Raw genomic sequence first — 57,671 nt, 5'->3', positions numbered from 1 at the left:
ATCATTGGAAAAAAATGACTTGGGAGCATCACCTACCACGGTTTGCCCCTTTTCATCGCGGACAAAAATATCTTTCTCGCGTGTACCTCGAAGCGCGCTTAGCCACTCAGCTACGATTCCTCGACGACCTACGTCAAAGCCATAGGTGAAAATTTCGTCGCCGACCATGAATCGAAACTCGAATGACGACGGTTTTGCCGCCGTGCTCCGATCGAATCGAAATGGTTCAGGGCCAGCGTGATGGCTTTGGCTTCCGGTACAAATTAGCGTTTGCGCGTAATCCATCGCCTTGATCAGATTCGACTTTCCTGCCGCGTTTGGTCCATACAGCATGGCCGTGCGTACAACGTGCTTGTCGGCTTTGTCGATCTGAATCAGGTGATCTGTATGGTCGGTCAGCTTGGGGCTGGCGATCATGTCCAGCGTCACTTCTTCGCCAAAGGAGCGGAAGTTGCTGACGGAGAATGAAATCAGCATGGGGAGTGCCTTCGGGTGAGATGCCGTTCTTTCCGAGATCGGTGAAAAACTCTCGGATGACTGTCTTTCTCGTCTTTCTATCGGTATAGAATAGGCCGCAAGCGAGAAAAAGTCGAGCCCAGGGTCGCTGGAGACGCTATTTCAGGGCGATATCGCCCCACAAACGTGATTTTTTCGCGATTAAGCGGCTCGCAAGGCCTAATCCTGATCGGCCAATATCCGATGGATCGACGCGGTGAGGAGCTGCTCAGTCGTTGATTGGCGATCGCGGAGACCGGCAGCAACGCGATCGCATTGGGCGAGCAAGCGATCGACTTTGGCGACGATTCGTTTTTGCTCGGCGAGCGGTGGAATTGGTATCGGAGTCAACCGTAACTTCGACTGGGAAACATTCATCTGGCTTGCTGCCATCCCAGACTTTGAACGTTCTATATGATCTTGAGACACTCCGGCGTTCAGACAAAGTGCAACGAATTCATCGAACAGAAAACCTTCCAGCAGATGGAAGCGAATGATCTTGTCAGAAATCATCAGTCGTGGGCGAACGCTCTTAATCAAGCAGGAGATTCCTACGCGGTTTTGCGGACCAGCACGCGTAATCAGCAAATCACCTACCTTTGCTTCAGCCTCAGGCCTTGGCACCAAGCCGGATGGCAAGCGTTTGTGCTCCTCTGGATGGAAACGAAATGACTGTACCGCAGTTGTCTTCAACACTCCCCATTCGGTTTCATCCACGGTGGGTACAGGTTCGCATGCCGGGCTCCAACCAGAATCCATAAGCTCAATTAAATTTCCCAAACGTTCCCATCGCCAATGTTTAGAAACTGATCCGTCAAGATCTTTTTCAGTGAGCGGCGGCAATTTGACATTGCGAACTTGACCAGATGCAGCGCGTTCTCTTCTTCGTGCGGCGAGTTGAGCGACCAATGACTCAGCTGGTTCGTCGTTGGGGTCTTGTTTGACGAGTTTGCCTTGGACGGCGAGGGCGAGGATGGTTTGGCGGAGGTCGGCGAGGGTTTCGGGACGATCGTGAAGGATCTCGAAGTGGTCCGACAGGCGTCGCCAACTGCTGGCCAACTCCTGGGAGTCGCGGCTGCTCGTCAGGCTCGCCAAGACGCTCCGCCGACTGCGATCCGTTAGCGACAACGTTTCGCTCCGCTGCGTCTCCAAGCGATCACACAGCCCCATCAAACTGTCCACCTTCGCCACTATCCGCTTCTGCTCAGCAAGTGGTGGGAACTGAACCTCGATCTGCTTCAGCACCTTCGTGCTTATCCCTGCTTGTCCGATCCAGCGATTGCAGAGATTAAAAAAGACTTGGTTTCGAAGGAGAAGCTCAAAGTAGCGCACAAAAAATCCGGAATCAACTCTTTCGTCCAATCTGATCAGCGTAAGGTGATTGCTGAACGCAAAATCATAGTCCTCATCGACGAGGCAAGTCTTTCCAACCAGCTCTTGGCTGTTGGTGTTGTTGAAAATGATGTCACCACGCTTTATGGAACTCTTCTTTGGGTCAATCTTGCTAGGATCAACTCGGATCAAGAGGTCAAAGTTCAGTTTTCCGTTTGTTGAAACATTGTGAGTTCGCAAATGAACGTGCCCACCAGCAGCCTGGTGTTGCTTACCGCAAGCGGAACCGGGCTGGATTCTGGTGGATAGTTTTCCAACGGTGGTCGTCTCCCAGCAATCAATCGGGTATTGAGTGTCACTGCTTAATCCACCCGCGAACGCAAGCTCGAGGATCAGCCGTCGAATAGAGTCAATCCCACTGGGTGAACTTAGATAATTCGCAATGTCTCCAAGGAAGATGTCAGCATTGCAACTGCCAGACAACTCATGCAGCAAAGTTTCGGCAGCTACGCTCATTTCACGGCTCCGGTGAGGGCAGCTGCGAGTTCCTCTTTCAATTCCTCGATTGTTTCATCTGTACTCGCACGTACCGCTTTCAGTTTTGCGAGCAGCTTGTCAGGATCCCCTGGACCGTCCTCGACCGTGTTCGCGTTCTTAATGTCGAGGTTGAAGATCGGCCAATAAATCTGGTCGCCGGCGGATTGCTCGTTCCTGCTCTGCGTAGCGAGTGATTCGTACTTGGCTTCTAATTCGGCGAGTTCCGCTTCGAGCCGTTTGAGCTCTGCTTTGCTTTTCTCGCTGCGAACCTTGGCACGAAGGTCCTTCAAGCCTTCGTTCATTGCGGACGCTTCGTTCTTGAGCGTCTCGGCCTCGTCCCAGTGCGGCTTTGCTCGCGCTTCCGCGTCTGTTTTCAAAGCGGCGAAGTCCACCTTCCAGGCTTGGTCGGTTTCAACGCGATCCGCGAACCCTCCTCGTTCCTTGCCCCACCAATCAAGTAGCGGCAACAACTCTTCCAGCCGCATCGGCTTGGTTTTGGAATAGCTCTTTTGGCCTTCTGGGTATCGGTGCTCGTAGAACCAGATCGTCTCGGTTGGCTTGCCGTGGGTGAAGAACAGCAAATTGGTCTTGATGCTGGTGTACGGAGCAAACACGCCGTTGGGCAATCGCACGATCGTGTGTAGGTTGCATTCTTCGAGCAGCTTCTTCTTGATGACTGCTTTGACGCCATCCCCGAATAGCGTTCCGTCCGGTAGCACCACCGCGGCGCGACCGCCCTTTTTGAGTAGCTTGCGAGTGATCAGCGACATGAACATGTCGGCTGTCTCGCGGGTCTTGATGTCAGCGGGAAAGTCGCTGCCGACACCGTCGTCTTCCATGCCGCCGAAGGGTGGATTGGTGATGACGCAGTCAACGCGTTCAGGATGACTCCAATCGTTCCAGCCCTTTGCGAGCGTGTTGGTGTGGTCGATCTGGCTGGGCACGTCGATGCCATGCAGCAGCAAATTGGTGACGCACAGCAGGTGGGGCAGTTGCTTCTTCTCAATTCCCCGAATGCATGTCTCGATCGCCGAACGGTCTTCGGCGCTGGACCGCTTTGTCAGTTGGCGACGAAAGTGCTCGATTGTTGCCGTGAGAAAGCCACCGGTACCGCATGCAGGGTCGAAGACAACTTCTCGCTTCTTGAGGCTCGGGTTGACGGCGCGGACCATGAATTCGGTGACGGCACGTGGCGTGTAAAACTCTCCGGCATTGCCGGCGCCGCGTAGATCGCTGAGGATCTGTTCGTAGAGATTCCCGAGTTCGTCGCGGTTGCCTTGATTGTGGAAGTTAATCGCTTCGTCGAGTTTTTGAATCACGCCCAACATCAGCGGGCCTGATTTCATGTAATTGTTCGCGTCGGCGAACACGTCGCGAACGACCTTGGCTCGCGGATCACGCGAGTTTGGCAAGTCTTTCAGCTTTGGAAATACAACCGAGTTGACATGCTCGATCAGTTCGCTGCCGGGAATCGCGGGCACCCCGTCTTTTTCTTTTGCCCAATCACGCCAACGGCAGCCTTGGGGAATGACGCTGCGAAATTTTTTGCCAGCGTCAGCGGCGTCGTCTTCCCATTCCTCTTCTCGCTGGTCGTAGATCTTCAGGAAGAGCATCCACGTTAGCTGGCCGATGCGTTGGGCATCGCCGTCGACACCATCGTCCTTCCGCATGATGTCTTGAATGGATTTGATTGTTGTGGAGAGACTCATTCTCTGGCTTCAATTGCAATGATCGTGGATGGATGAGACCGAGTAGAATATCTCGGCTTACGCAGCGGTGTTGTCAGGTTCGTACAAGGCTTTTTCGAGTTCAGTCAGTGCGAGTGAGAAGGCTTCGTTCCCGCCGAAGATCTCGCGTCGGATCTGTGTCTTGGTTCCAAAGTTGGAAAAGGGCGGCAGCTCGAGAATCTTGGCGTCTTCGATATCGATGATGCCGTTCTCGGCGTATTTATCCAGCAATGCTTCCAACACGGCACGGGCTTGATCTCCGTATTTGCCGAAGTAGTTCCGCTTTTTAACGCGATCGGCTCGCTCGCGGCGTGTCAGCGGTTTTTGATCGTAGGCGATGTGAACGAGCAGATCGAAAACATCGAACTGGCTCGCACTCGGAATCGCATCTCGCAATGCGTCGACCTCGATACCCACTTCACTCAATTCATCTAAAACCGCACGTTTGCGTTCGGCTCCGCTCCATTTCTGCAGAAACTCGTCGAGCGTCGCGAACTCTTGAAGCAGGCAACGTTTGATCTCGTCGCGTAGATGGATACGGTATTCTTCGGTTCGCAATTGACCGTCGGCACCAAGGTAGCTGGTTCGCTCGATGCCGGGTTTGACATCAATGTCATCGACGACGTAGCGAATGCGCCCCGGTGGATCTTCACCGCCACCGGTGTCGTCATCGTCGTCGCCGTCGGGGAAATCATCGTCGGGATCGCCGTCCGCACCCGGGCCGTCTTCTTCCTGGTCATCGTCCGCTGTCTCATCGTCATCCTCCGGGGGAACGATGTCATCATCGGGGCCGGGCTCGTAGATCGTGACGGGTTCGCCATCGAATTCTGGATCGGCGAACAAGCGGGTTGCTCCCTTGAAGTCCATGATGGTGAAGTACAGCTTGCCGTAGTCTTCGCGAATACGGGTCCCTCGGCCAACGATCTGCTTGAATTCAGTCATCGAGTTGATCGTTTGGTCCAAGACAATCAACTTGCAGGTCTTGGCGTCGACGCCGGTTGTCAAAAGCTTGCTTGTGGTCGCGATGACGGGGTAGGGTTCGTCATTGTCGATGAAGTAGCCCAGTTCCTTCTTGCCTTCGGTGTCGTCGCCCGTGATGCGGACCACGTAACGGCGATTCGATGCCGCCTCTGGTATCAGTTTCACCAACTCTTGTCGCATACGTTCCGCGTGCGGTTGATCGTCACAAAAAACGATCGTCTTGGCCATCGGATCGGTGCCAGAAAGGTACTGCCACACCCGCTTGGCAACGAACTGCGTCCGTTTCGTGAGAATCAAATCGCGGTCGTAGTCCGACGTGTTGTACTCTCGAACTTCGATCTCCTGTCCAAGGCGATCTTTTTGGCCAGGCGTTGGAGTAAACCCCAGTGCGTCGACATCAGAGATAACCCGGATCACTTTGTACGGTGCGAGGAAACCGTCTTCGATTCCTTGCTTGAGCGAGTAGGTGTAGATCGGCTCGCCAAAGTACTTGTAGTTAAACTCCGGATCGTGGACTTCACGTTTGCCGTCTTCTCCTTTGACAGCCGGCTTTTCTTTGGGCGTCGCCGTTAGCCCAATATGCGTCGCCGAGGAAAAGTATTCCAAAATCGTTCGCCAGGCAGAGTCCTCTTTGGCGCTTCCGCGATGGCATTCATCGACCACGATAAGATCAAAGAAGTCGGGCGAGAACTGCCTGAATATCTGCTGTGATTCTTCCTTGCCAGTCACCGCCTGATACAGAGCCAGGTAGACTTCGTAGTTGCGTTTGGCCTCACGGTTTTGAATCTTATGCATGACTTCACCAAAGGGGGCGAAGTCTTGCTGCATGGTTTGGTCGACCAGAATGTTTCGGTCGGCAAGGAAAAGTATTCGCTTTTTCTTCTTGGCCTTCCAGAGACGCCAAATGATCTGGAACGCGGTGTAGGTTTTCCCGGTGCCCGTCGCCATGACCAACATCATGCGATCGCGCCCAGCGGCGACAGCTTCGACGGCTCGGTTGATTGCGACTTGTTGGTAGTAGCGTGGTTCTCGCCCACTGCTGTCGACATGATTGGGCTGTGACAACAGCGGTAGATTCTCGGGGTCGTCCCAGCCTTTCCAAATGCGATATTTCTGAAAGAGTTCTTCGTAGCTTGGAAACTCGTCGAGCGTAATTTCGCGTTCCGTCGGACCGCCCAATTCCGTCCGGTCGTGCATCAAAAAGCCAGAACCGTTTGAACTGAACGCAAACGGGGCATCGAGGGATTCGGCATAACCCAGCGACTGCTGCATTCCGTGGCCGACGGGAAACTTGTTTCTCTTCGCTTCGATCGTGGCCAGGGGCACATGCGGCATCGCGTAGAGAACGTAGTCCGCTCGTTTAGGACCTCCTTTCGCCTGTGGATTGGTCAAACGCCTGGCAAGCTTGCCACGAACGACAACCCGGCCGGCGGTGAGCTTAACTTCCTCGCGGAATTGATCTTGCTGCCAACCGGCAGCCAACAGCGCAGGCGTAATCAGCTTGGTGCAGATGTCGCGTTCGCTGTACCCCTTGATCATGGCTCACTATCGCCCGCGAAATATCCGTCGCACGCTTCGGATCGCGGACGGCAAATTGACTAAAAAGTCCACATAGCATACGCTACCCCTCGATGTACCACAATCTGGGGAGAACATCATGCGATTTGGCGAGCGAGTGCGACAACTCAGGCTACAGAATGGACTGACTCAGGGTGCGCTTGCTGCAAGCCTGGAGGTCAGCATGTCGTACATCTGCAAGGTCGAGAACGAGAAGTTGCAATTCGGTGATTACCCGTCAGAGAAGTTCATCCACAAGTTGGCTGGCGAACTGCATGCGGATGAAGACGAGTTGCTGTTGCTGGCCGACAAAGTGCCCGCTTCGATTCGCAAGCGTATTCGCCAACGACCTGAATTGTTTCGTAAATTGGCTCGCCTAGATAAACAGTCGCTTGATGCGTTGGAGTCATCCCTAAACGTCTAACAGCGCGCCTCGCTATGCTGCAGAGAGACTTCATCAATCATGGGCGATATCAAACTATTTCGAACGAACGGCGATGCGGTTGAGCAACTGGAGGGGACTTCGGTAGCGTTGGAGAAATCGCTGCAGGAGCTGATTGAGAAGCATCTAGAAACGTTCTTGGGCGTGCGTTTTTTGGCAAGCGAATACTCGACGGGAAAAACCCACGCAGGTCGAATCGATACCCTCGGCATCGATGAAAATGGGTGCGCGGTAATCATCGAGTACAAGCGATCGACTAACGAGAATGTGATCAACCAGGGCCTCTTCTATCTGGACTGGTTGCTCGATCACAAAGCAGAGTTTGAACTGTTGGTGATGAAAAAGTACGGGTCCGAGGTCTCAGAGACGATCGAATGGTCCGCACCTCGTTTGATCTGCATCGCGGGTGATTTCACGAAGTACGACGCGCACGCGGTCCAGCAGATCAATCGCAACATTGAGCTCATCAAGTATCAGCGGTTCGCCGACGAGCTCTTGCTTCTCGATCTTGTTCATTCGGTCTCGGTTGATTCCGACACGGTTGTACCCGCAACGACCACCACGACTGGCGGGACACCCCAGACATACAAGACTGTTTCGGAGTATCTCAGTGAGGCTGACCCGAAAACCGTCGATCTATTCGAGGCTGTGAAGGCTTACTTGCTCGGCCTTGGTGATGACGTTCAGGTCAAGACACTCAAGTTCTACTTCGCATTCAAGAGGATCAAGAACTTTGCATGCGTCGAAGTGAGGAAGCAGACCGGAAAGGTCTTGATTTACGCAAAGGTCGAACCGACGCCCGAGGTACTGGAAGAAGGATTCACACGCGACGTACGCGAGATCGGCCACTTCGGAACCGGTGACCTGGAGATCACCCTCGGGTCGATCGAAGACCTCGAGCGAGCAAAGCCATTGCTTGAGCAGAGCTACGAGGCGAACTAGGCGGTTCGCAAAATCCAGTTGTATGGCGTCCTACTGCGATCAGGTGAATCCGCATTTGTTAATTACAGAACAGAGAATACCCCATGATTCGACAGCGACCGTTCATGCTTTTCGCCTTGATTTTTCTTCTCGGACCACAGGTGCAATACGACGTAACTGGGCAAGACCGGATTGGTCGAGGCGGGGCCGCAGGGCTCGCGAACCCGAGTTACTCCATTCAAACGATCCGAGACGCGCATACAGATACTTCGCCTGTGTTTGTTGTTCAAAATGAACTCGACAAGCTGATTGACTCGGATGGAGGTGGCGCGTGCCCAATCTCCGCGGCACTGATCGCGATGCAGACGGTAAGGTCGATGGCGGGAGCCACGTTGCATCCCCAGCCACACCGCTACGCGCTTCAATTGTTCCGGGAACAACCGGAGTTAAAGGAAGGGCGAATTCCGAATGACCGTTTTGTCAATCTTCTGAAGAAAGTTGCGGCAGCCGGAGGGAAGATTGACGTCGATGTTGAGACGGTTTCCGCCACCAACAGCAGGCACACGGAGACCGGACCGTATTGGTCTCAAACAAACGGACCAGACCTATCGCTAAATCCAGGCGAATTGAAGATTCTCTCGTACACGGTCACGACGGCGAGCGGCGTTTGGCTTGGCCGCCATTTTGTTTTGCTGAAGAGTCTAGAAGGTGAACAGGTTCGCGTCGTCGATCCGACTCGCCCCTTCAAAGACTATCAATACGCGATTCAATTTCGGGGCGATGAAGCAGCTCCGAAGGCAGCCGTCATTTTGGACAACCTGTCGCGGAATGACGAGAACGAGCCGATCTTTGAATTGAATACGGTCTTTACGATCAAGATCCTTGGGACGCATAAAAACAAGAACAATCCGTCAATGGCCTCGGTCGACCAAATTAAGGCTGAAATTGACTTGCTCGCGAAAGAGCTGCAGGTCGAAGACAAGCTGACCTCACCCACGGAGTGGCGGCGGCGCGGTGCCAGATTCGGATTGCCAGGATTGGATCTGCCCACGTCGGAAGGTGGCAGCAACTGGTCCGCTGAGCAAATGTTGGAGGTCTTTCGTCATGCCGGACGTCACAACCTAAACCTACGTGATGTTGTGGGTGGCGCTCATGGCAGACCAGCTATCAAGCTTGAATCCGACTTTGCCAAAGCGGCCGTACAAGATCTGATCGACGGTCGCGCTTACTTCGCCGTTGCCATCACAGAAGAAGGAGCAGGCACTCACACGAAGAACATCCAAAGTCGAGCGATCAGGGATGGCAATGGCTTCAGGCTCACCGGGTCAAAGCTTTGGAACGCCCGCTTACGACAGGCAACGCATGTAGTTCTGTACGTGCAGGCTGCCAACGGAAGACCCGGCAAACAGACCGCGTTTCTTTTGGCGGCTAACCACCCGGGTTTGGAGATCGTCGATCGGTACGCGCACGGGCTGACCGGGAATTCTTTTGGCGGACTCAAATTCGATCAAATGTATGTTGGCCCGGAGCACTTAATCGGTGAGGACGGCGACGGTGGTGATCTTTTTGAGGAGCATTTTCTCTACTGGCGATTGATGCAGTCGGCCGCGGCGATCGGATGTGGCGAACGAGCGTTGGAGGTTATGGCTGAGCGGATTCGAGAACGCGAAGCCTTTGGAGGTCCGATCGGACGTTTCACTCATCTTCAGCAACCGATCGGCGAGCAACTTACCAAGCTACGCATGGCATTGGCTTTGTCTCGCGAGGCGGCGCGCTACTTTGACCAGGGAAATTATGACGCTGCGGAGCCATTGGTTAATGGAATCAAGGCAGAGGGCGTCGAATTCGCCCTGGCGGCTTGCGATGCTGCGATGCGTGCTCACGGTGCTCTCGGCTACAGCCGAGAAGTGGACCTTGGTGACCGAGTCCGCGACCTGATGGGGCTACGCATTGCTGATGGAACCACCGACGTCATGCGGATGACCGTCGTCCGTGATGCCTACGGACACGATCTCTGGCAAATGGCGATCGAGACCAACACCCCGCAGTCGGACTGAACGCACGGGTGCGGCACGTTTCCCGAGACTCTCGCTGAATGACTTGAGGGTGTGCGTTGGATGCACCAGAGATTGATCGACAAAACGCTGGCCTGTGTAAACCGAGACCCGGATGTCAAACAGAGACTCAGAGAGTTCTCGGGGTTGTCTCTGGGGTGTGGGACAAACCAGGGTGGTTGGACTCGGCAGCCCGGACTCTCTCGGCGAAAGTTGGAACTTGGGTATTGGCCGCAGAGGTGGCGAAAGACCGCGAAAAAGGGGGCGAAAACGAGAAACGCCCGCGGTTCATGCTGGACCGACGGGCGTTAACTGGTTCGCGAGAGTTTTCGCTTTTTTAAATTCAGCTCCCCCGGCAGGACTCGAACCTGCGACAAGGCGGTTAACAGCCGCCTGCTCTACCAACTGAGCTACAGGGGATTGGGAAGCTCCACGTCTTGAGCCTTTCGCTCGTCGTGGGTGGCAGAGTTTACTTACTCTGCTGCACCCTTTCAAGCTCTGTTGAACAGACGTTTTTTTTCTTGCTCAGGTTCGTGCCGCTAACCCGTCTTTGCCCTCTAATCGCTAAAGTTTTAACCGGTTTTTCCAGGTTTCCCCGCCTGCCAGCGGCTGTGACTAGCATGCCGGCAGTGACTCTCCGCCCCCCCGAGACCAGGAGTTTGTGTCAGGAGGCCAGCAGGGATGGCGGATTCTCCAAAGCGCTCGGCTGGGCTGACGGTCCTGGTGAGATTTGGTACCTCCGCTTTGCTAGAATGCCCCGATGATGGCCTTGCGGTTGAGGGTGCTCCCGACGCAATGCCCGGTGGACCTGTTTGGACTTGGGGTTTCGATGAGCCTGATTTTGATTATTCCCGCCGAAGCTCAGCTTCGGCTCGCCGCGCCCTGGGCGGTCGCGATCGCAGAGTCCATGGACTGCGAAATCATCCCCGTGGTGCTGGGCGCTGATCATGAAATCCTCGATCGGCATACCGAAGCGACCTTCGCCAAACTACTCTATGGCTCGCCGAGCAACTCCATCGCAAACGGCCACGCCCCGGCCTCCGTGACAACCTCGGCAACACCCGCCACAGTCGCACCGTCACCAGCTACCTCCGCTAAGTCAGCAACTTCGGCCACAACAGCGTCTTCAGCGCCCGCTCGCGATGCCGCTGCGGGCGATTCGGCGGGCAACTCCCCTGCTCCGCTGCGTTCACCGGTCACGGTGGTCAACCTGGAGCAAGACGTTGAACCGATCCATCAATTGTGTCAGGAACGCGGCTGCCGTCTGTTGCTGATCCCGTACTCTCACGCTGATGCCGATTGGCAATTGAAGCTGTTTCAGAAGTCCAAATACCGCACCGTTTGGCTCAACCCCTGCTCCCCGCCTCCCACCAAGGCCGCCGAGATCGCCGGAGGTTATCGTCTCACTGAATTGGCCACCAAACGCATCACCATGAAGATGCTTGGCCTGCAGCCAACTGCCTGGGGCATCGACCATCAAAAACCAGATCACGTTGACGACGACAAGCAGGTTGAGCTCGCCATCCATGCTTTCGATCAGCTGGCCGCCGACGGTAAGTCGCTGATTGTGCTGGCCAGCAATGATGATAACGGATGGTTGAGCAAAGCCGGTCAAGCGGCGCTGGATGAGGATTGCGGCAGTTCGTTCGCGATGGTCCGAGAGGGCCAGTCGATGGCGCGGGGCGCTTTGGCTCGACTGCGTCGCTGGACAGATTCGATCACGCCACCATTGTCTCGCAGCGAACGCGTTGAACTGCAAGAGGATCTGGAAACGGGGTCGCGGCCCAGTTTTGAGTTCCTGGGACTGATCAGTGCCGCCAGCATGCTGGCAGCATTTGGGTTGTATCAAAACAGTGCCGCGGTCATCATTGGCGCGATGTTGATCGCTCCCTTGATGACGCCGATCCTGGGAGCCGGCATGGCGATCGCTGTCGGCAATCGACCGCTGTTTCGTACCGCGTGGAAGGCGATCGGATTGGGCTTTGTCGGTGCTTTGGTTAGCGGCGCCTGCTTTGGCGTGCTGGTGTTGGTGCTGCGTGGCTTCAGCTGGCCAGACCTGGGGCCAGAAAAAGCGACCGAGATGTGGGCGCGTTGCAATCCGTCGCCGATTGATTTCTGTGTCGGCTTTGTCGGTGGCATGGCAGCCAGCTATGCTCGGACACGGAAGGATCTGTCCAGTGCACTTGCCGGGGCGGCGATCGCGGCCGCCTTGGTGCCACCCATCTCCACCGCAGGACTGCAATTGGTGTTTGGTCCCTGGAACCTGCAGGCTCATGGATTGCCAATCCTTGGGCCGATCATTGTGGTGGGGATTAACGTGCTGACCATCATGGCTGGATCATCGTTGGTGCTGTGGGTGCGAGGCATTCGCGCGACAGACGGCCAGCGAAAGAAGCAAGATCGTTGGGCCATTCGCACGATCTTGGCTGTGCTCGTGGCAATCTTGTTGGTGCTCGTTGGTTTGCTGGAAGCCAAATTGCTGACGGGCGGTTAACTCAATAGGAAAGGGCCGCGTTTTGTCAGCCCTTGCAGTGCGACTCCATCGCCGCCCTTTGAAGTCATGGGCTTGCGTTTTAGAGGTTGTTGGATCGCCAGTCAATCGCCAAGCGGTCGACCGGTTGTCTTGAGCCTTGGTTGTGTCGATGCGGAGGGGACGCGCCGAACATCCAGTGTGTCACTGAATTCGGTCCTGTTCACAGGCTGGCGGATGTCAGTGAGTGAATGTCCGCAAATGCGTGCTTAAGATGGATTTTGTGCGGCGGTACCTCCAGTGGCTTGACCATTCCCAACGCTGGCCAATCCCATTGCGTGTGACTTTGTTGTTCTGGAAGCTTTTGCCGTTCGTGCTGATCGGCTCAGATAAGAGGCGATCTTCGATCGAAGATTCGTGCCCCTAGCGATTTTGTTCGCGAATCGTTTGCTACCTCTGCAGAGAGTGACTCTAATAGTCTTTTGCGTCCGGCCGAGCTGTCCAGGTCTGACCCGGTGGTCCATTTCTATCCAACACGATTCTCAATGACCCATTCGAATTCATTCAAATTCTCCATCGCAGCGCTGTGTTTGCTGCTGTTTGCCGGTCCCGTTCTGGGCCAACAGCCAGCGGAAAACGCGGAAGCGCCGGAGGCAGGGAAGCAGGCAGAGTTAACGGACGACAAAGACGCCGAGGCACAAGTACAGCCAGCCGAGAAACAACCTGGAACAAAGCCCGCCGACGAATCGCAAGCCGCCGATCCAGAGCCGAGCGTACAAAACTCGGACGCTGAGCCAGCAAAGACAGAGCCAGCGAAGACAGAGCCAGCGAAGGCAGAGCCAGCGAAGGCAGAGCCAGCGAAGGCAGAGCCAGCGAAGGCTGAATCCGAAAGCGACGACGGCGAGGCAGCCGCAGCGGAGGAGGATCCGGAAGCGATCCCTGCTGGGCACTCGATCCATGGCGAGGCGTTCAACGAAGGTCCGCGCCAAGCCGCTTCTTTGATGAAGGGCACCGGTCCGATCAAATTCGCAGTGACCAGTGAGCATGCTGGAGTGCAAGCGTTCATCGAGCAAGGCATAGGGCAGTTGCATGGGTTCTGGTACTTCGAAGCTGAACGCTCGTTTCGCCAAGCAGCCATGTTGGACCCTGATTGTGCGATCAGTTACTGGGGCATGGCCATGGCCAATGCGGAAAATAAAGAGCGGGCGAAGGGCTTTTTAGCCAAGGCCTTAGAACGACGCGACAGCGCTAGTGAACGAGAGCAGTTGTACATCGATGCGCTGGAAAACTATCTGGACGATAAAAAAGACGAAAAAGGAAAAGAACGCGATCGCAAGACGAAGGCCAAGCAGCAAATCGAAGCCTTTGAAAAGATCGTCAAGAAGTATCCTGATGACTTAGAAGCGAAGGCTTGGTTGGCCTACACGCTGTACAAGCAACGTGGTGCTGCTGGCAAGAAGCACGAAGAAGTTGAGACGGCAATCAACAACGTTTTAGATGTTGAACCATTGCACCCGGTGCACCACTACCTGATTCACTTGTGGGATTATAAGGACGCGAAGAAAGCGTTAGGCTCGGCGGCAAAGGGCGGAGCGTCCGCGCCTGCGATTGCACACATGTGGCACATGCCTGGCCATATCTATTCGCGGCTGAAACGTTATCAAGATGCAGCCTGGCAACAGGAAGCGTCAGCGCGAACCGATCATGCTCATATGATGCGCGATCGCGTGATGCCCGATGAGATTCACAACTTTGCTCACAACAATGAATGGTTGATCCGCAACTTGATTTATGTGGGTCGATGGCGGGATGCGATTGACTTGGCCAAAAACATGACCGAGCTGCCTCGGCATCCCAAGTACAACATGCTGTCCAAGCGACGTAGCTCTTACTTTGGTCGCATTCGATTGTTCGACGTCTTGAAACGTTATGAACATTGGCCGCAACTGATTGCGTTGACCGACAGTGCTTACCTTCCGTCAACTGATCTGGAAGCAGAACAGATCCGGCGTTTGCAGTACCGAGGCATCGCGTTTGCTCACTTGCATCATGTCGACCAAGTCGATGTCATCCTGACTGAGTTGAACGGACGACTAGAAAATGAACGTGAAAAAGCTGCGGAAGCCAAACGCAAGCACGAAGAGGCGGTTGCCAAAGCGAAGGAAGACGGCAAAAAGCCACCCGCCAAACCACGGGTCTCGGGTGAGGATCCTGTGCGACGTTTGGAGAAAGCCATTGCCAGCATCGAGGGCCGATTGTCCTATGAGTATGGCGACTACAAAGAAGCCCTCTCGGCACTGAAGAAGGCAGACGAGGACAAGAGCTTTCGCGCCTATTGTCAATTGCTTTCGGGCGACAAAGCTGGCGCGATGAAGGCGATTGAGGAAGAGGTCGGGAAACGCGAAAACCAAGTGCTGCCGCTTGCCACTCAGATTGAAATGCTATGGATCGCCGGTAACAAAGATCGCGCGCGTGAGGTGTTCGACAAGCTTCGTCGTCTCTCGGGTTCGGTTCAATTCGGTGCCGCGCCATTTGATCGCTTAGCTCCGACTGCCAAAGAACTCGGTTATGACGCCGATTGGCGAGTGGCTCACCAGCATCCAGACGATTTTGGTGAGCGGCCCGAACTGGATGCCATCGGCCCGTTCCGTTGGGCTCCCAGTCCAGCAGAAAACTGGAGCTTGAAAGATCACAAAGGCAAAGAGCTTTCTCTGTCACAATTCAGAGGCAAGCCCGTCATTCTGATCTTTTACCTAGGCCATGGTTGCCTGCACTGTGCTGAACAATTGCAAGCCTTTGCCCCCAAGGCCAAGCAGTTTACCGACGCCGGGATTTCCCTGGTCGCCATCAGCACCGATAGCGAAGAAGACTTGAAGATCTCGGTCGACACCTACGAAGGCGGAATGCCTTTCCCGTTGGTCTCAAATCAGTCGCTGGAGGTGTTTAAAGCCTACCGAGCGTTCGATGATTTTGAACAAATCCCCTTGCACGGCACCTTTTTGATCGATTCCGAAGGTCAAGTGGTTTGGCGAGACTTGGGCTACGAGCCGTTTATGGATGTTGATTTCACGATCAAAGAAGCCAAACGTTTGCTCAAGCAAGAGCAGCCGCTGCCGCAGGAGCTGAGGATCGCACAGCTGCCCGAGCGACAGTTTTTGAAACCCATTTCAATCGCCGATTTGCCACGGATCGATTCAACCGGTGTTAAAGGATCGTTGATTGTCTCTGGAGCCGAAGTCGCCGCAGAAACCACGGAGCACTTCTTTCAGCTGGCAAAAGGTGAGGCCGCGAAGGTTGTCGTGTTGCAGGTTGATCATGAGGATGGCACGAAATCGCAAGTTCAGTCGTTGCTTGATCGGTTCAATCAGATCCAAGGCAGTCAGCTAAGCGTTGTTCGCTGTGATGGCAAGCCCAAGAACTGGTCTGCTCTGTTGGCTGACGCCAGCGCAGTTTGGATTGCGGGTAGCCAAAGCAGCGGATTTGAGAGCCTGGCCAAAGTCGATGCCGCACGTGTGGCTTTGGCTGAATTTCTGCATAGCGGTAAAGTGATCGCCAGCGTTGGCGCCGGCGGTGCGATGTTTGCTGATCAGGCGTTCTCCGGTGAAAAGTCGAACCGACTGGCTGGACATACCTTTGGCTTGTTGAAGGATTCCATCTTGGATGTGTACGCCGCCAACCAGGAAGGACCATCGCGAATCGAGACCGTCATTCAGTGGCAACCGCATCGCATTGGCTATGAATTGGATCCGACAGCTGCGATGGTGATTCGTGGTCGTCGGGTTTACAAGCTCGGTGAGGGGACGATTCGAATTCGCCGTCATGCCGGCAAGGATGTTCCCAATGCGGAAGTCCGTTTGCAGAACAAGAACGACGCTGCCGACTTGGTATCGCTTTATCGTGCAGCCCGTGACGGCATGGCTGGTTACCCGGTCGAGGCCAAACCGAGTTCCCCCAAGGTCGATAAAGGAACCTTGATCTTGATCGGTGGCGGCGGCATGCCCAAAGGGATCATGCAGCGCTTCGTTGATCTGGCGGGAGGCAAGAAGGCAAAGATTGTTGTTTTACCAACCGCGATGCCAGATCCGATTCCAAAATCCAGCGGTATTGCAGATCAGTTCAAGCAACTGGGTGCTGAAAAGGTGACGGTGCTTAGCGATCGCAGCTTGGATAAAGTTGAAGGAGACGCGTTTCTGAAGTCCCTTAAAGAGGCCACAGGGATCTGGTATGGTGGCGGACGTCAATGGCGTTTCGTTGATGCTTATTTGGACACCAAAGCCCATCAAGCGATGCGTGATGTCTTGAAACGCGGTGGCGTGATCATGGGCAGTTCTGCCGGTGCATCGATCCAAGCTGAGTTTCTTGCCCGCGGTAACCCGCTGGGCAATTTGGACATCATGGCCGAAGGCTACCAGCGTGGGCTAGGTTTCTTGCCTGGCGTCGCGGTGGATCAGCATTTCAGTCAGCGTCAGCGACAAGACGATATGCTGGCCCTGGTGAAGCGATATCCCAAGTGGTTAGGGATCGGTCTCGATGAAGCCACTGCGATTGTTGTTCAGAAAGAGGTTGCCGAGGTCGTGGGCCGTAGCAAGGTGTTCTTCCACAACGCGACCGATGAGGCGGGGGACAACATTGATGTTGTCGAGCTGGCTGATGGTCAGCGTTACAACCTGAGGGAGCGAAAAGCAGTGGAGCAGTAAGCCGTCTAGCGGTTGTGGCGTGCTGCGGCGGTTAGCTGGCATCACTGCTACTTTGTGATTTCATGCCCACGATCTCTAGCAGTCGTGTCGCGGTGCTGAAAATCAGTTCCGCTTTTTGCCGAGTTTCCTTGGATGACTGGGAAGTCATTTCGGCGGCATCGGCCACGTTTGCAACGTTGTGAACAATCTCGCTGGTCCCATTGGACACTTCACGTATGTCGCGAGAAATTCCTTCTGTCATGCGTGTCTGTTCTTCGATCGCCACCGCAATTGCATCTTGGCTTTCGTTGATCTGGGCAATCACCTGTTGAACGATGGCGATATCACTGACCGCATCGCCAGTGTCCGAGCGGATGGTTTCAATTTGGGCGACGATGTCTTCAGTGGCTTGGGTGGTTTGTTTCGCGAGTTCCTTGACTTCGTTGGCGACGACTGCAAAGCCTTTGCCGGCTTCGCCCGCGCGTGCCGCTTCGATGGTTGCATTCAGGGCCAGGAGGTTCGTTTGTTCCGCCACGCCGTTGATCGCTTGGACCACCTCGGAAATCGAGTTGCTGTTGTCGTTAAGTCGACGAATGGTCTGGTCGGTTGTTTCCGTTTTTACGTTCGCTTCCCGCGCAATGGAAACGGCTGTGGAGACGTTTTCGGAGATCTCACGAATGCTGATTTCAAACTGGTTGACCGCTTCGGAGACACTGCGGACGTTGCCCTGCACTTGTTCGGCAGCGGTGGCCGCCGAACTGGCTTGCTGATTGGTCGAACTGGCTGAATCACTCAGTTGATCGCTCACTTTGTTCAATTCAACAAACGCCAGGTGTTCCAAGCCCTTGGCAACTTTTCCGACGCGGCGAGTCAAGCGTTTGGCGCAGTAGACTGCCCAGATGCCGGCGACGATCCCAATCAGAATGGCCATCACAACGGCCATGGTTAGGCCAGCTTGCGTGTCGCGCTCTGACAAGTCTGCCAGGGTTGTGACAACGCCGTGAGCAGCTTGGCGGGACTGTTCAGCCAGCGGGATGAGTTCCTGCAGTAAGCGGTCGGCCTGCTCGGGGGCGGTTGCAGCTGCCTGTAAATACTGATCGCTCAGATCGACGGTGCGATCAAACAGTTCCTCCGACTCAGCCAGTGCTTCGGTGTATTCGGGACGCTGTTCATGAATGATGTAGCCAAAGTCATGTTCGCCGCCGTCGCGAAGCACTGCCATCGATTCATGAAGCAGGTTCCGTGTCGCTTGGTAGTCTGCTTCCCGGCCGGTGCCCGTACGCAGGACCCGATTGAGGTGTTCTAAGTTCAGTGAACGCTGGCGCCCCGCTAGGTTGATCGCGGCGGCGGACTTTTGCTGCTCTTTGGAGAGCCAGTACATGACTCCGACCAAGGTGAAGCAGCCAATCAAAAACAACGCAGGCACCGTTGCCAAGCGATGACCGTCAGAGATCTCAAACAGAGGTTTTCGTGACGAGTTGCTCATGGTGATCGCAGTGGTGTGACGTGTGACGGGAGTTGCCAAACAAAGGGGACGTATTGTGTCGGGGTTCGGCTCTGCGAATCATAGGCCTGTTAACAGGTCCTTTATTGCGGCATTGTGGACGACTCGGGTAACCCCTCGCCCGCTTGAACGTCTGCTGCGATATCAGTGCATAAGGTTGCCTTGCGTCCCTTTACGTTGCGGTGTTCAAGGCGTGATGGCGGGGCAATGAAAAGAGCCAGTCAACCGTAAGGCTGACTGGCTGCAAAGTGGATGTCGTGTTCCAGCAGGCTGACCGTTAGCGATCATCCAGATCAAATCGATCGAGCGCCATGACTTTGGTCCAGGCGGCGACAAAGTCGTTGACGAACTTTGTCTTTGCATCGTCTGATGCGTAAACTTCGGCAATGGCGCGAAGCTGAGAGTTGGATCCAAAGACCAAGTCCACTCGGCTAGCCGTCCATTGGAGATCGCCCGTCGCTCGGTCGTGACCTTCGAAGAAGTGATCGCAAACGGCTGACTGTTTCCACTGGGTGTTCATGTCAAGCAAGTTGACAAAGAAGTCATTGGTGAGCGTTTCCGGTCGCTCGGTCAAGACGCCCATCTGACTTAGTGGTTCAGGGCCTGAGTTCGCATCCAGGACACGCAGGCCGCCGATCAGAACGGTCATCTCGGGAGCAGTCAGGGTCAGCTTTTGTGCTCGATCGACCAGCAATTCCTCTGCGTGCCGGTCGATGTGACGCGCGTGAAAGTTGCGGAAACCATCGGATTGCGGCTCTAAAACAGCGAACGAATCCGCGTCAGTCATCTCCGCAGACGCATCCGTTCTGCCGGGATGGAAGGGAACGCTCACTGCATGTCCGGCTCGCTTGGCGGCCTCTTCAATTGCAGCCGCTCCGCCAAGCACGATCAGATCCGCCAGCGAGACTTTGGTGCCGTCGGTCTGAGCTTGGTTGAACTGTTGCTGGATCTTTTCCAATCCCGCCAGAGTTTTCTGCAATGCAACGGGATCATTAACATCCCAGTCTTTCTGAGGTGCCAGTCGAATGCGAGCTCCGTTGGCGCCACCGCGTTTGTCAGTGCCTCGAAAGGTAGACGCAGAGGCCCAGGCGGTTGAAACCAAGTCAGAAACCGACAGGCCGGACGCGATCAACTGTTCTTTTAGCTGCTTGATGTCTGCCGCGTCAACAAGTGGATGGTCCACCGCTGGCACCGGGTCCTGCCACAGTTGTGGCTCAGCGATCTCTGGCCCCAGCAAACGTGAAACCGGCCCCATGTCACGATGCGTCAGCTTGTACCAGGCCTTGGCAAAGGCTAAGCGGAATGCCTCGGGGTTCTCATGAAAGCGTTTCGAGATCGCGTGATAGGCGGGGTCCATCCGTAACGCCAGGTCCGTTGTGAACATCATCGGTGCGTGCGATTTGGTTTCGTCGTGAGCATCCGGCACGGTGCCTTCGGCGTTGGGGTCGGTGGGCGTCCATTGCCATGCGCCGGCGGGGCTTTTGACCAAGTCCCAATCGTAGCCGAATAAGTTGTCAAAGTATTCGTTCGACCATTCCGTGGGTGTGCTGGACCAAGCTCCTTCGAGTCCACTGGTGATGGTGTCACCTGCGTTGCCTGTGCCGTAGCGGTTTTTCCATCCGAGGCCTTGTTCTTCGATGCTGGCGCCTTCAGGTTCCGGGCCGACGTTCTCTGCGCTGGCAGCGCCATGAGCTTTGCCAAACGTGTGCCCACCGGCGATCAAGGCAACGGTCTCTTCGTCGTTCATGGCCATGCGACCAAAGGTTTCGCGGATGTCCGCGGCAGCTTTGAGAGCACTTGGTTCTCCACCGGGACCTTCTGGGTTGACGTAGATCAAACCCATTTCCACTGCGGCCAAGGGGTTTTCCAGCTCGTGTTTACCGGCATAACGTTCGTCACCAAGCCACTCTGATTCGGGGCCCCAGTAGATGTCCTCCTGTGGCTCCCAAACATCTTCGCGTCCACCGGCGAATCCAAAGGTTTCAAAGCCCATTGATTCCAGGGCGCCGTTCCCTGTTAAGACCATCAGGTCTGCCCAAGAGAGTTTGTTGCCGTATTTTTGCTTGATCGGCCATAACAGCCGTCGCGCCTTGTCCAGGTTGGCATTGTCTGGCCAGCTATTCAAGGGCGCGAATCGCTGTGTCCCATATCCCGCACCCCCGCGGCCGTCGGTGACTCGATACGTCCCCGCGCTGTGCCAAGCCATCCGAATGAACAGCGGACCGTAGTGCCCATAGTCTGCGGGCCACCAGTCCTGTGAGTCTGTCATCAGTGCTTTGATGTCTTGCTTGACCGCAGCCAGGTCCAGCTTCTTGAACTCTTCGGCGTAGTCAAAGTCGCCGCCCATCGGGTTTCCCTTCGCGGAATTCTGATGCAAGATGTGAAGGTTCAGTTGGTTGGGCCACCAGTCACGGTTGGACAGTGCGCCTGCTGCGGTGTTGCGAGCCTTTGGCGCCTTGGTCATCGACATGACGGGGCAAGTAGCGGGTTCCATGGCTTGATCGGTGTTGTTTGGGGATATTGTGGCTGATGCAATTGATTCTTGAGCCGTCGCGAGATGGCTGCTGGTCAAGCTCGGCGTGGTGAGGCAAAGGACTGCAATGCCTGACAAGGCACGAATGCGTTTCTGTGGCGTCATCTTGGAGTCTCCTGAAGAGTTGGATCGACTGAACGTTAGGACGAGAGGATTCACGACAAGCACCGGGCCGATGGGATTGAGGGAAGGTGCCATTTCCACGAGAGGCGATTGTGGCGACCGGAGCACTCTGAGCCCTTTCTCAGTGCCAAACCGGATCATTGGCTCTGTCGGTCTTCGTCTGCCGAAAACCGACAATCAGTGGCAACGAGGGAATTATTGGCGATTCAAGATGATTTGCCCAATGCATTGATGTACTATCTGTGATGCATTGGGTGCATGGTTCATTGTGAGGGGAAGAGGCATGGAAATCGACCAGTTGCGGTACTTTCTTCAAGTCGCCGAGCGCGGCAACTTCACCCGAGCGGCGGAGGATCTAGTGATTTCCCAGTCGGCTCTCAGTCGCTCGGTGCAGAGGCTTGAGGACGAACTCGGGCAACCGGTGTTCGAGCGGAAGACGCGCTCCGTTTCACTCACCGACGCGGGGCTCTTGTTGCAAGCCAGAGCGCAGCAAGTGCTCTCTATCTTGGAAGACACCAAAGCAGAGATCACCGATGACGGGCAAAGCGGCCGCATTCGTGTGGGGGCCATTCCGACGATCGCGCCTTACTTCTTGCCCGACGTGCTACGCCAGTTTTCGGCTGCCTATCCGAAGGCGACCGTGGTGGTTCAGGAGAACACCACCGATCATTTGATCAAGAGTTGCACCCAAGGCGATGTGGACCTGGCAATTTTGGCCCTGCCGTTGCCGGCGAAGTACCTCGAAGTTGAACCGCTGTTTGATGAAGAGCTCTTCCTGGTCATGCCCAAGGATCATGCGCTGGCCGATAAGAAGTCGATTCGCTTGAGCGATGTGGAGCCGTTGCCGTTTGTGTTGTTGGATGAAGCGCACTGTTTATCTGACAACATCGTCTCCTTTTGTCGACAACGTTCGTTTCAACCGGTCTCGGTCGAAAAGACTAGCCAGCTGGCAATGGTTCAGGAGCTGGTCTCTTTATCACATGGCGTGTCAATGATTCCCGCGATGGCCAAGTCAATCGACCATAGCAAGCAACGTGTGTATCGATCCTTCGCTGGTCGTAAGCCAACGCGGACCATCGCCGCGGTCTGGAATCCCTATCGCTTTCAAAGCAAACTGCTGCAAGCGTTTCGGCAGCAGCTACAAGCGACAACAAGATAACGAGTACGCTGGCACGGCAAGATTACGGAGCCACAAACGCTCCGACGATTTTGGTTGACTTGCGTCGATGACCACGAAGATCGACCGTCGCGCTGAACTGACCGGCAGCAGTTCCGATCAGTGGGCTGGCGGGCGTTGGCATCGCATTGCGTTTCATGGCGTCCCAGCTAACTTCGTTAAAATCCGACAGGCCGTTGCCTTGCAGCACATCACGGGCTGTTCCGCTGACCTTGCCGGTGACAACATTGCCAGCAAGAGTCACTCCTGCAGCGCCTTGTGGCAGTCGGATCGCATCGCCATGGTTGGTGTACACAGCATTATTGGCAAAGATCATGTTCTGGCGATCGTTCCAGCTGGACAGGTTCGCGCCGCGGCGGGAGGAAATGATTGTGTTCTGAGTCACCGTTAGGCGGGTCGATTTGCCTTGATGGTCAGTGCTGGCAAACCCCGCACCGGCAGCGGCCATCAGCAAATTGTTGCGTACGATCGCTTCGCCTTGAACTTGCATCGTGTTGTCGTTGCTGCGGTAACACACGTTGCGTTCAATCAAATTGATTCCTTTGCCACCGGTCCCATAAGCCAGAATGCAAGGGTACTGGGTATCGTGAACATGGTTGCCAACGATCCAGTTATTGAAGGAGCCCTGTTTGATTTCAATCCCGTCGCCTTGTTGCCCCCCGCAATCATGCACATGATTGTTGGCGATGACTGAGTAGGACATTTTGGCTTTGCCCTGGTTCGCGCCCAAGTACATCGCTTCGCCGGTGGCATTGGGGTTCTTGAAATCGTGAAAGTGATTGTTGGTGATGAATAGGTGTTGGGTGTCGCGAGTGTTTGCTGTGATGCCTTCGGCGCCAGCGTGATGGAGGTGGCAGCGATCGAGCCACACATGATGGCAATCGTAGAGGCGGATCAATGTGCTTCCGCCGGTAAACTCCACGTTCTGGAAACAGACATACTCGGTTCGTTTTCGCTCCCCAACGTTCATTACGTTTTGTCGCGCATCCGGTCGAGTGATGATGGTTGGTTGTTCCTTGCTCGATCCAATGATCCAGATCGGCGCTTGGGGTGTCCCTTGCAGATCCACGACCAGTTTGGGACCGATCGAGTAACGGCCGGGAGCGATAAGTAACATGTCGCCCGGTTGGAGGTCTTCAATCCTCTGCTTCAGCCTTAATCCGTTGGCTTGGTCGTTTTGTCTGTCATCGTATGTGTGACGGATCTTGCGACGAACTTGGCCAGTGTGCCAATTGGGGCTTGTCTGACCGCTGACCCATGGCAACGTTGGTTCCTGGGCGGCCAGTCCTGAGCTGATCAGGGTAAACAGCATGCCAGAAAAGACGATGAATGCGGCGGTGATTTGTCGTTGCATCTGTCGAGTCGGAGTGATTTGAGGGTGGGCGAGGAACCCTGGATTTTAGCATGGATGCGTCAGCAGACGAGTTTGCGGCGGGCGAGATCGCATCCAAGTGAAGTGCCCGAGACTTGGTAGCTGCTTTCTCACGATTCAAACGACTGCAGATTTTGCGTCTTCATCAGGCAGATTTGGCTTAGCGGCTGAAAAATGGTGATGAACCGCTTCAGGCTCATTTTCGATGAACTGCATCTTCGAGTGCGTGTTTCCAGAGGGAAAATTTGATCGATCCTTGATTTTTCTAAGGTATGCTGAAGCGATCTGTCGTGCTGGTGTCTGTCCAAAGGAACAAACGCAAGAGGCATGATTGCTAAATGAATCCTCCAGCCACAAGGTGCAGCGAACATGCTTGGAATTGAGCGAAGTCAGAAAACGTCCGGAATGCGAATCGTCTTGGTGGCAGTTCTCTTGATCGTGGCGACTTGCATTGGCGGTAATGTTTCTGCCCAGGATCTCAAATCATGGAAGGATGGAGCCGTTAAGCAATCGATCATTGACTTTGTTGCTGCTGTGACCGATCGCGATAGCCCTTCGTTCGTGCCAGTACAAGATCGCATCGCCGTGTTCGATAATGATGGCACGCTATGGTGCGAACAGCCCTATTATTTTCAGTTGGCGTTTGCCTTTGATCGCGTCAAGGCGATGGCTGATGAGCATCCTCAATGGCAACAAGATCCGGTGATGAAGGCGGCTCTCTCTGGCGATGTTAAAACGATTGCCGAGGGTGGTGAGGAGGCGGTTGTTAAAGTTGTGATGGAGTCGCACGCCGGCATGACGACTGAGCAGTTCGACGCCATCGTGTCGGACTGGATCGCGTCCGCCAAACATCCCGTGACGGGGCGACGTTATCAAGACATGGTGTATCAGCCGATGGTCGAGTTGCTGGACTATCTGCGAAAGCACGACTTTCAAACTTGGATTGTCTCTGGCGGCGGGATGGAATTCATGCGTCCTTGGGCCACGCAGCGATACGGTGTTCCCACGAATCAAATCATTGGATCAACGATTGAACTGCGTTATCAACTTCAAGATGGAGTGCCGCAATTGCTGCGGCTTCCCAAGCTTGCATTCATCGATGACAAAGAAGGCAAGCCAGTCGCGATTCATCGTCACATTGGCCGCCGTCCCATTGCTGCCTTTGGAAACTCCGATGGCGACCTGCAGATGTTGCAGTGGACTGCGGCTGGATCAGGAAAGCGACTGGCGGTTTACATTCATCATACCGATGCCGAACGCGAGTACGCCTATGACCGTAAAGGCCACATTGGGCGACTCGATAAAGGACTGGATGAAGCTGCCCAACGTGATTGGACGGTCGTCGATATGAAACAGGATTGGCTGACGGTGTTTCCAACGCTGCAGGTAAAGTAAGCTGGCAGCGTGGCGCAACAAAGACAGCATCGGTAGGTGCTACAGAATCTTGGCCTGTTCGATCTCGCTGATGGCAAGGTAAGCCTTCGCTAGGCTTTTGCCCGCAAAGGCATCGCGGAATGAGCGTGCTTTGTCTTGGTTGACATTGCTTGAGGGGGCTTGGTGCACTTTTCTGTAAAGCCAAAAACAGCACAGCAACCCAATCGCACCGACGATCAGTCCCGGGTACAGCGAATTTGGGTGCAGGACGACATCGAAGCCCATCGTCACGGCAAAGGGAATCCACATTAGCCACCAGGGAAAGCCGATGATGGAGCCAAATCGCAAGTAGAAGTTTTTTACGTCATCCACGCGATGACGCACGTCTTCAATGGGCTTCGAGTCATCGATCCGTTTGATTCGGACTAACACATTGGCCGCGATGATGATCAGCAAGACGCCATAGACGTGCACGATCAAGCCACAGGTCAAACGGTGAGGGATCTGCGTGTTGCTGGCCCAGCACTGGGCTCCCAACGCGATGGTGGCGATCCCAATGAGGATCTGAAGGAGCTGTCCGTAGAACAGCGGTCGCAGCGCCTGCTTGACTCGCTGCATCAACTCTCGCCGCGTCAGCAACAGTCTTCCCGCGAGTTCTTGTTGTTGCATTACGGACACATGGGATTCCGCAGCGACGGCCGATGGGTTGGCCATCGATGCCCCCAGTGTTTGGGAGGGCGCCAGTGCTTCGGTGGGTGCCAAGTTGGGATCCGCCGTTGATGTCAGGCTCAAAACATCGGATTTGATTTGGCTGGCATGTTGGTAGCGCCGTTGAGGTTCGGCTTCCAGCGTCCGCAAGACAATGTCATCCAATCGCACATCGACGTGAACCTTTTGCGAAGGCACTTCAAAGCGTCCAATCGGTAGTTCACCGGTTAGCATTTCGTAGAATACAACACCTAACGAATAGATGTCCGCACGATGGTCAACACTGCCAGCGCCGGTCATTTGTTCGGGAGCCATGTATCGCGGTGTTCCCATGACTTGATGGGTGGCTGTCAAGGCAGTCGGTTGGCTGTCGTTGCCAAGGATTCTAGAGAGTCCAAAGTCGGCAATCTTGATGCTACCCTCACGGGTCATCAGGATGTTTTCGGGTTTGATGTCGCGATGAATGATGCCTTCGTTATGTGCAAACTGAAGCGCATCGCACAGGTGTGGAACGATGGTCAGCGCGTGTTGTGGCGAGAGTTGTTGCTGGCCAACGATTTGGCGAAGTGTGGGTCCGTCGACAAATTCCATCAAGAAGTAATACGTCTCGCCGGCTTTGCCACACTCGTAGACCGAAACAATATTGGGATGATTTAGTTTCGCCAGCGTGCGTGCTTCGCGAGTGAAACGCAGCGCGAACTTGACGTCGTGTGCGAACTCCTGTGGCAGGATCTTTAAGGCAACGAGACGATCGAGCCCCGTTTGCCGAGCCTTGTAGACGGCGCCCATGCCACCGGCACCCAGCAGTTCGATGATCTCCAGTTGAGGGAAGTGTTCCGAAAGCGTTGCAATCGAGGGAGCCTGAAAGGGAGCCGTCGGTTTGTCTTGGTCGCTGAACAGGTCTTCGATCACCAGTCCATGGTCGGGGAAACGCTCCAAATACTCTTGCTGATTGGGCGGGTCGCCACGACGTTGTCGATAGTCGATGTCCAGGGCAATCAATTCCGCCAGCAGCACGTCGTGTTCTGGTTCCGGCAGGTCAACCTGCAGAACAGACTCAATGCTGATCGGCTGATCTTGTTGCCAATTCCGTTCAAAATCGGCACACAGGTCGTCAATCCGTTCCAGTGCTTCGATCGGGAGTTTCTTGTGGCGAATGCTCATGGTCGGTGATGAATTCCTGGTGACATTTTTCTCGAATCAGGTGCAATCGACGCTCGATTGTCCGCTCAGAGCATTCAAAACGCTTGGCAATGGCCGCGTTGGAATGTCCCTCTAACTTAGCAACCGCTACATCTCGCAGTTGCCCGACACCGAGATGAGAAAAAAAACGCTCCATGGATTCCTGCATCATCAGCACCATTTCAGGGGACGGCTCGTTCCCAATGGTTTCGATCAATGTCTCGGGGTTTTCGTGAAGCGATTGAACACGATGAGTTCCACCACGTCGCTGTCGTTGGTCGTGGCGGCGTTTATCGATCACCTTTCGAGCCGCCATGCTTAGCAGCAGTCCCCAGAGACCATTGCGGTCGGAAAGCTCAGGAAACCGACCCTGTTGAGCTGCAGCGTAAAAGCTATTGAAAACGCTTAAAACAATGTCCTCTTCATCAGAGATCGCTCGATTTTGGCCAAGCAGTTGTTGGCGAACCGTTTGTACCAAGCGATCAAAGTAGTGCTGCCAAAGCTGGTTAGCCGCATGTGACTGGCCGTCCTTGGCGCCTTCAATCCAGTCGCTGATATTGTCAAATTCGGGCATGAGGTTGCTGATTGTAGGCCTTGTTGGTGACGGCGAATGAGCATCACCTGCGGTGGTGCGATGCGCCCAAGGCCAGCCCAGGGCGAGGTTGCCGCTGGTTGTTGTCGGTGAGGGCTCTGACTATGATACCCGCCTCAAAGTGTCGATCAATTGTGGGGATTGATTCTCTTTGGGCGAATGCTTGGCGGGCAAAGCGTCTTCGTTGCGATTTGACCCGATTGATAATCTTCGCACGCGTTCGGATGGCCTCATGACATGCGTGTTCAATCCCTTGGCGATCCCGCATGAGAGTCTTGATCAGTCCTGTGAACCTTGATGAAGCGTTGGCTGTTGCGCGTGTCGGTGTCGACATCGTTGACATCAAGAATACCGCTGAAGGTTCTCTGGGCGCTAACTTCCCTTGGTTGATCCGTCAGGTTGCTGAAGCGCTGGCTGAGTTTCCCGTCACGATCAGTGCCACGCTTGGTGACTTGCCTGCCAAGCCAGGTACGGCTGCATTAGCGTCGGTCGGTGCTGTGCACTCAGGCGCCACTTATATCAAGGCCGGTTTGTATGGAACCAAGACTGTTGCCCAAGCGAGTGAGGTCATGAACGCGGTGCGACGTGCAGCCCACGATCTGAATCCAGAGGCCAAAATCGTCGCTGCAGGCTACGCTGATGCGGAACGATTTGATGGGCTTTTGGCTGACGATCTTGTTGCGGCGGCCAGTGCCGCGAAGGCCGATGTCGTGATGCTCGATACAGCGATCAAAGACGGAGCGACATTGTTTGATGCGCTCAGCGAACAGGCTTTGGCCACGTTTATCCGCCGGGGAAAGGCAGCAGGCATGTCGGTTGCCGTCGCCGGTTCGATTGGTTTTCAGCATCTGCCTCTGCTAAGACGCTTGCAGCCCGATGTGATCGGCCTTCGTTCAGCAGTCTGTGTCGATGGTAACCGCCGCCAAGCGATCGATCCGCAACGTGTCAGTCAGTTGATGGATCTCGTTGGGCAATGAGTCTCAAGCAGGAGGCCAGCGCGTGGCGTTCTTGATGGTGCGATCACATGGGCGCGATGCGCGGTGACCCCATGTCAGTCGTCAGCACGACGTGAGCATCGAAGGCTTCGCGAATCAGCTCGTTTTTGATCGACTGATGCTCTGGTGAATCCCACAGATCGTTAAACTCCCACGGGTCTGCTTCAAGATCATAAAGTTCGCCAAGCTGTTTGTTGTGATACATGCACAGTTTGTACTTGCGTGTGCGATACATGGTGCCAAACGTGCCCGTGCCTCCGGTGAAGTGGGGATCAAGCGCGTCAAAGTACTCACTGCGGACAAATTCTCGGTGATCATGTCCATCGGTTTCGCCGCGCAAGATCGGCATCAAGGACTTGCCTTGCATGTAGTCAGGGGTTTCCACCTGACACAACTCCATCAGGGTTGAAGTCATGTCCAGCAATTCCACTAAGGCGTCTGACTGAACTCCAGAGGCAAATTTTCCTGGCCAAGAAAAGATTAAAGGGACGCGGACGAGTCCCTCGTAAAAGCGACAGCCTTTGAACATGAGCCCGTGGTCACCAAGTGCTTCTCCGTGATCGCTGGTGAACAGAATGATGGTGTTGTCGCGTTGACCGGTGGCGTCAAGGGTCGCCAATATTCGCGCCAACTGATCATCGATCTGAGCAATCATGGCGTAATACCAAGCTTGCACCTGAAAGGCGTTGTGTTCTTCCGGTGTGCGCAATTCGTCTTGGAAATCCAGGGACGCTAGCTTGATTTGTTGCGTCAAATCGGAATCACGGAAATACGGTCCGGGCATTTTGGCAGCATCAAACCGATCCGCATAAGCTTTGGGGGGAATGAATGGCGGATGCGGATCGTAGATGTTGAGGTTAAGGAGCCAGGGCTGGGAGGCATCCTGGTGTGACTTGATAAAGTCAATCGCGCATTCACTGCCCCAGGTGGTTTGGTGGTATTCCGGCGGCACACGGTCTTCGGATTCTCGCAGCGCGTCGAGGTCACCGCCGCGGCTGCTGACCCACTGAGCATAGTCGTGACCTTCGGACCAATCGTCCCGAGGGGCATGGCTGAATTTCCAGTAAGAGAATCCATCATCGATCCGCGGTTCGGTGCGATGGCCAGCGCTCTGTAAATGAAACTTTCCAATCAGTCCACAGTCGTAACCTGAATCAGCAATCAGCTTGGTGATCACCGGTGGATACGCTGGGAAGGTCTCGTTGCCATTGCGTGTGTTGTGTACTCGCGAGGGATACATCCCCGTCATGAAGCTGGATCGGCTGGGCGTGCAGATCGGGCTTTGGCAGTAAGCGTGCGTGAGTGCGACACCGTTGTTGACCAAACTGTCGATCGTTGGCGTCGCAACATGCGGGTTGCCAAGTGCGCCAATGGTGTCGAAACGCTGTTGATCGGTACAGTACCACAGAATGTTAGGGCGTTGTGTATTCATAGCGACATTGTAACCATGCCGGGCGACCTGTCACGGGTGCAGAGGTGTGAAACGAAAGGTGTGATCAGCGACACGCGTCGAGTGGTTTACTCCGTGGAGGTCGTCACGGGGGTGGAGTCTTGTGGTGGTTGCTGAAATCGACGACGCAGCGTCCACGCCAACAGGACCGCGGCTAGCACACACAGGCTGGCTGAGATCGGTTGGCTGATCAATGGTAGCCAGCTGCCGCCACTTTGCATCAGTCCCGCCGAAAGATGCTCTTCACCGATCGGAGCCAACACTAAACCAATGACGAAGGGAGCAAGAGGAATGCGCAGTCGCTCTAGCCCATAACCGATCACCCCAAATCCCAACATCACCCAAACGTCGAACATGCGATTGGCCAGCGCATACGAACCAATCACGCAAAACACCATCACGACAGGTAACAAGACATACTGTGGGACGGTGGCTGCTTTGACCATCAGTCGCACGCCAAAGAACAAGAATGCCGTCACGGCCAAGTTGGCCAGTAGCATCGAGCCAACGATGGTTTGCACGATCAGCGGATCACTGTTCATTAGCATCGGACCTGGTTGCAATCCATGGATGGTCAATGCACCAAGCAGAATGGCATCGATCACGCTGCCGGGTATTCCCATCGAGATCAGCGGGATTAAGGCTCCGCCGACGGTTGCGTTGTTGGCGGTTTCGGAGGCGACAATGCCTTCCTCGCTTCCTTTGCCGAATTGCTCGGGTGTGGCTGATGCTCGCTTGGCTGCTGAATAAGACATCACGCTGCCGACGTTGGCACCGATTCCAGGCAAGATGCCCACCCAGGTGCCAATCAAAGAAGACCGAATGGCATTCCAGCCATGCGTCTTGCCATCATCCCGGCGAAAGTCCCACTCAAAGTTGGTGCCTTGATCGACCGCCTCGGTCGCTTGCTGTTTGGACTCCATCAACTGTTTGATCACCTGATTGACTGCAAACAAGCCAATCAAGACCGGCAGCAACTTAAAGCCGTCATCAAGTTCCGCGATACCGAACGTCAATCGCGAGAGACCTGTTGCTGGCGAGGCACCCGGCATGGCAACCAGGATGCCAAGTGCTCCCGAAAGTAGTCCCAGGCTTAACGACTTGCCACCGACCGAAGCGATCATCACCATTGCCACGACGACCAGCGCAAAGAACTCCCAGGGACCAAAGCTCAACGACCACTGAGCCATCGGGCCAGCAAGCGTTACCAAGAATAACCAGGAGATCGTGCCGCCGACAAAGGAACCGCCCACTCCTAATGCCAACGCCCTGCCCGCTTGTCCACGTTTGGCCAACGGATAGCCATCCAGGGTGGTCATGATGGACGCAGGTGTGCCAGGCATGCGCAGTAACGTTGCTGTGACTAAGCCGCCGCTAACTGATCCCACATACATCGACACCAGCAAGATCATCGCTTGCTCGCCAGGCATGGCAAAGGTTAGCGGTAAGGCAAGCGCAATCAGCATGGCGCCGGTCAAGCCGGGAATCGCGCCAACGATGACACCCAAGATGGAGCCAATCGCAATCAATAAAATCGACATCGGTGCGAGCAGCAAGCCAGCGACGTCGCCAAGGTTTGAAAACAATGTAGCGTTCCTTAGGGAAGGTCAACGACCAAGACTTGGGTAAATAAGAAGTGCAGCGCGAAGCTCATGGTAAAGGCCATTGCCACAATCGCCATGACGGGTTTAAGCATCGCTTGCTTGGGCTGGTTGCCCTGTCGCGTGATCAATGAGCCGCCACAGGCGAGCACAAAGATCGCCGTTGCGGGGACGAAGGTGAGCAACTGCATCTGCATGGCCAGCACGTATAGCACCGTTGTCACGCCGATCGTTAGTAGTGGCGACCAGTTGACTGGGGGTGTGGTCTGATTGGCTTCTTTGGACGCTTCGCCCGAGACTCGCTTTCGAATCACAGCGATGCCAGCCAGCAGGATCGCAGCAGCGATCACCCACTGGGGAAAGTTTGGCAGCGCTGGCGGAGTCCAGGTGGCGACGGCCGCGATTCGACCATCGCGCTGTTTCAGTTCCGCCTCCAATGACTTGCCGGTCAGCGTCGTGTCCTGCAATCGCATTTCTTGTAAACGCTGCTGAACTTCAGGAGTCTTCATGGCCGCGCCAATGGCATCGGCCAGCACCGCGACGCGTTCCTTCGGGGTTCCAAGCGGAGCCCACCAAAACTGCATGTTCTGGCTGATCACGTTGAATCCCTGCTCGGTCGCGGTGGGTAACTCAGGAATGTCGGGATGACGCTCGGATCCCAGCAGTGCGAGCGCTTTGAGTCCGCTTTCGCGAAACTGAACGTATTCGGCAATGGAAAATGCCGAGACCTCGACATGGTCGCCAAGAATCGCGGCCAAGCGTTTCGCACCGCCACCGTTTTGTGTGTAACGAAATTCAGCCCCCTGACGTTCGGCCTGTAGCATCAGCCCCGCAAAATGACTTGGAGCGCCGATGTTGGCCGAGAAAATCATTTCTCCTGGACGCTTGCTCACAGCGTCCATCAGAGCTGGCAGGTCGTCGAATTCCGAGTCCGCGGCCACGGCAATCACTTGAGTTGAGTCTCCTGTCCCAATAATGGGTGTGAATGCTTCAGGTCCGTAAGCGGCTTGACCGGCATGCTTGGCGGTCAAAATTCCCTCATGCAGCAGCAGGATTGTGTAGCCATCTGGTCGCGTGTTCTTCACCCGTCGACTGCCGATCGTTCCCCCCGCACCTGGAACATTGACCATCACCATCGGTTGAGGCAGCAATTCGTTGTCACGGATCGCAGACTGGATGATTCGTCCAAAGGTGTCGCTTCCGCCCCCAGCCGCAAATGGGACGATGACTTTGACCGGTCGAGCGGGGAAGTCGACCTCCGCAGCCCAGTTGACCGTGCAAATCAGCAGCAGCCACACGATCACAACGTAGCGAGGCAAAGTAGATTTCATAAACAGGCTGACGTTGGTGGAAACCGAAAGTTGTTCGCGCTGAATGACAGCGAGAGGACTTGTCGGTTGTTGTGCCGAGGGAAATAGAAGAAAAGGGGACGCGTGCGGTGACAGGGCTGGCAAGATTCTAGGTGAGCGAGCGGCCTATTGTAACCGGCCCCCAGCACGCATTGGTCCGCCAGCGATGCGATTCTCTGCGAATCAGGCACTCTGCCGAGGATTGCCTCGATTCGGTCCCTAGCGGGTGGCTTGCCAGTTGAATGCCTGCTTGGGGCACAAGAATGCTCTTTGCAGCCTGCCGGACGGCCAGCCTGCCAGGACGGTACTGATCAGCAACCCTGTCAATGGTTGCTTGGAAGCCATTTGGGCGGTGTGGGAACGCGGATCTTGGCCAAGTCTCTGCCGCCCAGAGTTTGTTCACTGGCTTGGATATCGGCAAGCTGTTTTTGGGCTTCAGCGAGCATGGCCGCGACTTGTTCAGGGTGCTGTTTGCTAACGTCGGTTTGTTCTTTGGGATCATTGTCCAGGTCAATCAGGACGGGGCCTTTGTTTGACTGCGGGATTTCCTTGACTTCATCGACGTACAATTTCCAGCGGCCCGTGCGAATCGCTTGCAAGGTTCCCCAGCCATGCCACAGCAACAACCACGATCGGGGCGTTTGCTTGCCATCCTGTTTGGTTAACGCAGGCAGCAAGTCGACGCCATCGATTCTGGTGCTGGCGTTTGGGTTGGCTGGAAGTTCTATGTCACAGGCCCGTGCGAGGGTGGGGAAAAGGTCGATTGCAGCGGACAGCAGGTCACTGGTTTGGTTTGGGGGGATCTTTCCTGGCCAGCGAATGATGCAGGGCACGCGGTTGCCGCCTTCGAGTGCGCTCCACTTGAGCCCACGGTAGGGTTTCGCGCTGGCCCATTGTTTTTGCCCGGGCTCAACACCGTTATCTGACAGAAAGACAACGATGGTGCGTTCGCTCAGTGCGTTGCGTTCCAGGGTCTCCAGCAGTTGCCCGACCCGGTGATCCAATTCCTCGACAACATCCCCGTAGGCATCGCGTTTCGATTTGCCTTTCCACTGCGGATGCGATTGGGCCGGAAAGTGTGGTGCTGTCAGAGGAAGGTACAGAAAAAATGGCTGCTGGCGATGTTGTGTGATGAAGCGAATCGCCTGATCGGCGAACTGCTCAGTCAGGAGCCGATTATCGAACGGGTCGGCAACTAATGTGTTGCCTTGCCAAAGTTGTTTGGTTTGGTTGTTGCTTTTATTGAGATAGAAGGTCGTCTCAAAACCTTGTTGCTGTGGAGAGAGTTCAGCGCTATCTCCCAGGTGCCATTTACCAATCAGCGCGGTCTTGTAGCCGGCGGTTTGGAATCGCTCGGCCAGGGTGGTGACCTCTGGTGCCAAGCCGTTGAACGTCTTGATGCCGTAGCCAACGACTCCGCCACGCCAGCCGACACGTGCCGGATACGATCCCGTTAGCAACGCCATTCTTGACGGGGTGCAGACCGTGCAGCCAGCATAGAAATTTGTCAGGCGAACGCCTTGGCGAGCCAGTTGATCCAATACCGGGGTTCGAATCGAATCGCTGCCATAGCAGGAGAGGTCTCCGTAGCCGAGGTCGTCGGCCATGATCAAAATCACGTTGAGAGGACCAGGCTTTGGCTGATCGGCCTGGCTAGGATTGGCAAAGGCAAGCTTAAGCAAAAGGCAGATCAGAAGCAGTCTTAATGGTTGGGCCATTGGGGCGTGTTGTTTCATGATGGGGCGGGGCGGGAGATCAAGTTTCAATTTCAAACCGTTGTCGTTTTTCTCGAGCCACAAACGACTGGGCAAGTTGATCGCCGACGACCGTTTCCGTTTTGGGGTTCCACTGAATTTTGCGACCTAGTCGAGCGGCGATGCCGGCCAGATGGCACGTCGTCAAGGCGCGATGATGGCTGAAAACATCGGAGATCGGTTCCTTCCTAGACGCCACGCATTGGAAGAAATTGTCCACGTGATTGGTAAGTGGTTGATCTTTGTAGGCCGTTTCGATGGCGTTATCAGGCAGCGGATTAGCGGCAAGGTCTTCAACCGGTTTGCCGACCAGTTTGCCTCGATTGACAAAGATGCGTCCTTTGGTGCCTTCGAACAGGATGCCGTTATCGGTGTCGTGGCGAATCGTCAGATGAATACCGTCTTGATAGGTCGCCCGAATGTTGAACTTAGTCGCGGTGTTGTATCGATTGTCGACCGTTGGCTGACCATCCTTAAAGTTGACGGGGTGTTCCACCATGACCGGATCAATCCAAATCGGGCCGGTGTCGGTCTTGTCCATGCCCCAGGTGGCGATGTCAATATGGTGAGCGCCCCAGTCGGTTAGCTTGCCGCCCGAGTATTCGTACCACCAGCGGAACTCATAATGGGACCGAGACCAAGAGCCAATGATATTCGGTGCATCGGCTTTGAAGCGATAATCGGTCATTCCGGCGGGGCCCAGCCAGCGGTCCCAGTTCAAATGTTTGGGAGCTGTTGCCGCGGGAAGTTCAGGGCTTTCCGGCGCACCACCGATGGCACACTGGACGTGCTTCAGTTGTCCTAGTCGCCCGTCACGAATCATCGCAATCGCTTTGACAAACTGCGGTGTGCTACGTTGTTGAGTGCCAACTTGAAAGACCGCGCCGGTTTTGCGTGCCGTCTCACAAATGAGCTTGCCTTCGTCGATGGTCAACGTCATGGGCTTTTCGCAATAGACATCTTTGCCAGCCAGCATGGCTTCGATGGCAAGCTTGGCGTGCCAGTGATCTGGCGTGCTGATATGAACGACATCGATTTTCGGATCGTCAATGATCTTGCGATAATCAGCCGAAGCACCTGGTTTGCTGCCTAGCCAGCCGTTGACAACCTCCTGAGCTCGTTCCAGCCGTTGTTGATCAACATCACAGACGGCGATGATGTCGCCGAACTTGGGGAATTCTTTTCCAACACCGTATCGGCCTTTGGGATCATGAACCCGTTTATCCCAGCGCACGCCACAGCCGATCACGCCGATCCGTGGTCGATCGTTGGCGCTTTGAAAGCCCAGTGCTCGCGGGACAGTGCCAGTGCCCAGCGAGGTGGCGGCGATGCCTAGTGAAGTCGCAAGAGCACCGCGACGACTGATTCGATGTTGCTTGGTCATGATGTGGTGATAGTGGTTCAGTGGAATAGCGGCGACGATTGATTCAGGGGCTTGATCGCGCCGGTTTGTGGCATGTTCATGCGTGACATTTTGAGGTCCAGATCACCATCGTGTTCGGCCGGGTTGCCATAGGCGGGGCGTAATCGTTTTTCGCTGAGTCCAGTGATCTTGTGTTGGGCAAGTTTGTCTGTCAGCCATTGAACCAATTGCCTGCGATCGCTGCTGGACAGTGCTTCCGCGTCCTCCGGTGGCATCAGCCTAACGAAGACTTGCTCCTGCACGCGTGTCAGCAACTCAAGACGTGCTGGTTGATCAAGTTGATGCAGTTCGTCGAGTTGCACGTCGCCTTCGGCCACATCCTTGTTGTGGCATTCAACGCAAGACTGCTCGATCAGTTGAGCCACTTGCGGAGGCAAGCCGATGGAGTCATCGGCGGGAAGCTTCGCAGCGCATTGCATGAACATTGCCAATGCGATCGGGAGCGTAAATCGCAGCAACCGATCGCCGGGCAGTGGTGGTGATTGATGTTTTCTAAGGGGGCGCATTGGGCGATTTCGTTCTTTCAATCTGCCGTCGGACACTGGTTTACGGACCGGTGCGCTTTTGGGGTGATGTCTGGTTTGACGCCGCGTCCCAGACCATCACTTCCGTCACGCCTGATCTGGCTCGACCGCGGTTGGTGAATAAGATTCTTAGCTTGCTGGTCTTGGCCGTTGGGAAAGTGGCGACATTCCACTGGCTGCCGGCGGGTTCTTTGGGCGATTGGGTGAGGTTTTTAATCGGTTGCCAGCGCTCACCCTGCCACACTTCTAGATTGTATTCGATGGGCCGCTGAACGCCGCCGCGATCGTCGTAGATGGCTAAATCAACTTGTTTGAACTGAACCGTTTTGCCGAAGTCGATTTGCAGCCAGTCGACTTCGTTTGGAGACTCGTAACTGGTCCAGCGGTTGGTCGGGGTGGGGATGAAGTTTGTGATGCCATCAATCGCAGACTTTGGCACTCCACCGAAGCGGTCATGGTAGCTGGCGGTCGCCTGGGGGAATTCGCGAGTGCCGTCGTTGTAGGCCAGGTTGCCCTGTGGTTGGGGCAGCGATTGCAGTGGCAGCAGAGCGTCGCCCCAGGCTTCCAGTTCCGTAAGCCCTGAGAAGCCCCCGGCTGAATGCACCAGCGTTGCTCGCAGTTTCCGAGTTTCAATCGGTGAGAAAGTTAGCGTCAGCGGCTTGTGTCCAGAGATTTTGCCCGCTGTCATTTGACGGTTCAGTTCCTGCCACCCGTTGTCGGTCCAGTATTCAACGCGAATCGATTGCGGCACTGCGATTGGGCTATCAGGAATGTCGCTGTCATCCAGCGGGTAAAGCTTGACGGTGTGAAGCGTTCGTTGGTTGCCAAAATCAACTTCAATCCAATCAGTTTTGTGGGGTGATCCTTGGCAGGTCCAGCGATTGGGCGGGTGCAGCAGGTACCAGTGGTTTCCATCGTTTAGCTTGGCAAGCGAAGTGCCGCTGGCTGTGTAGCTGGCGGTGATTCTTGGATAGTAGGTTCCGTCGTTGTTGACGGCAAAGTTGGTGGCGATTGGTTTGGATCGATCACTCGCACTGGGGCGACCGGTGGGACGATTGGGGACGACGTCTGCGATCAGCAGTGGTTCTAATTGATCGGAACCGCCAACGCGCTTGCCATCGACCAAAACATGAAACCCTTTGCCATGCTGATAGCGAGTGCCTTGCTTGTCCCAGACAAGACTGATCAAGTGACCACGGTAAGGCACTTGATCGAGCGCAAAGTAGTCCCAGTCAGCTGGCGCGAGCGGATGCAATTGCAATGTGTCATCGTCTCGCGGAATCAGTCCCGCCAGTCCCGTGATCACAAGGTCGCAGTAGCCGCTATGTAGGTAGTGTTCGGAATGGTTGTAGGCATCATGGCCTTCAAACGAACCGGTGTCGGGGTGTAAGGCTTCGGCCAAGTAGGGCTTGCCATCTTTGCGGTGCGAGCGAGCATAGATGCCGAGCAATTTCGTGTAGTCCGCGGGGCTAAGCGTGTGACTGTCGGACTGCAGTGCGTTGGCAAGTGCCTTCAATGTCTGTGTGGTTGCATAGGGCCAGGATTGACCGCTCCACCAGCAGCAGGATTTCTTGAGCAGAAACATTGGGTCATTCCGCTCTACCGTCGACGGACCGAATTCCGCATAGAAACCATCGGTGTCCATTAGCTTTTTCCAGGCGACATCGTAGGGTGAGTTGCCAGGAATCAAATTGAATTGCCATGGAACGTAACCGACAAGTTCACGACCGTGTGGGTCGCCGGCGAATTGCCCACTTTCATACGTTCGCGTCAACGCCTTGAGCCGATGGCCGTCACGTTCTTCGTCATTCTTTAGGATCGGAAAAAAGAACTGTCGACGCTCGTCCCACATCAGTTCCAGCATCTTGCGTTTGATCTGGCGAGCTTTGTCATCGTACTGCGTTGCCAAGTCGTTGTTGCCAGCAAGTTTGGCGATTCGAGCGATCGCTTTCGCGTCTGCCCACATGTAGGCATTGAAAGAGGGACGGTAGCTAGGCGCGCCGCGAAGAATGTCTTTGGTCTGCCGGCTGTTGATATTAAATTCCATGCCGTCATCATGGCCTGTTTGCCAGAATAGACCGACTTCGGGCACAAAGTGACGCTGCTCCCAGCCCTGATAGTTGTTGACCAAATCCTGGAGGAGATCGACCAGAAAGTCCTTGTCGGGATGGACTTGATGCACCGCCCAAATCGAATCGGCTAGCCAGGTGGAATAGTTTCTTGGCTGCGCTCCTGGAGTGCGAAGCCAGTAACGCGAATAGTCGTTGGCAATCCGAGGCTGACGCAGCCAACGAGCTTCATAGAGTTGATGTCCCGCGGGACAGCTGATCGCGCCGTAAGCTCCTGACCAAAAAGGACGATCAATGAACTCCGTAAACGAATAACCCGTGTTCGGGCTGGCGTAAGTAAGGTGCTTTGTCAGTAAGTCCCAGCGGTAGTAGTAGGTCGTCGTGATGTCCGCATCGGAGCACTCAAAGAAAGGGATGTTCTGTTTGTACCAGTCAAAGTCCTTGTTGTACCACCAGGTTTCGCGTTCCAATTGCTGATCTTGATCAAGGATCTGTGCACTGGCAAGTTGAATCAGGTTGGCCAGGAAGAGGCAGGTCAGCAAGACACGCGTGGTCATCAGGAATCAATGGTGGTGGGGAACCGAGTGGAAATCCGAATCACCCATTGTAATTGATTGCCGATCGAATGTCTGGACACAGCCTCGCAGTTCGCGCTGACACCAAGCGATTGTTGACTCGCTGGATTCTCGCAGTCGGGGGAGCATCGATTCGATGATCAAGGTGATTCGATGATCAGCTGATTGTGTTCCGGATGAATGTCACTTGATGCATCGCCCACAATCTTTGCGTCTGGATTTTTTGTTGTGATCACGTTGTTGGTGATGGTTGGATTTCCACGCAGGCTTTTGACTGCAAACGCCACGTTGTGAAACTCGCTGATCTGATTCTCCGTTGCCGTCACGGTCGCTTGTTCGGCATAGAGTCCATGGCGCCACCGCTGAATTTGATTGTTTCGTACGATCAGCTTTGCATCGGGCAGCGCCCAAATGGCAAAGTTTGGTGGTCCGCCGGGACGCACTGCAATGCCGTTGATAACGTTGTTGTCTGCTTGCAGATTTCCCGCGACGCGAATCCCGGCAACACCTCCGCCGCGGATCGTGTTGCCTGACATCTGAACGCTGGCTCCCGCAAAGATCATCACAATGGGAGGCAAGCCTGTCTCCCGAGACAACTGGTTATTAACGAGTCGAACGTTCCAGCCGCTATGGATGCCAACGGCGACTAACTGATTGTTGTTCACTCGGTTGCCAATGACGGTGGCAGTGCCGTTTTCGCAAGCTTCAAAGCCGATGCCAGCGGTTTGATTGTCGTGGCAGTGATTGTTGATCAGAGTTGTGTGTGCATCGCTCTGTTGGCCAATGCCAGCTTTTTGATTCTGAGAGCACTCGTTGCCGATGATGGTCGCAGTGGCGTGGTCCTGCGATCCGATTCCCGCTAGCAGGTTCTTATAGCACCGATTGTTGCGGATGATTGGCGCGGCGTGCTCCTCGGTTCCGATCCCAGCCATGTCGTTTTCATAGCAGTCATTGTCTTCGATGATGGGCTTGGTCGCTGCGCCAGATCGAGTTCCTATTCCAGCCCTGCGATTTCGGTAGCAGCGATTGCTGCGGACCACCGGGCAAGCGCCTTCGCTGATGCCGATGCCAGCGCGGATATTTTCGTAACAGTGGTTGTTGGTGACTGTCGGGCTGGCATTTTCATGGCCAATGCCGGCGTAGAAGTTTTGAAAGCAGGTGTTTTCGGAAATCAATGCACGAGAGCCGTTCATCGAGGCGATCCCGGCGCCCAAATTCTTGAAGCAGGTATTCTTGGTGATGCGAGGAGCGGCTTGCGGGCCAGAGATTGCAATCCCACTGTAACCGTTGTGATGAACGATGTTGTTTATGACTCTGCAGGAGACATTGGTTGCATCGATCCCTGGAGTGCCGGGTTGACCAATGTGTTGATGGTCCTGTTCGTTGCCCTGTGTCGCGTGATGCTTCTGCCAGGCACTTTCATCGAAAACGCCGACGTTGCGAACGGTAAAGCCATCCAGAGTGGAGTGATCAGCCATGGTCACCCCAGCACCTTGGCCAGTTTTGCCACCACCATCGAGAATGGTGGTTTCGGCGCGATGCAGACTTGATTTGCCCGGCGAGTCGTCGCCAACGCTCTTGAGCGTGACGCCACGTTTCAGTTTGATCCGTTCATGATAGATACCGCCTGCGACCATGATGGTGTCGTTTGCTTTGGCGGCATCAATGGCTGCTTGGATGGTTGGATAGTCGCTGGGGACCAATAACTGATCGGCAAACGAGTGCTGAGCAAGGGCAAGCAGTGTCAACGCAACAGTCATGTGGCGACGCAGGATGTTTAGCATGGGGAAAACGCCTTAGAGTCGGTTCAGGAGTGCTAATCGCTGGGAGCCAATCTGCGTCAAAACGCAGGCGCTCTGTGCTGATCCGTTTCATAACGGGGATAAGTGAACGTTGCAGCATACCAGAAATCGACCACCAAGCATCATTTCAAGAGATTCTTGGCGGCAAGGAGCGTCCTGCGAGATGGTCTTCAGTTCCTTGCTAAAACATGCTGCGCTTCTTGCAGATAGATTTGCCAGACTAATCGGCGGGTCGGAAACCAGTCTGATCGTGGGTCAACCGGGCCGATGTCACTCTCGTTTTGGGCAGTTTCGATCCATTGACGCGCCAGTTTCTGCTGTCCCATCTGTGCATAGCAGAGAGCGGTGAGTGCAGCATGACCCTCACAATGAACCAGTGCTTCCTCGTATCGTTGCGCGCGAATCAGGCAAGGAGTCAAGGCCGTGGCGAAATAGCTTGACGAGCTGTCCCGGGCAATGGCCTTCTCTGCGATCTCGACCATTCGTTCTGGCTCAATCAGTGAATGGTTTCCCAGGGCAAGGATTCTGGCAATCTGAAACTGCGTTCTTGGGGTCTGGCGATCGATAGGCCTGTCAAGCATGATGCGGCAGATCCTCTCATACTCAGCTTGGTTCTTCGTGATCAAGCTCCAAGCGGCCGCGCCGACCTCTAAGCAGAGTTCCTGTTCCTGATTGCCAAGTGCATGTCGACCTTGTTCCCAAATCGGCAGTGACATGTCAATGCTCTGATGACGATCCCACTCCTGCCAGCAAGAGGTATCAAGTCTTTTTAGCCAGACGTAGGCGTCCTGATTGGGAAACGCATCGGTTAAGAGGCGGTACTGTTCGATCGCTTCGTCCCACTTGGCTAGTCTCTCGAATTCACGGGCACGTCCCAAGGACACGGCACGATCCAAGGACACGTGCCTCATTCCCCAGCGATGAAGCAGCTGTGTTGTTGTCAGCGCCATTTCACTAGCCTCCCACGTCACGCGTCCCGAGAATAATTCCGCGAGTTGTCGCGCATCCTCGACAGGCTGTCGATCATTGTCAATGAGCTTGTGCAAATCAACCACGCTACTCACATTTCCCTGGCGTCCACCAGCGGAGACCACAATGTGTTTCTGGTCAGGAGATAATTCAATGTCGACACCATCGCTGTTGATTGTGAGCGGCGGGCAAATCATGAACCCACTGGTAGTGTCCCAGAATCGCAACTGTTCATCCTTGCTGGAGGTGATGATCAGGCTGGAGCGTTGAGCGTATTTCGCCTCGTTGACGCCGGCGGGATGAGAGAGCGGAGGGCTCTGCAGTGTGCCATCACGCCAGTTCCAGCATCGCACGATTCCATCGTCACATGCTGTTAAGAGTTGTTGGCTATCGTCACTAAATTGGATGCTGCCGATGTCGGCGGGATGCTCCAGGGTGCGAAGCCGTTCACCTGAAACAAGATCCCAGACCGAGGCTTTATTTCTGGAGGTCGTTGCGACAAATTTAGTGTTGGCTGAGATCGATGAATGGCTCGTCCGCTGGTCCGTTGGTAACGTTCGAGGCTTTTTGTCGAGGCTCGTTAAATCCCAAATCTGGGCCGAAGAGTCATAGCATGTCGTGATTAGCAGATGTCCGTTCTGGCTGAAACGCAGGCAGTTGCCGCGACGAATACCTTCTCCGCCCAGCCACGGATACTTTGCAGAGGGATCAACGTAGGCGTTAGTGTGTTGATGGCTTCTCAGCATCAATTGCTGGCCAGAGCCATGTGTTTTCTGCGTAAGAAGTTTCAGGCTGGGGCTCTGGCCGTCGCGAAATTGTAACAGTCCAGAGGTGCAAGCAACGACGAAGTTTTTCCCTGTGGGGTCAAAAGCGATGGCTCGTGGTTCCTTGGGGAGTGCGATGGATGGACCTTGCTGATCACCCGTCCTCCAGTTCCATCTTTTTAGTTCCTTGTTGATGTCAGCGGTGACAACGGAGTTGCCATCCGGTGTGAATGTGGCGTCAATGAGCAGATGACCTTCATTGAGTCGTTGGCTGATGGGGAGGCCTGTGCTGGTTTCGAAGACCTGAGCACTGTCGACCGTCCCGCCGATTCTGGCAGAACCGCAGATCAGAATTCGAGATCCATCGCGGCTGAGTTTGATTCGGCTCTTCCGGCCACCAATCGTGATCTGCTTGCGATAATCCAGGTCGGGTTCGACGTCCCACAGGCGTACGAGACCGTCTCGCTGTGCGGTAATGAGTTGCTTTCCCTGCTGAGAAAAACGTGCGAAACGCACCCAGTCAGAATGCTGCAAATTGACTGGCTTTGATGGCGCGTTATCGAACCGAATGAGCCGGACGATATGATTGTCCCGACCCGCAGCAGCCAGCATGGAGCCATCTGGTTTGAAGCTGAGGTCTGAAAAATGGTGACGCGTGATGTTGCTAAACAGGATGGGCTGGCCGTTGTCAGTATTCCAAACTTGCAAATGCTTTGGCCCACTGACCGCGACGCGCTTGCCATCCGCACTGGCGGCGATGCCGCTGATGACAGATGGGGTTGGAAAGTGATGGATGTTATTGAGCCCCTGGATGTTCACGATGTCGGCGCTTCTTGGTCTCGCGGTCACTAAAGCATCTTCTTGCAGCGTAAACGCGGGTAAGCAGGGTGCGTAGTCGAAGAAGACACGTGAGTGGTGTTCGATGAATTGGCCTGGCCCCACGATTGCTTGTTGATTCAACTCGAAAAGCCGCAGCTTTTTGCTGCTCAAGCTAACAGCGAGCTGGCTTCCCGACGGCGAATACGTCAGTGCAGTTACATGGTGAATCAGTTCGCGTCTTGGGGAGGAAAATGATTCGGCGGGCACATCCCAAAAATGTAGTCCTGTCCCGCCAATCGCCAGTTGTCGACCATCGGGAGAAAACTGTACGGCGGTAATAGCCTCGCCCGCGAACACAGGCAGAGGGTCGTCCCACTTTGTGGCGTTAAACAACAGAGCATTGCCGTCGACGAGCCCGATTGCGAAGTGTTGCTGGTCGGGACTCCAGGCAACGCAGTTGGCACGAGACTGCAACATCATCATTGACTGCGTGTTGAGGTCCCAGACTCGACAGTTTCGGCCGAGCGTCGTGGTCGCGACATACCGGCCACAGGGAGACACTTCGAGCGTTTCAATGGGCTCCCCATCATGCCAAAGCATCCCTGTCAGTCGTGGTGTGGAGTTCAGGAATGCTTGAGTTCGAACCTGGCTGTATTTACGCTGTTGAGAACCTAACTCTGCATGAAACGAGGCATTGGAGAACCAAAGCGCCGCAAGAGCAGGATCGCCGTTCTCAAAGGCGACGTTGCCCTGTTTGGTGTGCATCTTGAAGGCCGCTTGCCGGGCGTTCACGACTGCCGTGTGTGTTTCGTTTAGTGCAGAGTTGACGCGGTTGTAACCGATCAGCATCGATACCCAGAGCGTGACCAACAAAATCAACGAAATTGCCGAGAGCGATGCAACTTTCTGATTCCGAATGGCCCAGCGATAGCACTTTCCAATTCGACCGATCGGGCGCGCAGAGATTGGGCGATGCTCGAGAAAGCATCTCAAATCATCCGCGAGTTGCCGAGCCGTTGCGTAGCGGTCAGCAGGCTTCTTCTGTAAGCACTTCAGGCAGATTGTGTCCAAGTCGGTTGGAATGCTGCCACGAAGACTCTTGGGCCCGACGGGCTCGCTGTGCAGCAATTGCTCAACGATTTTCTCCGTGTCACCTCGAAACGGTCTTTCCCCGGTCAGTAGTTCGAACAGCGTGACCCCGAGCGAATAGAGGTCAGAGCGAGCTTCGATTCCAACGCCGGTGCTCGAGGCCTGTTCCGGAGGCATGTAAGCGGGCGTGCCGACGGGGCGGTGATGAATCGTCATGCTCGGTTGACTATCAATCAACCGAGCTAAGCCAAAGTCAACGACAATGGGCTCGTTGTTGCGATCCATCATGATGTTGGATGGCTTGATATCGCGATGCACCACACCGTGGTCATGCGAATGATCGAGCGCGTCGGCAATCGCAGCGACAATCTTTGCTGCCTGACGCACGGTGATCTCGCGATCTTTAGCCCACATCGACAGCGAGACGCCATCAATGAAGTCGGTGACGATGTATCGATGATTCTGATGCTCGCCGATCTCGTGAATCGAGACGATGTTGGGGTGTGAAAGCCTCGCTGTAAGCCGAGCTTCTCGATACGCTCGATCGGACTCATCCGCCTCAAGAAACGGGAGGTGAGAAATCTTGATTGCAACGACCCGCTGAAGACGACGGTCGCGCGCTTTCCAAACACTCCCAAACGCCCCCATGCCGATAGGCTGCAAAAGTTGGTAGTTGGGAAGGTGAAAGTGGCTGATGATGTCGCTTAGCGGTTGCCGTTCAGAGAGCGAAACATTGGCCGATTGATGATCCGATTCAATGGTGCTTGCCGAATCAATTGCCCCGATCAATTCTTTGGGATTCGAGAGTGGCTCTGCCGTACGATCCTCCGGCAAGGGGCCAAAGACTGGATCCACGCCCCCGTTGCTCTGCTTGTCCGTCGGTGTTTGGTCAGCCGTGTCATACACCAGGTCAGGTAAGTGACACTCCAAAGCGTCATGCGAAGGATCGTCAAATCGAAGCAACGAATAGACTTCGTCATAGAGCTCCTGATCGCCTTTCACTTGTTCACGCAGCCACGGCTCTTGTTGGTTGCTAGAAAGATCAACCAGCGCTAAGAAAAGCTCTCGGACCTGCTTGGAGTCGTGCCCTTTCATGCGCTTGATGACTCACTGCTCTCAGCACCACGTAATTCCCTGTAGAGCCAAGCCTTGCCGTATCGCCAGTCGTTGACGACCGTTCGCGCTGAAATGCTGAGTTGCTTACCGATTTCTTCATGCGTGAACCCGCCAAAGAACTTCAGCTCGATGATCTTCGCCACACGCGGACTTTGCTCTTCAAGAACGCGCAGGGCGTCATCAAGTTCAAGGAAGTCAATCGCGTTGCGCGGATCAACGATCGACGGCGGGAGCTCTTTGCCTCGGCCATGCTTGCCGCCTCGTTTCAGGCAGTTCTTGTGACGGGCTCGGTCGACCAGCAAACGCCGAATGATGGACGCACCTAAGTTGATGGGTCCTTGCCGCTCAGAGCAGGGGTCCTGCTGTTGATGAAGCATTTGCATGTAGGCATCATTGGCCAACAGTGTTGGCTGCAAAGAGTGCCCCGAAGCTTCCCAACGCAATGCCCGTTTGGCAATGCGATGAAGTTGCTGATAGATCGAGAGATTAACTTCCGTGTGCCCCACTGAAAACTCCTCCAGATGCCTAGCTCGTTGAATGTTTTTCCCGCGGTCAACGTGAACACCAGCGAGACGTTTGAAAGGTGACTCGATTGCCCGCCGGTCGCCCCAATTTGTCACGTCGTGAAGTCACATCACCTGTTGCGTCTCATCGGGTGTTTCCGATTGTGGCAGTCCAAGTCGCTGCCAAGACGATCTTGATCCACTGCAGCCTGCCCAACCGAGCTCAAGAAAAATTCTCGAGCTTAAGAAAAACTCTTGCCCTTTCGATGCGTGTTTGTCGCATCTTGTTTTAGTGGTGTTTGCAATATGTGCAACATTGCAAGTTTTTAAATTTCGGGAATCACCATCTTTAGCTGTTCAGAATTGGCATCGCCAAAGTTGACCGGCTCACGAATCGTGAAGCGTGCTGATTCCTACTTTTCTGTTTCGACGATCTTCGAGGAATTAGACGTGAAAAAATCCGTTTGCTTGATGTGTGCAACGTTGTTGGCCCTGTTTTCGACCAGTCTCTGCTCGGCGCAGGTGGTGCCCTTTTTGTCCGCTGGCAGTGGGAATGAATACAATCCGTTGACTGCTGAGTTTGCTGGAGACGGCATCACTACTTACATGGGGAAGACGCTCAATTTAGGCCTGGCAGTGCCGTTTGAAATCACCGATCCAAACGATCCCGATTTTGGTAATCCATTGGTTCAGGGTTGGACGGGAAAAGCAACCATCATTGCCGCTAACGGAGATACCATCGAACTTGCCGGCGGCGGAAGAATCTTTTTGCAACCGTTGCCAAGCGGATTGTTCACCGCCACCTGGAACGGGGACTTCGCTGTCCAGGATATCGACGGAGATGGCAAGGCAGGTACGGGACGATTCAGTAACGTAAAGGCTGCCGCTGAACCGCTTGCCGTGACGGCGATTAATGATCCCTTCAACATCGTTGTGAGCCCCGGAGACATCTGGTACTACGACTTCACCATCGCCGGTGAAATTGATCTGGGTAAGGCAGGTAACTAGCCCGCATTTGAGACTGCTCTTGCTTCGTTTGGCACGTCCCGCGTCACTGTATCAACCGGACGATTTCACAGCCAAACCAAGTCGATCTGCGCCGGAACGGACTCCGGCGTTTTTCGTTGGATTGCGAACGATTGCTCGGCCCATTTCTTGCCCCTGTTTGGAATGACTCTGACCGAACTGGTCTTGATCTGGGCTGCCAATCTGATTCTTCATGAAGACCTTCCGACCACCAGCACCCGAGTGCCTGTGGCGGTCGAAAGGGGCTGGCACGTCCAGTGGCGTCTGCCAGCGAATCACGCCTGACAGTGAGTCCACTCTAAGTGTCTCACGAGGCATCTGAGAATGACTGATCTTTGTCGCAGAGAGCACGAACATTCATTGAATGCGGTGTCTCCGGCGAGACTCAAAAAGGATCCTTGGGCTCACTGTAAACCCTAACGCTCGCTTAGCGTCGGTAGGCACGCTTGTGTTGACCGCTTTGCTTGTGCCAGCATGGTCTCGCCTGACTGCTGTCCGCCATTAATAGGAACCATGAATCTGCATCGTCCATCAAGGACTGATTCGCATTCGAAGGTGAATGTGGCGTCGATTCCGGCGTTGTGCGGCGCGGTGTTTGATGGAGCTTGAATTTGAAAAGGCGGCTGCCTACCGTTGCCCTGAGCACTTGAAATGTATCCCTCTCCGACCTGATTGCGTCTGTTGTGGCGCAGTTTGATGGCATGACAAGTGTGGAGCAGTTGATGGACCCAGTTGATGGGGTTTGTTTTGTCGCAGTGGTGGGATGATGGTCCGTCGGGCCGATCGGAACACGATCGATGACAAAGCCGGTTAGCAGCCTGCGAACGCGTCAACGTGATTCGTCATCAAGTCATGCAACAGCATTGAACCGGAATTCATGCTAGGTGTGACATGGCGATGAACTTTCATCTGGCCGATCGCGGAATGCTGATTTTGAGACCTAAGATTGTCAGTGAGAGAGAGAAGTTTGGTGCGAGGAGATCACTGGAAATGTGAGCAAGCGTAGAGACGAATTCTCCCAGTTTTCCCGACTGTGTCTTTACGACTCCAGTGTGACTTTACGGATCGAATCATGGTTTGCCCACGCGTCAACACGGCAACGGGCGCGATGATTGCAACGAAGTGAAGAATATTTGCATGCCAATGGCAAAGATTGGCGCTCCCGATGCGAATGCGTTTCCAACGCCGGATGTAACCAGTAGACGTGCGTGTGCCACGGCCCGCTGAAATAAACTTACTGAAAGTACTGAATGGGATAACGAACGCTCCAATGAGTCATTTACGGAAAATCGTTTGCGTGGTCGTCTTGGTTGGCCTGACGGGTTGTGACAAGCTGCGAGTCGTTAATAGCCAGAGGCTAATGATGGACTTGCAACGAGAGCAAACTTGCTACAGCAAGGCCAAGGAACGCGGCAACTATGAACTTGCAGCCGATCACGCATGGAATGCCGTTCTGATTTGCGAACAGATGGGCAGGGATAACTGGAGCGAGCAGTTCCGCACGCTTGCCATGGGCTTTGAGAAGCTATCGAATGAGAGGAGCGTGCCGATCCTCTGAGCATTCTTCAGGCCTGCAGATCAGCCAGGCTCATCCGATCGGTTGGGCAGATCATTGCCCCGCTAATGACCGCGTTTAGAAAGGATCAAGCAAGTCAGCGTTTCGTTGACATGCATCAAAAAGCCTGACCGTGCATCAGTTCCTTCGATGTCACGGCTTTGCGGTGGTTGCATCATGTGGACGTTGATTTGATGCAATTCGTACCGAAGTTTAATCAGGGCCATCTTTCCAAAGCTTTCGTCACTTTTGTACGGATCTGTTTTCTGCTTAATCGCACCCACGTGTTGGACCGATTGCAAAAATTGCGAATGGGGACAACGGCGTCTCGAAAATAGCACGGCTTGCTAAATGAATCGTCAGCGTTTGCTCGATGTAGGCGAACCTGTTTTTGGTGACGATGGGGGCTTTCTCATGAGTTGCTCTGCTGACCCGGAATACAGTTCCACCCCCCAGGCTGACTGGAGTCGAAGTCCGGACTGAGTTGACGAATCCGGTATTGTAAATTGCACCGGTAACCGATTCCACAGCCGCGCGGGGAGGCTTCTGGTTAGCAACCAAATGAAGCTAAGTGCCCAGCGTAACTCCCACGCGTGTAAAAAGCGGTCGCGAGGCAACCGTCGAACGTGGCTGAGACGCGGATTTCGGTTTCTAGACGCTTCAGGCTGATCTGGCGACGATTCCGGTCGGGCTATTGCGAGAGAGTTTCTCAATCGATTGAACTGACTTTTTATTGCTTAACGAACTCATGCAACTGGAATCGCTGATTGAATTGGCTGACGAATCGCTTCGCGAACGAACTCGGATCTTAAAAGCCGCGGGCGGGGAAATTCGGGGCGAGCTTGTCCTGTATTGGATGCATGCCTCGATTCGTGGTTCGGAGAATCAGACGCTATCGATGGCGATCTTTCTTGCGAACCGTCTGCGGTTGCCGTTGCTGGTCTACCAAGGTTTGTCGGAACGTTATCCGTATGCGTCCGACCGCCACCACTGGTTTATTCTGCAGGGTGCGAAGGATGTACAACAGCAGTTCACAGAGCGTGGAATTCCCTACGCCTTACACGTTGAACGCCCTGGGCATCGGGAGCCATTCCTGCGGAGATTGGCTGAGCGGGCGGCGATCGTCGTTACTGAAGACATGCCAGTGGAGCCGCTGCGAAGCTGGCGGAGAAAGCTTTGCCAGAGTGCTCGCGGTCCCGTGTTGGCAGTCGATAGTGCCTGCGTTGTCCCGAGCAAACTAATTGGTCGAGCCCACGATCGTGCGTCAGCCTTTCGCGCTGCAACCAAATCACTCTATGCCACCCGCATGACCCAGCAGCCGCTTGAGCTATCACTCGATCACAGTCGTTCGATTACGGAGATCGAACGACCGTTTCAGCCGGTTGACTTGCAAGTGACAGAGATCGCTGATCTGGTCGCTGAGTGTCAGATCGATCATTCTATTGGACCGGTGACGCATACTGTCGGCGGTTCCACGGCCGGCTATCATCGCTGGAATCTTTTTCAGCAGCATTCGATCTCTCGCTACCATCGCCTTCGCAACGATCCACTAGAGGGTGGTGTTAGTAGGCTGTCCCCCTATTTGCACTTTGGCATGGTGGCTGCGACCCGGATTGCTCGGGAGGCATCCGCAAACGGATCAAAAGGGGCGCAGAAATTCCTTGATGAATTGCTCATCTGGAGAGAATTGGCCTACGCTTTCTGTCATTACCGCACAGATCACCGGCGACTCTCAGCGATTCCAGAATGGGCACGTCAAACACTAGCTGACCATGCTGGAGACCGTGATGCGTTGTTGCCATGGGAACAGTTGGCGCGAGGCAGGACGGGGGACTCGCTGTGGGATTCCGCTCAGCGGTCACTGCTCATACAGGGTGAATTGCACGGCAACATGCGGATGACCTGGGGCAAAGCCTTGCTGAACTGGACGCCCGATGCAAAACAAGCGTTAGCGATGATGATTGATTTGAATCATCGTTACGCGTTGGATGGTCGTGATCCCGCTTCTTACGGTGGTATCCTCTGGTGCCTCGGACAGTTCGATCGCCCCTTCTCTCCTGCACAACCTGTGTTTGGAGTTGTGCGCGAACGCTCTACCAAGCAACATGCAACGCGACTAGATCCAGTCCGTTATCGCCAAAGAGTCACACGCAGTTTGTGGGAGAGCACTCCATCGATCGGAGTCGTTGGTGCGGGGGTCTCCGGTTTGATGTGTGCACGGACTCTGATGGATCATGGCTGCCAAGTGCAGGTCTTTGAAAAGAGTCGCGGCTATGGTGGACGGATGGCAACGCGGCGTTCGGGCGAATCCCTCCAGTTTGACAATGGTGCACAGTATTTCACGGCGAGGGATAAACGCTTCGTTCGGTATGTCAAGTCTTGGGAACAATCAGCGGTTGTGCAAAGTTGGGACGGAACCATCGTGACGTTGAATCAGGGCACCGCGACACCAAAGGCGAGTGATCCGCGGCGATATGTGGCGACGCCAAAAATGAACGCTCTGGGAAAGCACTTGGCCGAAGACCTGTCCGTGCATTTGAACACCCGAGTTCAGGCCGCCAAACGCTCTGGCGATCAATGGCAGTTCCAATCAGCGACGGGTGAGAACTTGGGAACCTTCGACCAGCTCGTGGTGGCTGTTCCTGCACCACAGGCTTGTGAATTGCTACACGGTTCTCCCTTGCTGGCCAAGCAGGCCGCCAGTGTCAGTATGACAGGCTGCTGGGCGATGATGGTTGCTTTTCAGAGGCCGCTGGAAGTTGCGTTTGATGGTGCGTTCGTGCAAGACTCCATCCTCTCCTGGATCGCCAAAGACTCAAGCAAACCCCAGCGCGGCAAGCGTTTGGAAACCTGGGTGTTGCACGGTTCGACAGATTGGACCGAGCAACACCTTAACGACTCTCCCGTTTCAATTGGCCTGCAATTGCGTGAGGCATTCTGGAAAGCGCTGGGCATTGCTTCGATCGATCCTGTCACAGAGGATTTGAAGCTTTGGCGATTTGGCATTCCCACGAATCCCGTTGGGGAAACATCGCTATACGATCCTGACGCCGGTGTGGGAGCTTGTGGAGATTGGTGTGGCGGACCTCGAGTCGAGGGAGCGTTTCTAAGTGGGGTTTCACTCGCCGGACAAGTGCTGCGTCAACTTGCAATTGAGCGCGGGGTAACACCCGATTTTCCGGTTCAACCGAGCTTGTTTTGAGCGTTCTTGAAAATTGGCGATCGCGATCCCGTCTTCGTTTGGGGTAATCCCACCTGGGAGTCCTCGGCCAGCAGGATTGCCCGAGCCCTAATATTCCTCTCGGGACGACTCAAACAAATGCGTTGTCAGGTGGTCTGAAGATCAATGAATCAATCCCATGGAGATGCAAGTTGCGATTTAGTGGCGATGAAATTGATGCGGCGCGGGAGCTGCGTCGGGTTGGCCTGCCTTGGACGCCGGCGGTAGGACATTATGTCTTCGATGAATTGAAACAGTATGACCGTCCGTCGCCCTTTCAGGACGGTGTCTACTTTGTTCTTAATTATCAATACTTCATGCGAGACATGGGAGGTGAGGAGCGATTTCAGCAATGCATGCTTTGGCTTCCTACATGGGAGGACGCTCGAGAACTCTTGCGAGAACTGGAGGTCCCTGAACGCGAAGTTGCAGAGGGGTTAAGGAAACAGCACGCGATGGAGGCTGGTATTGAACGCTTGGCTCTTTATGCGATGCTACTGGACCGCTTGCGCGGTGCCGCCGAGTGACACTTACTCGCTAGTGAAACTGCAGCTGTTTAATGATTGCTTCCGCGGTTCTGCGGCCGCTGGACATTGCTCCATTGATCGATGCGTTCTCACGATAGTCCCCGCAGACGAACAGATTGTCGCGAACGTGGGCCGGTTGCTGGGGTGGGTTGAAGTACGGCGACGCTTGATTGGGCAAGGCTTCAGGAATGTAATAGGTTCGTAAGTGCTGCCAGTCATCCACTTGATCACCAAACCATTCTTTCAGTTCGCCCATGAGTTGCTGGCGATCTTCGTTGCTGTTGATTTGGGATAGTGCCGTGACGGAGACCAGAGACTTGCCTGGGGGCGCGTATTGAGGTGCGATGTCGCTGGGGACGCAGAGGTTGTTGATCAAACCGGAACCAGTGCCATTGAGTGCCAGCATGGGATGCTTTAGTGGCGACTGGGGAGCTGAAAAGTAACAGCAGTTCACCGATCGTGGTGTGCGATCGGTTGCTAGTTCTGGAACCAGCTTGGCGGCGGCTGACTGGTCGGTGGCGATGACGACACGAGAGTACCGAAGTGACTCGCCTTGCTGTGTCACGATTCGATCGTTTTCGATTGCTGCGACAGGGGCATTGAGTTGGATGCTTTGACTCTGCAGCTGTGACTTTAGTTGTTCTGGAAGTGACTGCATGCCTCCGCTAGGCAGTGTTGCATCCCCTTGGCTGAACATTCGGAAGACATATAGAAACATTCTGTTGGATGTTTCTAGTTCGCTTTCGAGAAAGATGCCGCCGAGAAACGGTTTCATGAATCGCTCAATCATGATCTCACTAAATCCACGCTGGCGTAGGTCCCTGAGAGTCGATTGTTCAGGCCACGAAAGGATCTCTTCAGAGGGACCTCGACTGACATCCAGTCTCAGCTTGCCGATGCGAAGCTTATCTGCCAGGCTCCCCACCGCGGCTCGGGCTGTCGCGAAAAGAGCTGACGGTTTCCTCCAGGGATCAACCAATCTTTGCATGCCACGCTCGGTACGGATCAAAGCGCCGGGTTGAAATGGCTGTAGATCAAGCGCTTCGGCGTCAATGGAATTTAATTCGGGATACGAGGTCAAGAGAACTTGGAAGCCACGGTCAAGCAAGAAGCCGTCCAGCTGATCGGTTCGAATTCGGCCGCCCACCTCATCGGAGGCTTCCAAAACAAGCGTCTCAAGGCCTGCGTTCTGTAAGGTTCTGGCACAGCTCAGTCCAGCCATGCCAGCCCCGATAACGATCACTGGATTCGTCATGACGATTGACCTCATGTCGCTGCGCAATCGCAGCAGTTGACGTGACTTAGGAGTACAGCAATTGGGATTCGATGTTTGCTAAGCGAAAACTGTTCTGCATGATCGTGCGCTCACCGTTCGAAATCTTGGCGCTGAAATCAAACAGGTCGTCCGTGTGCTCGTTCAATCGCACACGCACGGTCAGCACGTCGCCCGGTTTGGCGAAGCTGCGATATTTTGCATGCGACACTCGCACCAACACGCCTAACGCATAGGGATTGAATCGCGGGTCGTGCGTGTTGTATTGCTCCATGGGGTTGTAGCGAGCTGCGATCAAGATGCCCGCGGACTGGGTCGAGAGCTCCTGCATCATGGCACCTGGGAAAATCGGTGCACCTGGGAAGTGCCCCGGCAAGAAGAACTCGTTACCGGTCACAGTCTTTTCTGTCGTAATCTCCTGGTCGGACAACGACACAATGCGTTCAACAAGCAGGTAGGGAGATCGATGATGGAGGTAGTCTTCGATTCGATCGAAGGAGTGCTGGTGAAATTTTGTCATTGCGTCGGATTGAGTGACAGCCAGGAGGTGTAGTAGCGCGCAACAAAGCGTCCCGTTTGTCAGACGGTAGGAGTTGATCCCTGATTTGGCTAGTGCTGAATTCGCAATGTCCGGCAACCTGTTGGGGGGAACACGCTCAAGTCAGGCCGATTCGTTTGCCGGTGGGCGAAATGGGCTCTGTTGCTCCTGCGAAGCGAATGGCTCAGCGGGTTTGCTCAGCGGGGCTGGTTATCGTCTCGCTGGCCGTTTGAGGCCGCTGGCGAATCTTTTTGCCTTTTGAGCGCAAGCCTAGCGGGGAATCGGGCTCTCATCAAACAGAGAGATTGATTTCACCAACCCCAACATGATTCCTGGAAACAGATCGATGCCTTTACCACTGATTATTCTTTCAATCGTCGTCGTTGCTTTAGTCGCCGGGACATTCCTTATCCCATCGCCCTCAGTCGCCCGCTCGGTGCGAACGGTCCTGCTTTTGGCTGCGGCTGCGTTCTGTGGGTATGGCTTTTTGGCTAGTTTTGAGTTGCCTGGCATGATGTGGAAAGCCGCTTACGCTGCTCTCGGTTGCGGTGCAATTGCTGGGGCGGCGCTACCTTGGCTCCGCAGCAAGCCTGCGAACTTGATTGCCTAAGCATTCCGGGGCGGCGATGCTTGCTTGCCCTGACCAGGGTGCTGTGAACGGTTACACTGGGGAAGTCTCACACGTTCCCAAACAGCCGCACAGTAGGTTCTCGATTCATGAGATGTCTTACCACGATTCACCCCGCTGGACTCATGATCTTTGTCGCATCTGCGACCTTGTTCTTCTCTGCTTCGCCTGTGGTCGCAATTCAGAATCAAGCGAGTGAGAAGCGGCTGGTCGTTCAGTCGACACGATCGCCTGTCATCGAACTGCGAGCCTTCTTGGATCGCCCCAAGAGCGACCGAGCAGAGTTGGCGACGCAGCCCTTTGCTCAGGTGCCCCTGACCAAGAAGCAGGCTGCGGTTGCCAAAGAACTCTTGTGGAATGACTACGTCAAGAGAGAGCGTGGCGAGCGAGCAGCAGAGTTGAAGTCCAGCGAAGTCAAGATCGGTGACCTGCGGATGCCGTTTGTCTATCAGATTTTTGGTCGCAAGCCAGCCAGTGGCCGCAGTCTTTACATCTCCATGCATGGCGGAGGCGGCGCGCCGAAACCCGTTAACGATCAGCAGTGGGAAAACCAAAAGCGGTTGTATCGGCTCAACGAAGGTGTGTATCTGGTTCCGCGAGCACCCACCGACTCGTGGAACCTGTGGCATCAAGCTCATGTCGATCAGTTCTTTGCTCGATTGATTGAAGACATGATCCTGCTAGAGGACGTTGATCCGAATCGCGTTTACATCATGGGATACTCCGCCGGTGGTGATGGCGTCTATCAACTGGCCCCGCGAATGGCCGATCAGTTAGCTGCCGCTTCAATGATGGCGGGGCATCCCAATGAGACATCGCCATTGGGGCTGCGCAACTTGCCGTTCACCATTCACATGGGTGCACTTGATAGCGGATACGACCGCAACAAAAAGGCAAAGGAATGGGAGGCGAAGTTAAGCGACTTGCATCGTCAAGATCCCGATGGCTACATTTATCAAGTGACATTGCATCAAGGCAAGGGGCACTGGATGGACCGTCAGGATGCTGTGGCTCTCGACTGGATGGCAAAGTACACGCGTCAGGCATTCCCCAAGCGAATCGTTTGGAAGCAAGATGACGTGGTGCATCCTCGTTTCTATTGGTTGGCTGTCGACCCTCAGCAAATCAGTGCACGTGCGGAGGTTCGAGCCAATCTTGAAGGCCAGCAGGTGACTTTAACGACCACTGACGCCAAGCAGATCACCGTGCGTTTTAACGACAGCATGGTCAACCTTGATCAGCCAGTCGTTGTGAAGTCTGAAGATCGCGAGCTGTTTCGCGGCCGAATTCCACGCACCATCGCCACGCTCGCCAAAACGCTTTCAGAGCGACGTGATCCGACTTCACTGTTCTCCGGCGAAGTGACGTTGGATCTTGAGTGAGCATTGCATGAAACGTTCTGGCGAAACTTCTGTATGTCCGCATCGCTGCATGTAGCTTTGATTCCACCCAATCGCGTTCTGGATTTCGGCTTGTTAAAAGGTGACGCATTAATGAAAGGGGACGGTCATTTTTTGATCAGCTTTTGTACTCGTCTCCCATTCGACGGTGTCACTAACCCTGCATTGTCATCGTAGCTCTCTTCGTTGCTGTTTACTCGTGATTCGCCGCGAGCCATTGGCTGTTGGACGCATCGAGTTATCAGGAAACTTAGTGTGCTGAAGAGAATCACTAGGCACAGCACGACGCAAGTTGCCTTGATCATCAGATCAAACATAAAGAAGAGATGCTTGCGGTGTTGTGAGTGCTCCTTAGTATGAAATTCGGGGCCAGTGTCGAGGATGAGGTTATGTTTGGAGTTAGTTGCTTGCCTTCTCGCGATAAGGACCTTTGGGTTTGATGCGTTACTGAGAACTTTGGAGGATTGTCGATCGTTACGCATGATGGTCAGGCATTTTATTAGAAGCGAATCGCGCATGGATTTTGAAGACGCGATATCCCGTGCGTTTTATTCGATGATGACTTGGGAAGACCGCTGTCTAAGGAAAGGAATCAGATGATCCGAGTTTGATTCTGGGCATAGCAAACAGAGTCTGACCGTCGCCAATCTTGCACCTGATTACCAAGCGATGGCTCGCATGGAAGCGGGCCAAAGCGTCACACTCCGAGAACAATCGTTCCGAAGAGTTTCTCTTAAGCACTTGTAGGTGCGGATAGAATCGGGGCGAACCATGACGTGTTTTGACTGCTCTCGTTCCGTTGCTCTTAAAGCTGTTGGCGGCAACACAAGTTCGTCCGGCCATGATTGCTCTGTCAATTCACATGCTCAACGAAGTCGTCCGCTGACGACACCGTATTCGACCTCGAAATCATGAATCCGCCCTTAGGTGCCAAGGCCAAAGACC

Annotated in this window: 38 protein-coding genes, 1 tRNA gene and 1 pseudogene (1 of these 40 only partly in view); 16 read left to right on the top strand and 24 right to left on the bottom strand. The window is 54.6% G+C overall.

The genetic code is table 11. The annotated features are described in order from the left end of the window. Positions 1-477: the 5' portion of an AAA family ATPase gene (locus tag SV7mr_RS22840; protein WP_145277054.1), read on the bottom strand. 921 nt of this gene lie to the left of the window's left edge; only the first 477 of its 1,398 coding nucleotides appear in the window; it begins with the start codon at positions 475-477; the stop codon falls past the left edge of the window. 198 nt (positions 478-675) lie between these two features. Next, positions 676-1,404, bottom strand: coding sequence for a restriction endonuclease subunit S (locus tag SV7mr_RS25720; RefSeq protein ID WP_419188497.1), 729 nt, complete (start codon positions 1,402-1,404; stop codon positions 676-678). 27 nt (positions 1,405-1,431) lie between these two features. Between SV7mr_RS25720 and SV7mr_RS25715 the strand changes: the two genes are divergently transcribed. Beyond that, the gene (locus tag SV7mr_RS25715) at positions 1,432-1,617 is read left to right on the top strand and encodes a hypothetical protein (RefSeq protein ID WP_419188516.1); all 186 of its coding nucleotides are present in this window, start codon (positions 1,432-1,434) and stop codon (positions 1,615-1,617) included. 63 nt (positions 1,618-1,680) lie between these two features. On the opposite strand, the pseudogene SV7mr_RS25710 reads toward SV7mr_RS25715, so the two are convergent. The 3 genes and pseudogenes from SV7mr_RS25710 to hsdR all read right to left on the bottom strand — a co-directional run. Then, positions 1,681-2,343 (bottom strand): annotated as a pseudogene (locus tag SV7mr_RS25710) (restriction endonuclease subunit S); the annotation flags it as partial. Then, positions 2,340-4,073 (bottom strand): type I restriction-modification system subunit M, encoded by a 1,734-nt coding sequence (locus tag SV7mr_RS22830; protein ID WP_145277050.1) that lies wholly within the window; start codon positions 4,071-4,073, stop codon positions 2,340-2,342. The gene SV7mr_RS22830 and the pseudogene SV7mr_RS25710, both read right to left, overlap by 4 nt. Positions 4,074-4,130: 57 nt before the next feature. Beyond that, on the bottom strand, positions 4,131-6,611 hold the full coding sequence (gene hsdR / locus SV7mr_RS22825; protein ID WP_145277048.1) for an EcoAI/FtnUII family type I restriction enzme subunit R: 2,481 nt from the start codon (positions 6,609-6,611) through the stop codon (positions 4,131-4,133). A 118-nt stretch (positions 6,612-6,729) separates the two neighbouring features. Here hsdR and SV7mr_RS22820 point away from each other — a divergent pair, with 118 nt between their 5' ends. From SV7mr_RS22820 to SV7mr_RS22810, 3 genes are all read left to right on the top strand, one after another. Continuing rightward, positions 6,730-7,053, top strand: a complete 324-nt coding sequence (locus SV7mr_RS22820) for a helix-turn-helix domain-containing protein (protein WP_145277046.1) — start codon at positions 6,730-6,732, stop codon at positions 7,051-7,053. 39 nt (positions 7,054-7,092) lie between these two features. Continuing rightward, positions 7,093-8,013 carry a DUF5655 domain-containing protein gene (locus tag SV7mr_RS22815; protein WP_145277044.1) on the top strand — a complete coding sequence of 307 codons (921 nt, stop codon included), beginning with the start codon at positions 7,093-7,095 and terminating at the stop codon, positions 8,011-8,013. Between the two features lie 254 nt (positions 8,014-8,267). Further along, positions 8,268-10,049 (top strand): acyl-CoA dehydrogenase family protein, encoded by a 1,782-nt coding sequence (locus SV7mr_RS22810; RefSeq protein ID WP_419187805.1) that lies wholly within the window; start codon positions 8,268-8,270, stop codon positions 10,047-10,049. Positions 10,050-10,393: 344 nt separating this feature from the next. Here the strand turns inward: SV7mr_RS22810 and SV7mr_RS22805 are convergent. Continuing rightward, a tRNA-Asn gene (locus tag SV7mr_RS22805) sits at positions 10,394-10,466 on the bottom strand. A gap of 409 nt (positions 10,467-10,875) precedes the next feature. Between SV7mr_RS22805 and SV7mr_RS22800 the strand changes: the two genes are divergently transcribed. Then, positions 10,876-12,540 carry a DUF389 domain-containing protein gene (locus SV7mr_RS22800; RefSeq protein WP_419187804.1) on the top strand — a complete coding sequence of 555 codons (1,665 nt, stop codon included), beginning with the start codon at positions 10,876-10,878 and terminating at the stop codon, positions 12,538-12,540. Between the two features lie 521 nt (positions 12,541-13,061). Then, positions 13,062-17,213 carry a cyanophycinase gene (locus SV7mr_RS22790; protein WP_419187803.1) on the top strand — a complete coding sequence of 1,384 codons (4,152 nt, stop codon included), beginning with the start codon at positions 13,062-13,064 and terminating at the stop codon, positions 17,211-17,213. Positions 17,214-17,244: 31 nt separating this feature from the next. On the opposite strand, the gene SV7mr_RS22785 is transcribed toward SV7mr_RS22790, so the two are convergent. Further along, entirely contained in the window at positions 17,245-18,678 is a 1,434-nt protein-coding gene (locus SV7mr_RS22785; protein ID WP_145277035.1) for a methyl-accepting chemotaxis protein, read from the bottom strand. A gap of 295 nt (positions 18,679-18,973) precedes the next feature. After that, the gene (gene katG / locus SV7mr_RS22780; protein ID WP_419187802.1) at positions 18,974-21,190 is read right to left on the bottom strand and encodes a catalase/peroxidase HPI; all 2,217 of its coding nucleotides are present in this window, start codon (positions 21,188-21,190) and stop codon (positions 18,974-18,976) included. Positions 21,191-21,635: 445 nt separating this feature from the next. Here katG and SV7mr_RS22775 point away from each other — a divergent pair, with 445 nt between their 5' ends. Continuing rightward, positions 21,636-22,511 (top strand): LysR family transcriptional regulator, encoded by an 876-nt coding sequence (locus tag SV7mr_RS22775; RefSeq protein ID WP_145277031.1) that lies wholly within the window; start codon positions 21,636-21,638, stop codon positions 22,509-22,511. A 22-nt stretch (positions 22,512-22,533) separates the two neighbouring features. On the opposite strand, the gene SV7mr_RS22770 is transcribed toward SV7mr_RS22775, so the two are convergent. Beyond that, entirely contained in the window at positions 22,534-23,883 is a 1,350-nt protein-coding gene (locus tag SV7mr_RS22770) for a right-handed parallel beta-helix repeat-containing protein (RefSeq protein WP_145277030.1), read from the bottom strand. Positions 23,884-24,270: 387 nt separating this feature from the next. On the opposite strand from SV7mr_RS22770, the gene SV7mr_RS22765 reads away from it, so the two are divergent. Continuing rightward, positions 24,271-25,296, top strand: a complete 1,026-nt coding sequence (locus SV7mr_RS22765; protein WP_419187801.1) for an HAD family hydrolase — start codon at positions 24,271-24,273, stop codon at positions 25,294-25,296. A gap of 39 nt (positions 25,297-25,335) precedes the next feature. On the opposite strand, the gene SV7mr_RS22760 is transcribed toward SV7mr_RS22765, so the two are convergent. Together SV7mr_RS22760 and SV7mr_RS22755 are read right to left on the bottom strand one after the other, a co-directional pair. After that, a complete protein-coding gene (locus SV7mr_RS22760; RefSeq protein WP_419187800.1) occupies positions 25,336-27,147 on the bottom strand; it encodes a serine/threonine protein kinase in 1,812 nt (603 codons plus the stop codon). Next, positions 27,098-27,739, bottom strand: coding sequence for an ECF-type sigma factor (locus tag SV7mr_RS22755; protein WP_145277026.1), 642 nt, complete (start codon positions 27,737-27,739; stop codon positions 27,098-27,100). The genes SV7mr_RS22760 and SV7mr_RS22755 overlap by 50 nt, the downstream gene beginning before the upstream one ends. A gap of 284 nt (positions 27,740-28,023) precedes the next feature. On the opposite strand from SV7mr_RS22755, the gene SV7mr_RS22750 reads away from it, so the two are divergent. Further along, on the top strand, positions 28,024-28,734 hold the full coding sequence (locus SV7mr_RS22750) for a (5-formylfuran-3-yl)methyl phosphate synthase (RefSeq protein ID WP_145277024.1): 711 nt from the start codon (positions 28,024-28,026) through the stop codon (positions 28,732-28,734). Positions 28,735-28,777: 43 nt separating this feature from the next. Here SV7mr_RS22750 and SV7mr_RS22745 read toward each other — a convergent pair whose 3' ends face one another. The 10 genes from SV7mr_RS22745 to SV7mr_RS22700 all read right to left on the bottom strand — a co-directional run bounded on the left by SV7mr_RS22745 (position 28,778) and on the right by SV7mr_RS22700 (position 46,562). Beyond that, positions 28,778-30,184 carry a sulfatase family protein gene (locus SV7mr_RS22745; protein WP_145277022.1) on the bottom strand — a complete coding sequence of 469 codons (1,407 nt, stop codon included), beginning with the start codon at positions 30,182-30,184 and terminating at the stop codon, positions 28,778-28,780. Between the two features lie 86 nt (positions 30,185-30,270). Further along, on the bottom strand, positions 30,271-31,788 hold the full coding sequence (locus SV7mr_RS22740; protein ID WP_419187799.1) for a tripartite tricarboxylate transporter permease: 1,518 nt from the start codon (positions 31,786-31,788) through the stop codon (positions 30,271-30,273). Between the two features lie 11 nt (positions 31,789-31,799). Further along, on the bottom strand, positions 31,800-33,134 hold the full coding sequence (locus tag SV7mr_RS22735; protein WP_145277020.1) for a Bug family tripartite tricarboxylate transporter substrate binding protein: 1,335 nt from the start codon (positions 33,132-33,134) through the stop codon (positions 31,800-31,802). Between the two features lie 341 nt (positions 33,135-33,475). Continuing rightward, the gene (locus tag SV7mr_RS22730) at positions 33,476-34,888 is read right to left on the bottom strand and encodes a sulfatase-like hydrolase/transferase (protein WP_145277018.1); all 1,413 of its coding nucleotides are present in this window, start codon (positions 34,886-34,888) and stop codon (positions 33,476-33,478) included. Between the two features lie 19 nt (positions 34,889-34,907). Next, entirely contained in the window at positions 34,908-36,290 is a 1,383-nt protein-coding gene (locus SV7mr_RS22725) for a Gfo/Idh/MocA family protein (RefSeq protein ID WP_145277015.1), read from the bottom strand. Between the two features lie 17 nt (positions 36,291-36,307). Then, complete coding sequence (locus SV7mr_RS22720; RefSeq protein ID WP_419187798.1) at positions 36,308-36,835, bottom strand: c-type cytochrome domain-containing protein; 528 nt, start codon at positions 36,833-36,835, stop codon at positions 36,308-36,310. Positions 36,836-36,875: 40 nt separating this feature from the next. Beyond that, positions 36,876-39,479, bottom strand: a complete 2,604-nt coding sequence (locus tag SV7mr_RS22715; protein ID WP_145277013.1) for a discoidin domain-containing protein — start codon at positions 39,477-39,479, stop codon at positions 36,876-36,878. A gap of 158 nt (positions 39,480-39,637) precedes the next feature. Then, positions 39,638-41,281: a right-handed parallel beta-helix repeat-containing protein gene (locus SV7mr_RS22710; RefSeq protein ID WP_145277011.1), complete on the bottom strand. Its 1,644-nt coding sequence runs from the start codon at positions 41,279-41,281 to the stop codon at positions 39,638-39,640. 188 nt (positions 41,282-41,469) lie between these two features. After that, positions 41,470-46,035 (bottom strand): WD40 repeat domain-containing serine/threonine protein kinase, encoded by a 4,566-nt coding sequence (locus SV7mr_RS22705; protein WP_145277009.1) that lies wholly within the window; start codon positions 46,033-46,035, stop codon positions 41,470-41,472. Continuing rightward, complete coding sequence (locus tag SV7mr_RS22700) at positions 46,032-46,562, bottom strand: ECF-type sigma factor (protein ID WP_419187797.1); 531 nt, start codon at positions 46,560-46,562, stop codon at positions 46,032-46,034. The genes SV7mr_RS22705 and SV7mr_RS22700 overlap by 4 nt, the downstream gene beginning before the upstream one ends. Before the next feature lie 447 nt (positions 46,563-47,009). On the opposite strand from SV7mr_RS22700, the gene SV7mr_RS22695 reads away from it, so the two are divergent. The 3 genes from SV7mr_RS22695 to SV7mr_RS22690 all read left to right on the top strand — a co-directional run bounded on the left by SV7mr_RS22695 (position 47,010) and on the right by SV7mr_RS22690 (position 49,143). Then, positions 47,010-47,567: a hypothetical protein gene (locus tag SV7mr_RS22695; protein WP_145277007.1), complete on the top strand. Its 558-nt coding sequence runs from the start codon at positions 47,010-47,012 to the stop codon at positions 47,565-47,567. 162 nt (positions 47,568-47,729) lie between these two features. Continuing rightward, positions 47,730-47,870 (top strand): hypothetical protein, encoded by a 141-nt coding sequence (locus tag SV7mr_RS25705; protein WP_419187796.1) that lies wholly within the window; start codon positions 47,730-47,732, stop codon positions 47,868-47,870. A 985-nt stretch (positions 47,871-48,855) separates the two neighbouring features. Next, a complete protein-coding gene (locus tag SV7mr_RS22690; RefSeq protein ID WP_145277005.1) occupies positions 48,856-49,143 on the top strand; it encodes a hypothetical protein in 288 nt (95 codons plus the stop codon). Between the two features lie 62 nt (positions 49,144-49,205). Here the strand turns inward: SV7mr_RS22690 and SV7mr_RS25700 are convergent, their stop codons facing one another. Beyond that, complete coding sequence (locus SV7mr_RS25700) at positions 49,206-49,367, bottom strand: hypothetical protein (protein WP_419187795.1); 162 nt, start codon at positions 49,365-49,367, stop codon at positions 49,206-49,208. A gap of 521 nt (positions 49,368-49,888) precedes the next feature. On the opposite strand from SV7mr_RS25700, the gene SV7mr_RS22685 reads away from it, so the two are divergent. Then, complete coding sequence (locus tag SV7mr_RS22685) at positions 49,889-52,342, top strand: FAD-dependent oxidoreductase (protein WP_145277002.1); 2,454 nt, start codon at positions 49,889-49,891, stop codon at positions 52,340-52,342. A gap of 170 nt (positions 52,343-52,512) precedes the next feature. Beyond that, positions 52,513-52,887, top strand: a complete 375-nt coding sequence (locus SV7mr_RS22680; RefSeq protein ID WP_145277000.1) for a hypothetical protein — start codon at positions 52,513-52,515, stop codon at positions 52,885-52,887. A 10-nt stretch (positions 52,888-52,897) separates the two neighbouring features. Here SV7mr_RS22680 and SV7mr_RS22675 read toward each other — a convergent pair whose 3' ends face one another. Together SV7mr_RS22675 and SV7mr_RS22670 are read right to left on the bottom strand one after the other, a co-directional pair. Then, complete coding sequence (locus tag SV7mr_RS22675) at positions 52,898-54,142, bottom strand: NAD(P)/FAD-dependent oxidoreductase (protein WP_419187794.1); 1,245 nt, start codon at positions 54,140-54,142, stop codon at positions 52,898-52,900. A 46-nt stretch (positions 54,143-54,188) separates the two neighbouring features. Beyond that, complete coding sequence (locus tag SV7mr_RS22670) at positions 54,189-54,680, bottom strand: 3-hydroxyacyl-ACP dehydratase FabZ family protein (RefSeq protein WP_145276997.1); 492 nt, start codon at positions 54,678-54,680, stop codon at positions 54,189-54,191. A 364-nt stretch (positions 54,681-55,044) separates the two neighbouring features. Here SV7mr_RS22670 and SV7mr_RS22665 point away from each other — a divergent pair, with 364 nt between their 5' ends. Continuing rightward, positions 55,045-55,308 (top strand): spore germination protein, encoded by a 264-nt coding sequence (locus tag SV7mr_RS22665; RefSeq protein ID WP_145276995.1) that lies wholly within the window; start codon positions 55,045-55,047, stop codon positions 55,306-55,308. Between the two features lie 107 nt (positions 55,309-55,415). Further along, on the top strand, positions 55,416-56,708 hold the full coding sequence (locus SV7mr_RS22660) for an alpha/beta hydrolase (RefSeq protein WP_145276993.1): 1,293 nt from the start codon (positions 55,416-55,418) through the stop codon (positions 56,706-56,708). Positions 56,709-57,671: the final 963 nt, after the last annotated feature.

This window comes from Stieleria bergensis (assembly GCA_007745635.1).
GTDB lineage: Bacteria > Planctomycetota > Planctomycetia > Pirellulales > Pirellulaceae > Stieleria > Stieleria bergensis.
The sequence above is the reverse complement of the archived record's forward strand: the minus strand, read 5'-3'. Positions and strand labels throughout refer to the sequence as shown.

Excerpts from the sequence above, each read along its gene's own strand:
- SV7mr_RS22815 (WP_145277044.1), top strand. The coding sequence starts at position 7,093 with ATGGGCGATATCAAACTATTTCGAACGAACGGCGATGCGGTTGAGCAA.
- SV7mr_RS22785 (WP_145277035.1), bottom strand. The coding sequence starts at position 18,678 with ATGAGCAACTCGTCACGAAAACCTCTGTTTGAGATCTCTGACGGTCAT.
- SV7mr_RS25705 (WP_419187796.1), top strand. The coding sequence starts at position 47,730 with ATGACTCTGACCGAACTGGTCTTGATCTGGGCTGCCAATCTGATTCTT.
- SV7mr_RS22685 (WP_145277002.1), top strand. The coding sequence starts at position 49,889 with ATGCAACTGGAATCGCTGATTGAATTGGCTGACGAATCGCTTCGCGAA.
- SV7mr_RS22750 (WP_145277024.1), top strand. The coding sequence starts at position 28,024 with ATGAGAGTCTTGATCAGTCCTGTGAACCTTGATGAAGCGTTGGCTGTT.
- hsdR (WP_145277048.1), bottom strand. The coding sequence starts at position 6,611 with ATGATCAAGGGGTACAGCGAACGCGACATCTGCACCAAGCTGATTACG.
- SV7mr_RS22755 (WP_145277026.1), bottom strand. The coding sequence starts at position 27,739 with ATGCCCGAATTTGACAATATCAGCGACTGGATTGAAGGCGCCAAGGAC.
- SV7mr_RS22760 (WP_419187800.1), bottom strand. The coding sequence starts at position 27,147 with ATGAGCATTCGCCACAAGAAACTCCCGATCGAAGCACTGGAACGGATT.
- SV7mr_RS22790 (WP_419187803.1), top strand. The coding sequence starts at position 13,062 with ATGACCCATTCGAATTCATTCAAATTCTCCATCGCAGCGCTGTGTTTG.
- SV7mr_RS22730 (WP_145277018.1), bottom strand. The coding sequence starts at position 34,888 with ATGAAACAACACGCCCCAATGGCCCAACCATTAAGACTGCTTCTGATC.
- SV7mr_RS22765 (WP_419187801.1), top strand. The coding sequence starts at position 24,271 with ATGCTTGGAATTGAGCGAAGTCAGAAAACGTCCGGAATGCGAATCGTC.
- SV7mr_RS22725 (WP_145277015.1), bottom strand. The coding sequence starts at position 36,290 with ATGACCAAGCAACATCGAATCAGTCGTCGCGGTGCTCTTGCGACTTCA.
- SV7mr_RS22660 (WP_145276993.1), top strand. The coding sequence starts at position 55,416 with ATGAGATGTCTTACCACGATTCACCCCGCTGGACTCATGATCTTTGTC.
- SV7mr_RS22675 (WP_419187794.1), bottom strand. The coding sequence starts at position 54,142 with ATGACGAATCCAGTGATCGTTATCGGGGCTGGCATGGCTGGACTGAGC.
- katG (WP_419187802.1), bottom strand. The coding sequence starts at position 21,190 with ATGGAACCCGCTACTTGCCCCGTCATGTCGATGACCAAGGCGCCAAAG.
- SV7mr_RS22715 (WP_145277013.1), bottom strand. The coding sequence starts at position 39,479 with ATGACCACGCGTGTCTTGCTGACCTGCCTCTTCCTGGCCAACCTGATT.
- SV7mr_RS22720 (WP_419187798.1), bottom strand. The coding sequence starts at position 36,835 with ATGCGCCCCCTTAGAAAACATCAATCACCACCACTGCCCGGCGATCGG.
- SV7mr_RS22820 (WP_145277046.1), top strand. The coding sequence starts at position 6,730 with ATGCGATTTGGCGAGCGAGTGCGACAACTCAGGCTACAGAATGGACTG.
- SV7mr_RS22770 (WP_145277030.1), bottom strand. The coding sequence starts at position 23,883 with ATGCAACGACAAATCACCGCCGCATTCATCGTCTTTTCTGGCATGCTG.
- SV7mr_RS22745 (WP_145277022.1), bottom strand. The coding sequence starts at position 30,184 with ATGAATACACAACGCCCTAACATTCTGTGGTACTGTACCGATCAACAG.
- SV7mr_RS22690 (WP_145277005.1), top strand. The coding sequence starts at position 48,856 with ATGAGTCATTTACGGAAAATCGTTTGCGTGGTCGTCTTGGTTGGCCTG.
- SV7mr_RS22830 (WP_145277050.1), bottom strand. The coding sequence starts at position 4,073 with ATGAGTCTCTCCACAACAATCAAATCCATTCAAGACATCATGCGGAAG.
- SV7mr_RS25700 (WP_419187795.1), bottom strand. The coding sequence starts at position 49,367 with ATGGCCCTGATTAAACTTCGGTACGAATTGCATCAAATCAACGTCCAC.
- SV7mr_RS22670 (WP_145276997.1), bottom strand. The coding sequence starts at position 54,680 with ATGACAAAATTTCACCAGCACTCCTTCGATCGAATCGAAGACTACCTC.
- SV7mr_RS22735 (WP_145277020.1), bottom strand. The coding sequence starts at position 33,134 with ATGAAATCTACTTTGCCTCGCTACGTTGTGATCGTGTGGCTGCTGCTG.
- SV7mr_RS22775 (WP_145277031.1), top strand. The coding sequence starts at position 21,636 with ATGGAAATCGACCAGTTGCGGTACTTTCTTCAAGTCGCCGAGCGCGGC.
- SV7mr_RS22705 (WP_145277009.1), bottom strand. The coding sequence starts at position 46,035 with ATGAAAGGGCACGACTCCAAGCAGGTCCGAGAGCTTTTCTTAGCGCTG.
- SV7mr_RS22710 (WP_145277011.1), bottom strand. The coding sequence starts at position 41,281 with ATGCTAAACATCCTGCGTCGCCACATGACTGTTGCGTTGACACTGCTT.
- SV7mr_RS22800 (WP_419187804.1), top strand. The coding sequence starts at position 10,876 with ATGAGCCTGATTTTGATTATTCCCGCCGAAGCTCAGCTTCGGCTCGCC.
- SV7mr_RS22665 (WP_145276995.1), top strand. The coding sequence starts at position 55,045 with ATGCCTTTACCACTGATTATTCTTTCAATCGTCGTCGTTGCTTTAGTC.